General features: G+C 72.0%; 57 protein-coding genes and 1 riboswitch (1 of these 58 cut by a window edge). Of the genes, 29 read left to right on the forward strand and 28 right to left on the reverse strand.

The window, feature by feature from the left end:
- Window positions 1–161: 161 nt before the first annotated feature.
- Entirely contained in the window at window positions 162–2207 is a 2046-nt protein-coding gene (locus ABT127_RS26490; protein ID WP_502971785.1) for a HelD family protein, read from the reverse strand.
- Between the two features lie 282 nt (window positions 2208–2489).
- Here ABT127_RS26490 and ABT127_RS26495 point away from each other — a divergent pair, with 282 nt between their 5' ends.
- Both ABT127_RS26495 and ABT127_RS26500 read left to right on the forward strand, forming a co-directional pair.
- Complete coding sequence (locus ABT127_RS26495; RefSeq protein ID WP_351454839.1) at window positions 2490–3125, forward strand: HD domain-containing protein; 636 nt, start codon at window positions 2490–2492, stop codon at window positions 3123–3125.
- Between the two features lie 119 nt (window positions 3126–3244).
- Window positions 3245–4468, forward strand: coding sequence for a Cmx/CmrA family chloramphenicol efflux MFS transporter (locus ABT127_RS26500; RefSeq protein ID WP_351455252.1), 1224 nt, complete (start codon window positions 3245–3247; stop codon window positions 4466–4468).
- On the opposite strand, the gene ABT127_RS26505 is transcribed toward ABT127_RS26500, so the two are convergent.
- Together ABT127_RS26505 and ABT127_RS26510 are read right to left on the reverse strand one after the other, a co-directional pair.
- Window positions 4422–4691, reverse strand: coding sequence for a DUF4031 domain-containing protein (locus ABT127_RS26505; RefSeq protein ID WP_111665378.1), 270 nt, complete (start codon window positions 4689–4691; stop codon window positions 4422–4424). The two genes, ABT127_RS26500 and ABT127_RS26505, sit on opposite strands and share 47 nt — an antisense overlap.
- Window positions 4688–5068, reverse strand: a complete 381-nt coding sequence (locus ABT127_RS26510) for a DUF8819 family protein (protein ID WP_351454843.1) — start codon at window positions 5066–5068, stop codon at window positions 4688–4690. Before ABT127_RS26510 ends, ABT127_RS26505 begins: the two co-directional genes overlap by 4 nt.
- Before the next feature lie 104 nt (window positions 5069–5172).
- Here ABT127_RS26510 and ABT127_RS26515 point away from each other — a divergent pair, with 104 nt between their 5' ends.
- From ABT127_RS26515 to ABT127_RS26530, 4 genes are all read left to right on the forward strand, one after another.
- Window positions 5173–6102: a MurR/RpiR family transcriptional regulator gene (locus ABT127_RS26515; protein WP_351454846.1), complete on the forward strand. Its 930-nt coding sequence runs from the start codon at window positions 5173–5175 to the stop codon at window positions 6100–6102.
- Between the two features lie 144 nt (window positions 6103–6246).
- Complete coding sequence (murQ, locus tag ABT127_RS26520; protein ID WP_351454848.1) at window positions 6247–7194, forward strand: N-acetylmuramic acid 6-phosphate etherase; 948 nt, start codon at window positions 6247–6249, stop codon at window positions 7192–7194.
- A gap of 47 nt (window positions 7195–7241) precedes the next feature.
- Window positions 7242–8756: a PTS transporter subunit EIIC gene (locus ABT127_RS26525; protein ID WP_351454849.1), complete on the forward strand. Its 1515-nt coding sequence runs from the start codon at window positions 7242–7244 to the stop codon at window positions 8754–8756.
- A gap of 127 nt (window positions 8757–8883) precedes the next feature.
- Window positions 8884–9465, forward strand: coding sequence for a CGNR zinc finger domain-containing protein (locus ABT127_RS26530; protein ID WP_351454851.1), 582 nt, complete (start codon window positions 8884–8886; stop codon window positions 9463–9465).
- A 5-nt stretch (window positions 9466–9470) separates the two neighbouring features.
- Here the strand turns inward: ABT127_RS26530 and ABT127_RS26535 are convergent, their stop codons facing one another.
- The 4 genes from ABT127_RS26535 to ABT127_RS26550 form a co-directional block, all read right to left on the reverse strand.
- Entirely contained in the window at window positions 9471–10226 is a 756-nt protein-coding gene (locus tag ABT127_RS26535; protein ID WP_351454854.1) for a GAF domain-containing protein, read from the reverse strand.
- A gap of 1 nt (window position 10227) precedes the next feature.
- Window positions 10228–10965: a GAF and ANTAR domain-containing protein gene (locus ABT127_RS26540; RefSeq protein WP_351454857.1), complete on the reverse strand. Its 738-nt coding sequence runs from the start codon at window positions 10963–10965 to the stop codon at window positions 10228–10230.
- Between the two features lie 323 nt (window positions 10966–11288).
- Window positions 11289–11438, reverse strand: a complete 150-nt coding sequence (locus ABT127_RS26545; RefSeq protein WP_502971793.1) for a cytochrome c-type biogenesis protein — start codon at window positions 11436–11438, stop codon at window positions 11289–11291.
- A 53-nt stretch (window positions 11439–11491) separates the two neighbouring features.
- Entirely contained in the window at window positions 11492–11707 is a 216-nt protein-coding gene (locus ABT127_RS26550) for a hypothetical protein (protein ID WP_351454860.1), read from the reverse strand.
- A 124-nt stretch (window positions 11708–11831) separates the two neighbouring features.
- On the opposite strand from ABT127_RS26550, the gene ABT127_RS26555 reads away from it, so the two are divergent.
- The 3 genes from ABT127_RS26555 (at window position 11832) to ABT127_RS26565 (ending at window position 13996) form a co-directional block, all read left to right on the forward strand.
- Window positions 11832–12653, forward strand: coding sequence for a helix-turn-helix domain-containing protein (locus ABT127_RS26555; RefSeq protein ID WP_351454863.1), 822 nt, complete (start codon window positions 11832–11834; stop codon window positions 12651–12653).
- Window positions 12628–12840: a DUF397 domain-containing protein gene (locus ABT127_RS26560; protein WP_351454865.1), complete on the forward strand. Its 213-nt coding sequence runs from the start codon at window positions 12628–12630 to the stop codon at window positions 12838–12840. The genes ABT127_RS26555 and ABT127_RS26560 overlap by 26 nt, the downstream gene beginning before the upstream one ends.
- A gap of 229 nt (window positions 12841–13069) precedes the next feature.
- Window positions 13070–13996, forward strand: coding sequence for a hypothetical protein (locus ABT127_RS26565; protein WP_351454868.1), 927 nt, complete (start codon window positions 13070–13072; stop codon window positions 13994–13996).
- A gap of 29 nt (window positions 13997–14025) precedes the next feature.
- Here ABT127_RS26565 and ABT127_RS26570 read toward each other — a convergent pair whose 3' ends face one another.
- Both ABT127_RS26570 and ABT127_RS26575 read right to left on the reverse strand, forming a co-directional pair.
- Entirely contained in the window at window positions 14026–15411 is a 1386-nt protein-coding gene (locus ABT127_RS26570) for an MFS transporter (RefSeq protein ID WP_351454871.1), read from the reverse strand.
- Window positions 15408–15821, reverse strand: a complete 414-nt coding sequence (locus tag ABT127_RS26575) for an ankyrin repeat domain-containing protein (RefSeq protein WP_351454874.1) — start codon at window positions 15819–15821, stop codon at window positions 15408–15410. The genes ABT127_RS26570 and ABT127_RS26575 overlap by 4 nt, the downstream gene beginning before the upstream one ends.
- A gap of 160 nt (window positions 15822–15981) precedes the next feature.
- Between ABT127_RS26575 and ABT127_RS26580 the strand changes: the two genes are divergently transcribed.
- Entirely contained in the window at window positions 15982–16407 is a 426-nt protein-coding gene (locus ABT127_RS26580) for an ATP-binding protein (protein WP_351454877.1), read from the forward strand.
- A 146-nt stretch (window positions 16408–16553) separates the two neighbouring features.
- Window positions 16554–18488 (forward strand): GAF domain-containing SpoIIE family protein phosphatase, encoded by a 1935-nt coding sequence (locus ABT127_RS26585; protein ID WP_351454880.1) that lies wholly within the window; start codon window positions 16554–16556, stop codon window positions 18486–18488.
- On the opposite strand, the gene ABT127_RS26590 is transcribed toward ABT127_RS26585, so the two are convergent.
- On the reverse strand, window positions 18451–19098 hold the full coding sequence (locus ABT127_RS26590; RefSeq protein WP_351455255.1) for a TetR/AcrR family transcriptional regulator: 648 nt from the start codon (window positions 19096–19098) through the stop codon (window positions 18451–18453). The genes ABT127_RS26585 and ABT127_RS26590 overlap by 38 nt on opposite strands.
- Window positions 19099–19287: 189 nt before the next feature.
- On the opposite strand from ABT127_RS26590, the gene ABT127_RS26595 reads away from it, so the two are divergent.
- Window positions 19288–20736, forward strand: a complete 1449-nt coding sequence (locus tag ABT127_RS26595) for an MFS transporter (protein WP_351454883.1) — start codon at window positions 19288–19290, stop codon at window positions 20734–20736.
- A 71-nt stretch (window positions 20737–20807) separates the two neighbouring features.
- Window positions 20808–21095: a hypothetical protein gene (locus ABT127_RS26600; protein ID WP_351454886.1), complete on the forward strand. Its 288-nt coding sequence runs from the start codon at window positions 20808–20810 to the stop codon at window positions 21093–21095.
- Here the strand turns inward: ABT127_RS26600 and ABT127_RS26605 are convergent.
- From ABT127_RS26605 to thrC, 5 genes are all read right to left on the reverse strand, one after another.
- Window positions 21074–21787: a DUF6215 domain-containing protein gene (locus ABT127_RS26605; RefSeq protein WP_351454889.1), complete on the reverse strand. Its 714-nt coding sequence runs from the start codon at window positions 21785–21787 to the stop codon at window positions 21074–21076. The two genes, ABT127_RS26600 and ABT127_RS26605, sit on opposite strands and share 22 nt — an antisense overlap.
- 150 nt (window positions 21788–21937) lie before the next feature.
- Window positions 21938–23563, reverse strand: a complete 1626-nt coding sequence (gene groL / locus ABT127_RS26610; protein ID WP_351454892.1) for a chaperonin GroEL — start codon at window positions 23561–23563, stop codon at window positions 21938–21940.
- 316 nt (window positions 23564–23879) lie between these two features.
- Window positions 23880–24086 (reverse strand): cold-shock protein, encoded by a 207-nt coding sequence (locus tag ABT127_RS26615; RefSeq protein ID WP_005486335.1) that lies wholly within the window; start codon window positions 24084–24086, stop codon window positions 23880–23882.
- A 422-nt stretch (window positions 24087–24508) separates the two neighbouring features.
- Window positions 24509–24784 carry a MoaD/ThiS family protein gene (locus ABT127_RS26620; RefSeq protein ID WP_351454895.1) on the reverse strand — a complete coding sequence of 92 codons (276 nt, stop codon included), beginning with the start codon at window positions 24782–24784 and terminating at the stop codon, window positions 24509–24511.
- A gap of 85 nt (window positions 24785–24869) precedes the next feature.
- Window positions 24870–26177, reverse strand: a complete 1308-nt coding sequence (gene thrC / locus ABT127_RS26625; protein WP_351454897.1) for a threonine synthase — start codon at window positions 26175–26177, stop codon at window positions 24870–24872.
- 18 nt (window positions 26178–26195) lie between these two features.
- Window positions 26196–26325: riboswitch (SAM riboswitch) on the reverse strand.
- A 149-nt stretch (window positions 26326–26474) separates the two neighbouring features.
- Between thrC and ABT127_RS26630 the strand changes: the two genes are divergently transcribed.
- The 3 genes from ABT127_RS26630 to ABT127_RS26640 all read left to right on the forward strand — a co-directional run bounded on the left by ABT127_RS26630 (window position 26475) and on the right by ABT127_RS26640 (window position 30914).
- Complete coding sequence (locus ABT127_RS26630; protein ID WP_351454900.1) at window positions 26475–27422, forward strand: glucosyl-3-phosphoglycerate synthase; 948 nt, start codon at window positions 26475–26477, stop codon at window positions 27420–27422.
- Window positions 27423–27460: 38 nt separating this feature from the next.
- Window positions 27461–29446 carry a DUF7927 domain-containing protein gene (locus tag ABT127_RS26635; protein ID WP_351454903.1) on the forward strand — a complete coding sequence of 662 codons (1986 nt, stop codon included), beginning with the start codon at window positions 27461–27463 and terminating at the stop codon, window positions 29444–29446.
- Between the two features lie 88 nt (window positions 29447–29534).
- Window positions 29535–30914, forward strand: a complete 1380-nt coding sequence (locus ABT127_RS26640; protein WP_351454906.1) for an alpha,alpha-trehalose-phosphate synthase (UDP-forming) — start codon at window positions 29535–29537, stop codon at window positions 30912–30914.
- A gap of 7 nt (window positions 30915–30921) precedes the next feature.
- Here ABT127_RS26640 and otsB read toward each other — a convergent pair whose 3' ends face one another.
- From otsB to ABT127_RS26655, 3 genes are read right to left on the reverse strand one after another with little or no spacing between them, the layout of a single operon-like run.
- Complete coding sequence (otsB, locus tag ABT127_RS26645) at window positions 30922–31749, reverse strand: trehalose-phosphatase (protein ID WP_351454909.1); 828 nt, start codon at window positions 31747–31749, stop codon at window positions 30922–30924.
- Between the two features lie 18 nt (window positions 31750–31767).
- Window positions 31768–32004: a DUF3263 domain-containing protein gene (locus ABT127_RS26650; protein WP_351454912.1), complete on the reverse strand. Its 237-nt coding sequence runs from the start codon at window positions 32002–32004 to the stop codon at window positions 31768–31770.
- A gap of 10 nt (window positions 32005–32014) precedes the next feature.
- On the reverse strand, window positions 32015–33277 hold the full coding sequence (locus tag ABT127_RS26655) for an ABC transporter substrate-binding protein (RefSeq protein ID WP_502971786.1): 1263 nt from the start codon (window positions 33275–33277) through the stop codon (window positions 32015–32017).
- A gap of 170 nt (window positions 33278–33447) precedes the next feature.
- On the opposite strand from ABT127_RS26655, the gene ABT127_RS26660 reads away from it, so the two are divergent.
- The 4 genes from ABT127_RS26660 to ABT127_RS26675 all read left to right on the forward strand — a co-directional run bounded on the left by ABT127_RS26660 (window position 33448) and on the right by ABT127_RS26675 (window position 37082).
- Complete coding sequence (locus ABT127_RS26660; RefSeq protein WP_351454915.1) at window positions 33448–34401, forward strand: ROK family protein; 954 nt, start codon at window positions 33448–33450, stop codon at window positions 34399–34401.
- Window positions 34401–35537, forward strand: a complete 1137-nt coding sequence (gene nagA / locus ABT127_RS26665; protein ID WP_351454918.1) for an N-acetylglucosamine-6-phosphate deacetylase — start codon at window positions 34401–34403, stop codon at window positions 35535–35537. The genes ABT127_RS26660 and nagA overlap by 1 nt, the downstream gene beginning before the upstream one ends.
- 115 nt (window positions 35538–35652) lie before the next feature.
- Window positions 35653–36606: a 1-phosphofructokinase family hexose kinase gene (locus ABT127_RS26670; RefSeq protein WP_351454921.1), complete on the forward strand. Its 954-nt coding sequence runs from the start codon at window positions 35653–35655 to the stop codon at window positions 36604–36606.
- Between the two features lie 38 nt (window positions 36607–36644).
- The gene (locus ABT127_RS26675) at window positions 36645–37082 is read left to right on the forward strand and encodes a hypothetical protein (protein ID WP_351454924.1); all 438 of its coding nucleotides are present in this window, start codon (window positions 36645–36647) and stop codon (window positions 37080–37082) included.
- 41 nt (window positions 37083–37123) lie between these two features.
- Here the strand turns inward: ABT127_RS26675 and ABT127_RS26680 are convergent, their stop codons facing one another.
- Entirely contained in the window at window positions 37124–38065 is a 942-nt protein-coding gene (locus ABT127_RS26680) for a carbohydrate-binding protein (protein WP_351454927.1), read from the reverse strand.
- A 112-nt stretch (window positions 38066–38177) separates the two neighbouring features.
- Complete coding sequence (cdgB, locus tag ABT127_RS26685) at window positions 38178–39848, reverse strand: diguanylate cyclase CdgB (RefSeq protein WP_351454930.1); 1671 nt, start codon at window positions 39846–39848, stop codon at window positions 38178–38180.
- 363 nt (window positions 39849–40211) lie between these two features.
- Here cdgB and ABT127_RS26690 point away from each other — a divergent pair, with 363 nt between their 5' ends.
- Complete coding sequence (locus ABT127_RS26690; RefSeq protein ID WP_502971787.1) at window positions 40212–40796, forward strand: flavin reductase family protein; 585 nt, start codon at window positions 40212–40214, stop codon at window positions 40794–40796.
- Window positions 40797–40825: 29 nt separating this feature from the next.
- Here the strand turns inward: ABT127_RS26690 and arfB are convergent, their stop codons facing one another.
- Entirely contained in the window at window positions 40826–41251 is a 426-nt protein-coding gene (gene arfB, locus ABT127_RS26695; RefSeq protein WP_351454933.1) for an alternative ribosome rescue aminoacyl-tRNA hydrolase ArfB, read from the reverse strand.
- Between the two features lie 190 nt (window positions 41252–41441).
- Here arfB and ABT127_RS26700 point away from each other — a divergent pair, with 190 nt between their 5' ends.
- Complete coding sequence (locus ABT127_RS26700) at window positions 41442–42017, forward strand: TerD family protein (protein ID WP_111665406.1); 576 nt, start codon at window positions 41442–41444, stop codon at window positions 42015–42017.
- 86 nt (window positions 42018–42103) lie between these two features.
- Window positions 42104–42682, forward strand: coding sequence for a GNAT family N-acetyltransferase (locus ABT127_RS26705; RefSeq protein ID WP_351454936.1), 579 nt, complete (start codon window positions 42104–42106; stop codon window positions 42680–42682).
- Here ABT127_RS26705 and ABT127_RS26710 read toward each other — a convergent pair.
- From ABT127_RS26710 to ABT127_RS26725, 4 genes are all read right to left on the reverse strand, one after another.
- On the reverse strand, window positions 42616–44052 hold the full coding sequence (locus ABT127_RS26710) for a M1 family metallopeptidase (protein ID WP_351454939.1): 1437 nt from the start codon (window positions 44050–44052) through the stop codon (window positions 42616–42618). The genes ABT127_RS26705 and ABT127_RS26710 overlap by 67 nt on opposite strands.
- Before the next feature lie 59 nt (window positions 44053–44111).
- Window positions 44112–45227 (reverse strand): YncE family protein, encoded by a 1116-nt coding sequence (locus ABT127_RS26715; RefSeq protein ID WP_351454942.1) that lies wholly within the window; start codon window positions 45225–45227, stop codon window positions 44112–44114.
- Entirely contained in the window at window positions 45224–45820 is a 597-nt protein-coding gene (locus tag ABT127_RS26720; RefSeq protein ID WP_351454945.1) for an ankyrin repeat domain-containing protein, read from the reverse strand. The genes ABT127_RS26715 and ABT127_RS26720 overlap by 4 nt, the downstream gene beginning before the upstream one ends.
- A gap of 134 nt (window positions 45821–45954) precedes the next feature.
- Complete coding sequence (locus tag ABT127_RS26725; RefSeq protein ID WP_351454948.1) at window positions 45955–46506, reverse strand: GlcG/HbpS family heme-binding protein; 552 nt, start codon at window positions 46504–46506, stop codon at window positions 45955–45957.
- 205 nt (window positions 46507–46711) lie between these two features.
- Here ABT127_RS26725 and ABT127_RS26730 point away from each other — a divergent pair, with 205 nt between their 5' ends.
- The 3 genes from ABT127_RS26730 (at window position 46712) to ABT127_RS26740 (ending at window position 49243) form a co-directional block, all read left to right on the forward strand.
- On the forward strand, window positions 46712–47920 hold the full coding sequence (locus ABT127_RS26730; protein WP_351454951.1) for a sensor histidine kinase: 1209 nt from the start codon (window positions 46712–46714) through the stop codon (window positions 47918–47920).
- 166 nt (window positions 47921–48086) lie between these two features.
- Entirely contained in the window at window positions 48087–48719 is a 633-nt protein-coding gene (locus ABT127_RS26735) for a response regulator (RefSeq protein WP_351454954.1), read from the forward strand.
- Between the two features lie 23 nt (window positions 48720–48742).
- Window positions 48743–49243 (forward strand): hypothetical protein, encoded by a 501-nt coding sequence (locus tag ABT127_RS26740; RefSeq protein ID WP_351455263.1) that lies wholly within the window; start codon window positions 48743–48745, stop codon window positions 49241–49243.
- Between the two features lie 5 nt (window positions 49244–49248).
- Here the strand turns inward: ABT127_RS26740 and ABT127_RS26745 are convergent, their stop codons facing one another.
- On the reverse strand, window positions 49249–49926 hold the full coding sequence (locus ABT127_RS26745; RefSeq protein WP_351454957.1) for a pentapeptide repeat-containing protein: 678 nt from the start codon (window positions 49924–49926) through the stop codon (window positions 49249–49251).
- Window positions 49927–50046: 120 nt separating this feature from the next.
- On the opposite strand from ABT127_RS26745, the gene ABT127_RS26750 reads away from it, so the two are divergent.
- The gene (locus tag ABT127_RS26750) at window positions 50047–51054 is read left to right on the forward strand and encodes a zinc-binding dehydrogenase (RefSeq protein WP_351454960.1); all 1008 of its coding nucleotides are present in this window, start codon (window positions 50047–50049) and stop codon (window positions 51052–51054) included.
- A gap of 3 nt (window positions 51055–51057) precedes the next feature.
- Here ABT127_RS26750 and ABT127_RS26755 read toward each other — a convergent pair whose 3' ends face one another.
- Complete coding sequence (locus tag ABT127_RS26755; RefSeq protein WP_351454963.1) at window positions 51058–51528, reverse strand: GNAT family N-acetyltransferase; 471 nt, start codon at window positions 51526–51528, stop codon at window positions 51058–51060.
- A 150-nt stretch (window positions 51529–51678) separates the two neighbouring features.
- The gene (locus tag ABT127_RS26760) at window positions 51679–52611 is read right to left on the reverse strand and encodes an aminoglycoside phosphotransferase family protein (RefSeq protein WP_502971788.1); all 933 of its coding nucleotides are present in this window, start codon (window positions 52609–52611) and stop codon (window positions 51679–51681) included.
- Here ABT127_RS26760 and ABT127_RS26765 point away from each other — a divergent pair.
- Complete coding sequence (locus ABT127_RS26765; RefSeq protein ID WP_351455266.1) at window positions 52606–53286, forward strand: rhomboid-like protein; 681 nt, start codon at window positions 52606–52608, stop codon at window positions 53284–53286. The genes ABT127_RS26760 and ABT127_RS26765 overlap by 6 nt on opposite strands.
- 47 nt (window positions 53287–53333) lie before the next feature.
- Window positions 53334–54244: the 5' portion of an NAD(P)/FAD-dependent oxidoreductase gene (locus tag ABT127_RS26770; RefSeq protein ID WP_351454969.1), read on the forward strand. The gene runs 508 nt beyond the window's last position; 911 of the gene's 1419 nt are visible here — the first part of the coding sequence; its start codon is at window positions 53334–53336; the stop codon falls past the right edge of the window.

The raw sequence follows: 54244 nt of genomic DNA on the forward strand, positions 1-54244 counted from the left end.
CGCTGCCGCGCCGGGTGGCCGCCTACCGCGGCCCCCGCGCCCCTGAGGCATGCGCTGCGCGCAGCCTCCCCTGAAGGCCGCAGGCCTGTCAGGGGCGCGGGGAACTGCGCGAGAAGCGGCCACCGGGGCGCGCCCGACGAACAACCCAACAGCAGGGAGCCTCAGCTCAGGGACAGTTCGCCCGGCAGGGGCCCGGTGTGGACGACGACCAGGCCCGAGACGGCCCGGGTCAGAGCGACGTACAGGCGGCGCAGCCCGGTGCGCTCATCGGGCTCACCGCTCACCACGGCAGCCGGCTCGTCAAGGACCACGTAGTCGTACTCGAGCCCCTTGGCCAACGACGCCGGCACCAACGTCAACCGCGCCTCGGCCGTGGTCTCCTCACCCGGCGCGAGAAACACCACCCCCGCCTCGGTCAGCAACTCCCCCAGCACCGCACACCGCGCATCGGCGGCGATCAGCCCGACCGACCCCTCGTACTCCAGCGCCTCCCGGCAGGCGGCGACCACCTCGGCGTCCCCCGAGATCCCCCGCACCTCGAACACCCCGGGATTCTCACGCACCGACGCCACCGGAGCGAGCCCGGGCGCGATGTGCGGAAGGAGCCGGGAGGCGTACGTGATGACGTCGGTCGGCACACGGAAACCGGCCGTCAGCTCCTCCACCACGGCATCCGGCTTGCCCAGGTGCCCCAGCGCCTCGCCCCAGCTCTGCGTGGCCCACGGAGTGGTCCCCTGCGCGAGGTCGCCGAGCACGGTCACGGACCCGGTCGAGGCGCGCCGCCCGACGGCCCGGTACTGCATCGGGGAGAGGTCCTGAGCCTCGTCGAGCACGACGTGCCCGAGCGAGTGCGTCCGCTCGACGAGATCGGTGGCCTCGTCGATCAGCACGGCGTCGGCGCCGGACCACTTGACGGTCTTGACGCTGCGCGCCGGCTTGGCCCAGAGCACGGTCTTCTGCTCGTGGTCGTCGAGCAGCCCGTCGGCGTGCTCGGCGAGGAAGTCGGCGTCGGACAGCAGCCGCAGCACCAGCTTGGCGGGGTCGACGGGCGGCCAGATCTCCTTGACGGCGGCCTTGACGGCGGTGTTGCGCGCGACGGCGTTCTGCACCCGGTCGTCCGGGGCCTCCCCCGCCCGCTCCATCTGGACGAGCACGGCGTGCGCGATCCGCTGGGGCAGCGCTTCGCGCGCGGCCCCGTACCGCATGTCGCGGCCCATCAGCTCCCGGACGATCTCCTCGATCTCGTACGAGGGAACCCGCCACCGCCGGGACCCGCGCACCACCACGATGCCCTCGCTCGGCAGCGTGATGTGCGAGCGCAGCGCCCGCCGCAGCACCTCCGCCATGCGGGCGTCGCCCTTGATCAGCGCGGCGGGTGCCTCGTCGGCGCCGCGCACCTCCACGGGCCCGGCGACGAGGTCGTCGACGGTCGCCTGCTTGACCTCCAACTCGCCCAGCGCGGGCAGCACTTGCTCGATGTAGTGGAGGAAGGACCGGTTCGGCCCGATGACGAGGGTGCCGGTGCGGGCGAGCCGCTCGCGGTGCGCGTAGAGGAGGTACGCGACGCGGTGCAGGCCGACGGCGGTCTTTCCGGTGCCGGGCCCGCCCTGCACGCACACCGAACCCGCGAGCCCGCTCCTGACGATCTCGTCCTGCTCGGGCTGAATGGTGGCCACGATGTCGCGCATCGGGCCGACGCGCGGGCGCTCGATCTCCTGCTGGAGCAGCTTGCTGGTCTGCTCGGCCTCGGCAGGGTCGGTCAGGTTCTCGTCCTCGTAGGCGGTCAGCTCCCCGCCCGTGTAACCGAACCTGCGGCGCAGCGCGACGTCCATCGGGTCCTTCTTCGAGGCCCGGTAGAACGGCTGCGAGACCGGCGCGCGCCAGTCGATGACCATCGGGTCGCCCTCGGCGTCGTGCACGTGGCGCCGCCCGATGTAGAACTGCTCCCCCTCCGCGCCCTCGGCCTGCTCGGCACCGGGGGCGTGCAGGTAGTCGAGGCGGCCGAAGAAGAGCGGGGTGTGGCTCAGGTCGGCGAGTGCCTTGATCCGCTCCTCGATCTGGCGCTGGAGCACCTCGGCGTTCACCCAGTTCGCGGTGACGTCGCGGATGTCGAGGGCCTCGGCGTCCTCGCGCATGGCGCGCAGGGCCGCGCGGGACGAGGAGAGGTGCGCACGCTCACGGTCGAGCGGCGACGCTGACTGACTCACGGGTACTGCCTCCGGCTCACGGTACGACGACGAAACGGGCCGCCGGTTTCCGACCGGACGGTGGCGCGCTCCGGTGAGGGGAGGCGGGCAGGACGGGCGAGTGTACGTGACCGCTCCGCTCCGGTGCCAACACATTTCTGGCCCGCGCTTCTCTGTCGGGCTGGTCCTTCGTCCGCGGCCCGGTGGCCGCTTCTCGCGCAGTTCCCCGCGCCCCTGAAGCGAGCTCCGCTCGCCCAGGGGCGCGACGGTGGCGCGCCCGGCCACCGGAGCTAAGGTCACCCCATGACCGAGTTGCGTGAGCGATTTGTGCGGGTGTTGCTGGCGGCGACGGAGAACCCCGGGACGGACCCGTACCCGTACGCCGACAACCTGCTCACCCGCTGGGCGGAACCCCACCGGCGCTACCACACCCGGACCCACCTCACCGCCGTCCTCGACCACATCGACGTCCTGGAGCGGCACGCGGCGAACCCCGACACGGTGCGTCTGGCGGCCTGGTTCCACGACGCGGTCTACCGCCCGGACCGCTCCGAGAACGAGGAACGGTCGGCGGCCCTCGCGGAGCGGGCCCTCACCGAAGCCGGACTGCCCCGCTCCCAGGTCACCGACGTGGCCCGCCTCGTGCGCCTCACGGTCACCCACGACCCGGCCGACGGCGACCCCGACGGCGAGACCCTGTGCGACGCCGACCTGGCGATCCTGGCGGCGGACCCGGCGGCCTACGCGGCGTACACGCGAGCGGTCCGCGAGGAGTACGCGTTCGTCCCCGACGAGGCGTTCAGGGAGGGCCGGGCGGCGATCCTGCGCCAGCTCCTCGACCTGCCCGCCCTGTTCAGAACCCCGTACGGAAAAAGGCACTGGGAATCCCCGGCCCGGGACAACCTGACGACGGAACTGCGCCTGCTGGCGCCCCGATAGGAGTGCGGGCAGCGGCCCGCGGCGGGGAGCGGCGGTCGATCAGAACCGGGCAACCGGGAATGCCGTCCCCTCCGCCCCCGGTTGCCCCTGACATGCCGCCGAATACGACCCGCACCACCATGCCCCTGGCCGTCTACATACTCGGCCTGAGCGTCTTCGCCCTGGGCACGAGCGAGTTCATGCTCTCCGGGCTGCTGCCCGCCGTCGCCGACGACATGGACGTCACGATCCCGCAGGCGGGCCTGCTGATCTCGGCGTTCGCGATCGGCATGGTGGTGGGCGCCCCGCTGCTGGCGGTGGCGACCCTGCGCCTGCCCCGCCGCACCACCCTCATCGCCCTGATCACGACCTTCGGCCTGGGCCAGGTCGCGGGCGCCCTCGCCCCCTCGTACGGGATCCTCTTCGCCTCCCGCGTGGTCTCCGCGCTGGCCTGCGCCGGATTCTGGGCGGTCGGCGCGGCCGTCGCCATCGCGATGGTGCCGGTGAACCAGCGGGCCCGCGCGATGGCGGTGATGATCGGCGGCCTGTCGATCGCGAACGTGCTGGGCGTCCCGGCCGGTGCCTTCCTGGGGGACGGGCTCGGCTGGCGCTCCGCGTTCTGGGCGGTCGGCGCGGCCTCGGCGATCGCGCTGGTCGGCATCGTCACGCTCGTCCCGCACATCCCGCGCCCGGCCGAACGCCCCCGCCTGAAGCGCGAGTTGTCGATCTACGCGGACCGGCAGGTGTGGCTGTCGATCGCGGTGACGGCGCTGGCGGCGGGCGGTGTCTTCTGCGCGTTCAGCTATCTGTCCCCGTTCCTGACGGACGTCGCGGGCCTGGACGAGAGCTGGGTCCCGGCGGTGCTCGCGCTGTTCGGCGTCGGCGCGCTGGTCGGCACGACGGTCGGCGGCCGGGTCGCGGACGCGCACCTCTTCGGGGTGCTGCTGACCGGCACCGCGCTGTCCACCGTCTTCCTGGCCGCGCTGGCCCTGCTCGGGCACCTGGAGGTCGCGGCGGTGGCCCTGGCGTTCCTGCTCGGCCTGTCCGCGTTCTACACGGCTCCGGCGCTCAACGCCCGGATGTTCAACGTGGCGGGAGCGGCCCCCACCCTGGCGGGCGCCACCACGACGGCGGCCTTCAACCTCGGCAACACGGGCGGCCCCTGGCTCGGCGGTACGGTCATCGACGCCGGTCTCGGCTATCCGGCGGTCGCCTGGGCGGGCGGCGCGATGACGGTGCTCGCCCTGGGCCTGACGGCGGTGTCGCTGCGGCTGCACCGGCGCACCGCGCCGTCCCGGGTCGTCACCGGCAGCGCGGCTACGCCGCAGGCCGTCCCTTCGGACGCCGCAGCCCGGCGTCCGTGAGCCTGCGCACCAGTTCCTTCGAGCCGATCGTCACGGCCCCGGCCCGCACCGCGTCCTCGTAGCGGTGCGCCGGGATGTCGTAGTGGTCGCGCTCGAAGGCCCGCTCCGGCACCCCCAACCGCCCGGCGAACACGTGCAGTTCGTCGAAGGACACGTCGCTCACGAGGTGGGACCAGAGGCGGCCGTGGCCGGGCCAGGTCGGCGGGTCGATGTAGACGGTCACCCGGCCACGGCTCCCAGGGAGCCGACCGGCGCCACGACCACCCCGGCCTCCGAGCACACCCAGTGCGGGTCGGCGCCCAGCTCCGGCTCGACGTCGAGCGCGTGCGGGCCGTCCGTGCCCGAGCCGGGTCCGCACACCGGGCACACCGGCCAGCGCCCGTGCCGCTCCAGGATGCCGTCCTGCACGTCCTGCGCCACGAGACCGGTGACGAACTCGACGCCCTCCGGCCACTGCTCCACCCACCAGCGGCGCTGCGTGATCGACTCCTCGACGAGCGAGACCACGTCCGCGTCGGCGACGTCGACGGCCTTCAGGTCCGCGAGGATCAGTGCGCGGGCCGCGTGCAGTGCCTGTTCCAGGGGGCTGATGGTGTTCATCCCCCCATTGTCCCGCGAGCCGTGTTCCGCGCGGCGCGGATGTGACGCAGGTCCCGGTCGTTCGACTCTTGACCCCTACCCGTCGCGAAAATATCTTTCATGATGTGAGCAATGACGTGAAGGAAAGTTTCGCGAACGACGCGCCGCCCGCCCCGGCCGCCCTCGCGGCGAAGGTGCGGACGCTGGCTCCGTCGATGACGCGGTCCATGCAGCGGGTCGCGGAGGCGGTCGCCGGTGACCCCGCCGGCTGCGCCGCCCTGACCGTCACCGGCCTCGCCGAGCTCACCGGCACGAGCGAGGCGACGGTGGTCCGCACCGCCCGCCTCCTCGGCTACCCCGGCTACCGCGACCTGCGCCTGGCCCTCGCCGGGCTCGCCGCCCAGCAGCAGTCGGGCCGGGCGCCCGCCGTCACCGCCGACATCGCGGTCGACGACCCGATCGCCGACGTGGTCGCCAAGCTGGCCTACGACGAGCAGCAGACCCTCGCCGACACCGCCGCCGGGCTCGACACCGTGCAGCTGGGCGCCGCCGTGGGCGCGCTCGCGGCGGCGCCGCGCGTCGAGATCTACGGCATGGCCGCGTCCGGGCTCGTCGCCCAGGACCTGGCGCAGAAGCTGCTCCGCATCGGTCACGTCGCGTACGCGCACTCGGACCCGCACCTGGCGGTGACCAACGCCGTCAGCCTGCGCTCCGGGGACGTCGCCGTCGCCATCACGCACTCCGGCGCCACCAGCGACGTCATCGAGCCGCTGCGCGTGGCCTTCGAGCACGGAGCCACGACGATCGCCATCACGGGCCGTCCGGACGCGCCGGTCTCCCAGTACGCGGACCACATCCTCACCACGTCGATCGCCCGCGAGAGCGAGCTGCGTCCCGCGGCCATGTCGTCCCGGACCAGCCAGCTCCTGGTGGTCGACTGCCTCTTCGTGGGGGTCGCCCAGCGCAACTACGAGACCGCCGCCCCGGCCCTCTCCGCCTCCTACGAGGCCCTGGCCCACCGCCATCGCGCCACTCCGCGGGGAACCCGGTCATGAGGCGCGGCCCAGGGGAGGCTGCGCGCAGCGCATGCCTCAGGGGCGCGGGGAACTGCGCGAGAAGCCCCACCGGCCGGCAGCCGACGACGTAACCAGCACCAGGCAGACGCCACCCCACCCGCACAGAAAGCCCCCGAGACGACGATGTCCACCGACGCCACGTACACCGAACTCCGCGCCCAGCTGGCCACCCTCACCACAGAGGCCTTCCGCCCGGAACTCGCCGAGATCGACCAGCTCCCCACCCACGAGATCGCCATGATCATGAACGGCGAGGACGCCACGGTCCCCGGCGCCGTGGCGGCCCAGCTCCCCCGGATCGCGGCGGCGATCGACGGCACCGCCGCCCGCATGGCCCGCGGCGGCCGCCTGATCTACGCGGGCGCGGGCACGGCCGGCCGCCTCGGTGTGCTGGACGCCTCCGAGTGCCCGCCCACCTTCAACACCGACCCCTCCGAGGTGATCGGCCTGATCGCGGGCGGCCCCTCCGCGATGGTCACCGCGGTCGAGGGCGCCGAGGACTCCAAGGACCTGGCCGCCGAGGACCTGGCCGCGCTGAACCTGACGGAGAACGACGTCGTGGTCGGCATCTCGGCCTCGGGCCGCACCCCGTACGCGATCGGCGCCGTCGAGCACGCGAGGAAGACGTACGGCGCGCTGACCATCGGCCTGTCCTGCAACGCGGACAGCGCCCTGGCGGCGGCCGCGGACCACGGCATCGAGGTCGTCGTCGGCCCCGAGCTGCTCACCGGCTCGACCCGGCTGAAGGCGGGCACGGCGCAGAAGCTCGTCCTGAACATGCTGTCGACGATCACCATGATCCGGCTCGGCAAGACGTACGGAAACCTCATGGTCGACGTCCGCGCGTCGAACGAGAAGCTGCGGGCCCGCTCCCGCCGCATCGTCTCCCTCGCCACCGGCGCCGAGGACTCCGTCATCGAGGCCGCGCTCGCCGCGACCGACGGCGAGGTGAAGAACGCGATCCTCGTCGTCCTCGGCGAGGTCGACGGCCCCACGGCCGCCCGCCTGCTGGCCGACTCGGACGGCCACCTGCGCGCCGCACTCGCCGCGGCCCCGACCGCCACCCCCTGACCCCCGTACACCCCCAGCACCACCCGCACAGCAAGGCAGCACGCACCATGGCTGAGAACAAGAACCGCGACGTGGCGGCCTCGATCCTCCCGCTCGTCGGCGGGCCGGAGAACGTCACCTCGGTAGTCCACTGCATGACCCGGCTCCGGCTGGGGCTGGCCGACCGTTCGCTGGTCCAGGACGAGGCGCTGAAGGCGCTGCCCGACGTCATGGGCGTGGTCGAGGACGAGACGTACCAGATCGTCCTCGGCCCGGGGAAGGTCGCCCGGGTGACGCCCGAGTTCGAGGCGCTCGTCGAGGAGGGCCGTGCGGCCGCTCCGGCGAAGGCGGCGGCTCCGCACCCGGCGACCGCCGAGGAACTGGCGGCGCAGGGAGCGGAGTTGAGGGCGGCGCGGAAGGAGAAGAACGCCACCCCGTTCAAGCTCTTCCTCCGCAGGATCGCCAACATCTTCGTGCCGCTGATCCCGGCCCTGATCGGCTGCGGCATCGTCGCGGGCATCAACGGCCTGCTGATCAACCTGGAGTGGCTGCCCTCCGTCACCCCCGCCCTCGCGGCCATCGCCTCCGGCTTCATGTCGCTGATCGCGGTGTTCGTCGGCTACAACACGGCGAAGGAGTTCGGCGGCACCCCGATCCTGGGCGGCGCGGTCGCGGCGATCATCGTGTACGCGGGCGTCGCCAACATCGAGGCGTTCGGCCAGAAGCTCTCCCCCGGCCAGGGCGGTGTGCTCGGCGCGCTCGGCGCGGCGGTCCTCGCGGTGTACGTGGAGAAGTGGTGCCGCAAGTGGGTCCCGGAGGCGGTGGACGTCCTCGTCACGCCGACCGTCACGGTCCTGGTCTCCGGCCTGGTCACCATCTTCGGCCTGATGTACGTGGCCGGTGAGATCTCCACCGGTATCGGTACGGCGGCGAACTGGCTGCTGGACAACACCGGCGCCTTCGCGGGCCTCGTCCTCGGCGGACTGTTCCTCCCGCTGGTCATGCTCGGCCTGCACCAGGCCCTCATCCCGATCCACACCACCCTCATCGAGCAGCAGGGCTACACGGTCCTGCTCCCCATCCTGGCGATGGCGGGCGCGGGCCAGGTCGGCTGTGCGATCGCGGTGTTCAAGCGGCTCAAGCACAACAGGTCGATCCGCAACACGATCAAGTCGGCGCTCCCCGCGGGCTTCCTGGGCGTGGGCGAACCGCTCATCTACGGTGTCTCGCTGCCGCTGGGCCGTCCGTTCATCACGGCGTGCGTCGGCGGTGCGGCGGGCGGCGCGTTCGTCGGCCTGTTCTCGATGCTGGGCGACAAGGTCGGCTCGACGGCGATCGGCCCGTCCGGCTGGGCGCTGTTCCCGCTGCTCGACGGCAACCACGGCTGGGGCACCACGGCGCTGGTGTACGGCGGCGGCCTGCTGATCGGCTACGTCGTCGGCTTCGTCGCCACGTACTTCTTCGGCTTCAGCAAGCAGATGCTCCTGGACCTGAACGCCGACGTCGACGCGGGCGAGTCCCCTGTGACCCCGGCGGTGCCGGACACCCCGGAGTCCCTGACGGCAGCCGCACACCGGAGCTGAGCCCCTCCGCGCCCCTGGGCGAGCGCAACTCGCCTCAGGGGCGCGGGGAACTGCGCGGGAAGCGGCCACCGGCCCGCACCCGGCGAACGACCCAGGGCCGCGGGCGAAGACTGCTAGCGTGCCGGGCATGGTGGACACGCGCACCGACCCCCACGCCTTCCGCTGGTACGGCGGTCGGATCTCGGTCGACTTCACGGCCACCCTCACCGGCCACGTCCCGGACACCGTGGAACAACTGCGCACCCCCGCCGATCTCTCCCGCTGGTCCCGCGCCGCACGCCTGTCGGACGCCCCGCTCCCCGACGCGACCCCCCGGGCGCTCGCCCAGGCCCACCAGTTGCGCGAGGCCCTGCACCGGACGTTCCTGCACGCGGCGAAGCCCGCCCAGGACGATCTCGACACCATCAGCACCTGGTCGGCACGGTCCCTGCCGGGCCCCCGCCTCACCACGACGGCGGACGACGCCCCGGCTCTGCTGCGCCCTCAACTCCACCTCACCGGCGATCTCCTGACCCTGATCGCCCGCGACGGCGTCGACCTGCTCACGGGCCGCCACAGTCATCGCATCCGCGAGTGCGCCGCCCCGGACTGCACCCTGCTCTTCGTCGACATCAGCCGGCCGGGCCGCCGCCGCTGGTGCTCGATGGACGTGTGCGGGGCACGCTCCAAGATGGCCGGGTACCGGGCGCGCAGGACACCGGACGTGTAGGCGGTTCACCGCTGGAGGGTGTCGGGCGACAGCCGGTGGGTGAGGAAGGCGCGGGCGAGCTCGGTGATCGGTCCGTCACCGGCGGCGTGCGCGCGCAGCCGCAGCAGGGCCTGGCTCAGCGGGATGTCGAGTGCGCTCGCGAGGTAGCCGGTGGCCTGGTGGACCTCGGCATGGTGCACGCGCAGGCCGCCCTCCGCCGTGGTGCCGTCGGCCGGGACGGCGAGCTGGGTGACCAGTGCGAGCAGCAGGATCCGCGCCAGATGGTGCAGGGACGCGAGCCGGTCGGGGGTGAGCGGGCCGGGGGTGACGCGGTAGCCGGTGAGGACTCCGATGGTGGCGCTCCCGATGTTCAGGGGGAGGGCCACGACCGCGCGGGCCCGGGCCCGCGCGTCGACGACGACGGGCAGGAACAGCGGCCAGCGGGCCGTGTCGACGGTGTCCAGGTCCGCCTCGTTCACGGTCCGGCCCTCGTGGGCGGCCTGCCAGACGGGGCCGTCGCCGATGGCGTACTGCAACGCGTCGAGCTCGACGCCCAGACCACGCGGCGGGTCCGCCCAGAGCAGTTCGGGCCGGCCGTCCCGGGTGAGGGCGCTCAGCGTGAGTGCGTCGAGCCCGAACAGGCCGACGGTGTCGGGGGGCAGGGCGCGGGCCGGTCCGTCCCCGGCGCGGACCGCTCGGTGCGCGCGGGCCAGCAGACCGGCCAGCACGTCGTCGGGAGGAGGGACACCGCGGGCGCCGGTGTCTCCTGTGTCACCGAACATCTCAGGGCGTCCTGTCGGCGTCGGCGGGGATGCTCCCCTGCGTGATCTGGCGGGCCAGGTCGATGAGTTTCTGCTGCCGGGAGCGGGCGAGCGCGCGCATTCTCCTGAAGGCGTCGTCGACGTCGATGCCGAGCCGCGCGGCCATCATGCCTTTCGCCTGCTCGATCACGATGCGCGACTCCAGGGCGCTGGTCAGCTGGGTGATGACCTCGTCCCTGTCCAGCAGGGTCTGCTGGTGGTTCAGCCGGGAACCGGCGGCGTCGGCCAGCAACTGGGCGCTGTGCAGGTCCACGGAGGAGATGGTGCGGGCGCCCGTCTGCAACAGGTTCAGGGAGCCCAGGCTGTCCTCCCGGATCCGCAGCGGCACGGCGGCGACGCTGCTGTACCCCGCGGCCAGCGCCCACGGGGTGAACCGTGGCCAGCGCTCGAAGGCGGCGTCGGCCGGGTGCAGCAGGACGGGCCGGAGGACACTGCCGGTGCGCGCGCTGTCCACGCAGGGGCCTTCGTCCAGGTCGAGTTGCGCCTCTTCCAGGCGGGCGCACACCGTGTCGGACGCGGTCAGGTAGTCGACGTGGCCGGTCTCGTCGAGGACGGTGACACCGGCCGACTGCACCCGGGCGAGGCGTACGGCGTAGTCGGTCAGGTCGTGCAGCAGTTCCAGCGGGTCGAGCCCGTCGGGGCGGGAGGCCAGGTCGAGCACGGCTCGGGCAAGAAGAAGATCACGTGGTGCGGCAGACATCGCAGAGGTCCGTTCCGTCGCCTCCCCCACTCGCACGAAGAGGCCACCGTTCAAAGGGGCTCGGCTGAAAGCAGCCGCGTCGTGCCCGCTGACGGAACGCTCCGGCAATCGCCTCGAATCCTGATCAACCATCCGAGCCGCCCCTGCAACCGGATCCACCCGGCCAGGCAACTCACGGTACGCAACCCAGCGTAGTCCCGATCCACCACCCCGGAGCCCTTGTCCAGCCACCGATTCGGCCGAATCCCGCAGGAGTTGCGGGACAGCAGCCCGAGCCGCCCCGCACCCCGCACCCGCCCCAAAGGGCGGCGTCCCGGAGCGGCCTAGGGCAGCCGCCCCTCCCGGTTGACCTCCCGCACCCGTGCCCGCAGCTCCTCCGACACCGGCGCGGGCGCCACGGACTCCGGCGGGCAGTCCCACTCGACTCCCCCGCCCGGCGGCCTCAGCTGCACGCATCCGCCTTCGGTCGCCATCACCTGGCCGACCCGCCCGTCCCGCACGTCGACCACGTACTCCCCGATCACGCTCACCGACGCACCTCGTGCAGTACGGCCGTCAGCCGCATCGCCGTGTCCAGGTTCACGCACCCCAGATCCACCAGCGGATACGGCGACTCCCCCGCCGCCGACACCGGATCCACCCGCAGCGACGGCAGCAGCACCCCCAACGCCAGGAGTTCCGCCCTGAGTTGCGCGATGGCCTCCTCGACCGCCCTCAACCGCTCCGCGTCCCGCACGACCATGCCGACCAGCACCCTTCTCGCACCGAGTGTTCCGGATTCCTCACCCAGCGTGACCGCATCGGCTCTACGCTTTCCAGAGCGACGGCCCAACAAAGGGCATTGCTGCCAGCGGGAGTTGATGCGCATGTCCGGACCGAAGGACCTCGTCGGCGAAGAACTCCGGCACGCCCGGGAGCGGGCCGACCTGACCCAGCAGGCCCTCGGCGAGCTGCTGTTCGTGAGCGGTTCGTACGTGGGGCAGATGGAGGCGGGGACGCGGCGGATCCTGCCGGACATGGCGCAGCGGTTGGACGACGCCCTGAGTACTGGGGGGTTCTTCGTGCGGCACTGCACGAAGGCGAACGAGTCCAAGCATCCGGCCCACTTCGCGGAAGCGGCCGAGGCGGAAACACTCGCGATGGAGATCCGGCAGTACGAGCCGTTGCTGATCCCCGGGCTTCTCCAGACACCGGCTTACGCACGTGCGGTCTTTCTGGCGTACCAGCCCACAGCCCCGGAGGAGGTCATCGACAAGCTGGTGGCCGCCCGAATGGAGCGCATGCGCCTCCTCGACGATCCAACAACGCCCTTGTTGTGGGAGGTTCTGGACGAGGCAGCACTGCGCCGCCCGGTCGGAGGCCGGACGGTCATGGCCGAGGCACTGCGGTACGTGGCCACCATGGCAAGAAGGCGGCGAGTGATCGTCCAGGTGGTGCCGTTCTCCGCAGGGGCACACGCCTGCCTCGACGGGCCGCTCAAGCTCATGTACTTCAAGGACGCGCCCCCGCTGTCCTTCGTAGACGCGTCCGGAACCGGGCAGTTGATGGACGATCCCGGCACAGTCTCCCGCCATCAGCTGTCCTACGATCTGCTCAGGGCCGACGCACTCACCCCCAAGCAATCCCTGGCCCTGATCTCATCAGTGGCGGAGGATTACGCGCATGAAGATCACGCTTCCGGAGCCTGACCTGACCTCGGCCGCTTGGCACAAGTCCAGCTACAGCGGCGGTAGCGGCGGCGAATGTCTCGAAGTCAGCCACGACCACCCCGGGCTGGTCCCGGTCCGCGACTCGAAGAACCCCGACGGCCCGAAGCTCGTGCTCCGGGCGGCAGCCTGGTCGGCGTTCGTCGACGACCTGCGCCGCACCGTCTGACCACCCGCCCGAAGCTCAAGCCCCGAGCACCGAGCCGTGCTTCTACGGATCGGGGGGTGGGTCTCAACCCACCCTCCCACCCGGCGAGTTGGCAGCTCGGCGACTTTCCGGGGCCGACTTGCCACGCAGGGTGACGGCCGTCTAACGTCCCCGAATAACGAACGGCCCCCGCCGGTGCGCCAACACCGAACGAGGGCCTATCCATCGAGATCGAATCAGAGGTCGATCCATGGCTGACGCCTACTCTAGTGCTGCACGCATTCCGGCGCATCCCGCCGCCAGCCCCGGCTACGGCAAACGCTCCGCGCCGGACCAAGCCCCGCGCACGAACGCCGACTTCACCCACCTCCCGCCCCGCGAAGCGCACATCGCCGCCTTCATCGACCGGCTGCACGACGGCGCCGACATCTCGGTGAAGCTGCTCGCGTCCTGTCTCCCGTACGGCCAGCAGGCCATGCGCACAGCCCTGAACAACCTCCAGGCGGCGGGCCACCTGCGGCGCGGCAGGGAGCACGTGGTGGGCTCGGGGAGCGCGCGCTGGGTGACGCGGACGTGGTTCTCGCGGACGGCGCGGGACGACGGATGGTGGACGAAGTTCCTGCGCGGCGACGTGCCGGACGACGAACCCCCGCGGGCACAGGGCCCCACCCGCAGCAGGGCGTTCATCCTGCTGGCGGCGCTGGGCCGGACGGCGCCGACGCTGGCGCTGTCGGCGAGGGAGTGCACGGAGCTGAGCCCGCTGACGGAAGCCTGGTTCGCGAGGGGCGCCGACGAATCGGCGATCGTCCACGCCCTGACGACGGGCCTGCCGACTCCCGTCCACAGCCCGGCGGCACTGGTGCGCAGCCGCCTGACCGGCAAACTCCCGCCGGAACCGGCACCACGCCCGCCGCTGCGCGTGGTGGAGTGCGCGACGTGCGGCGACCCGGGCCGCCCGGAGGGCATCAGGGCGGGCCGCTGCGGGATGTGCCGGGGCACGACCCGCCCGCCGGCGAACCCCGCGCTCCCGCCCACCCTCACGGCCGACGCGGTGCACACCCGGGCGGCACAGATCCGCACGGCGATGCGCGCGGAGACCCCGACCGTCCCGCCCCGCAGCCGGGCCCCGTACGACCCGCGCGGAACACACAGGAAACCCTGGCCCGTGGGACAGTGACGCCACCGGCACATCGCTGTGGATCGCCGTCACCCCGGATCAGAGAACGGAACTCCTGGCCCGGCTGGGCGAGCCGGAGGCGAACTCCTTCGTCCAGAAGCTGCGGCCTGCGACGGGGTCGCGGGCGCGGGCACGAGCCGGTCGACGGTGAGGATCGGCAGCACCGTGGCCACGCTGCCGACCACCCCGATCCACAGCGTCGGCACCACGCCCAGAGCCGAACCGAGCCAGCCCGCGAGGAGCGAGGCCGGCGGCATGCTGCCCCAGACCACGAAGCGAATGGAGGCGTTCATCCGCCCGAGGAGATGCTTGGGACACAGGCTCTGCCGCAGACTCACCTGGGTCACGTTGAAGAGCAGCGCTCCGACGGTGAGGCCGAACTCGCCGACCAGCAGGACCGCTCCCGCGAGGAAGCGGCTGTGCGGGGCCACCCACGCCGCCAGCGGACTGGACACGGTGAAGAAGGCGGCCGTCAGCAGACCGCAGGACATCACCGCCCCGACACTGAACCGCCGCCGGGCCCGCGGGGCGAGCAGCGCTCCGAGCACACCGCCGACGGCACCGCAGGTCATGACGAGGCCGAGCATGAACGAGTCGAATCCGAGGGTGCGCATGACGAGGATCGGCACCAGCGTCGCCACCATGGTGGCGAAGAAGTTGGAGACGCCCATGGCGAGGGCGAGCCGGCGGATCACCGGCTGGTCCCGTACGAAGCGCAGCCCCTCGGCGATGTCCGCGGCGAGCCGGCCCCTGGTCCGCGGCACCGGAGCGGTCCGCTGCTCGCCGTCCCTGGTCGCCGCGAGGCACAGGAAGCTGACGAGGTAGGCGAGAGCGTCGACCAGCAGCACCACGGGAGCGCTGATGATCCGCATCAGGAGGCCCGCCAGGGCCGGACCGCCGAGCGTGGACACCTGGGCACTGGCTTCCAGGCGGGCGTTGGCGGTGGGGACGTCGTCGTCGGGCACCAGGACCGGCACGTACGACTGGTAGGCGACGTCGAAGAACACGGACACCACGCCGACGACGAGCGCGACGGCGTACAGCACCTCGATCCGCAGCCCGCCGACGAGCCACAGGACGGGGACGGCGAGGACCGTCAGGGAGCGTACGAGGGCCGCGACCATCATGGTCCGGCGCTTGAGCATCCGGTCCACCCAGGCGCCCGCGGGCAGACCGATCAGCAGATAGCAGACCGTCGAGGCGGCGGCGAGGATGCCGACCTGTCCGCTGTCCGCGTGGAGCAGCTCCACCGCGGTCACGGACAGGCCGAGCGTGCCGATGCGGGTGCCGAACTGGGAGAGGGTCTGGCCGAACCAGAAGCGCCGGAAGTTGGCGGAGCCCACCGCGTGCACGGTCACGACGCCCGCTCCGCACCGGCACCGGCCGCCGGCGCAGCGGGCGCACTCCTCGGTCATGCCCCCGCTTCCCGCAGCACTTCGGCCGTCTCGGCATGGGGACCGGCCGCCGCCCATTCCAGTGGCGTCCTGCCCGTGCCCCGGTCCTCGCGGAGTCCGGGATCGGCGCCGTGGGCGAGGAGCCGGCGGACCGTCTCCGTGTGGCCCCAGCACGCCGCCGCGCAGAGCGGCGTGCCCTCCGAGCCGGGCCCCGCGCTCTCCGTGTCGGGCGCCGCCCCGGCCTCCAGGAGCACCCCGGCCACCTCCGCCTCGCCCTGTACGGCGGCGAGGTACAGCGGCGTCGCGCCGTCGTCGAACCGCCACCGCGGACCCACCCCGCGGCGCACCACGGCCCGCGCCCGGACGGCGTCGCCCGACAGGATCGCGCCGAAGAGATCGCGGGAGAGCTTCTTCCGTCTGCGCTGCTTCATGGCCGCTGAATCTAGGGCATCGCCGAATGGCGCGGGCCGGGCCCTGCCTCCGCGGCGGACGAACCGAGCCGCGTGCGCGTGGTGCGGGTAGCGTCTACGGGGTACCCGGTACGCACCACCGCCCCCGCCAGCCACCCGCCACCGTTCCGAGGGGCCACGCATGCCACCAGCCCGGCCCGGTCCCGCCCCGCACGTGATCGCCCTCGACGGCGACAGCGGCTGCATATCCGAGGCGCGCGCCGCGGCCCGCCGGTTCCTGGTCGAGGCCCGCGACGAGTACCACCTGGCCGTGCCCGAGGCGATGGTGGAGAACGCTCAGCTGGTGGTCAGCGAGCTCGTCACCAACGTCGTCAAGTACGCCCCCGGCGCCGGTCTGCTGGAACTGCGCATCGACGGCACCGGCCTGCGGATCCAGGTGGGGGACAGCGGCCCGGCACAGCCCCTGGTGCACGCGGCGGACCCGCACCGGATCGGGCAGCACGGCCTGGAGATCGTCGCCCTCCTCGCCGACACCCTCACCGTCCGCTCCACGGGTCCCGGCAAACAGGTGATCGCCACGCTCGCCCTGCCCGCACACACGTCCTGAGCCGCCGGAGAAGGTTTCGCACAGATCGCCCCGTACGGGTGTCAGCGGCGGGACACCGGCCGGACCACGCCACATCCGAAGGCACTATTGTTGCCGCGCGTCAACTCTTCTGGCGCCCTGCGAGCGCGACGTATTCGGGAGAGGCTGTGAGTGGTTCGGGCGCGGCGGAGTCGCACGCACCGGGTGCGGAGCCGGCGGAGGACCGCCGTGCGGAGCGGGTCGCCGCGGTGCACGAGACCGGCCTCTCGGCGACGGCGGACGCGGGCATGGACCGCTTCGCCCGGCTGGTCGCCGAGCTGCTGAACGTCCCCGTGGCCCTGGTGTCGATGGTGACCGACGAGGGGCAGTTCTTCCCCGGCATGATCGGCCTGGCCGAACCGTGGGCGACGGCCCGGCGCACCCCGCTGTCGCACTCGCTGTGCCGCCACGTGGTGGCCGACGCGGCACCGTTCGTCGTCGACGACACCCGCGCCGATCCCCGTACCCAGGACAGCCCGGCCATCGAGGACCTGGGCGTCGACGGGTACGCGGGCATGCCGCTGACCACGGCCGACGGACAGGTGCTGGGCGCGCTGTGCGCGATCGACAACCGCCCCCGCCGGTGGACGGAGCGCGAGCTGCGCGCCCTGGAGGACCTGGCGGCGGCCTGCTCGGCGGAGCTGCGCCTGCGCGTGGCCTCACGCCAGCGCGAGGCCGCCCGCACCGAGGCGGGCGAACTGGCGGGCAGGCTGCGCATCGCCCTGGAACGCTCGCAGCTGCTGCTGCGGGCCGCCGACGCGCTCGCCGACACCACCGGCCTGGCCGAGGTGCGCCAGCAGATCCGCGACCTGGTCACCAGCGACCTGAAGCCGGTGTACGTGGGGCTGGTCCTGGTGGACGGCGACGACCGGCTGCGCCGCCTGGTCGACGCCACGGGCAGTGCGCCGATGGAGGAGCGGTTCGAGAACTACCGGCTCGGCGACGCCTGGCCGACGGCCCGTGCCGCACGCGAGAACCGCACGATCACCATCCACGACATCGACCAGCTGGCGCGCGACTACGGTGCCGACGCCGTGGCGGCGTTCACGAGCCTGGGCCTGAGCAGCGCGGTGTGCGTCCCCCTGCCGGGCACCGTCATCCCGCTGGGCACCCTCACGCTCGGCTGGGACCAGGCGCACGAGATCGACATCGTGGAACAGGCCCTGCTCGCCTCCCTGGCCGGGTACACCGCCCGTGCCGTCGAGCGCGCCCTGTTCGTCGACAGCCGCATCGAGGCGGCACGGCAGATGCAGGAAGCCCTGCTCACCGACCTGCCCGCCGTCCCCGGACTGGAGCTGGCCGCCCTCTACCGCCCCGCGTCCGACGGCGAGCTGGTGGGCGGCGACTGGTACGACGCCTACCGCCTGCCCGCGGCCGCCGGGGACGCGGACCCCGCCGAGGGCGCCACCCTGGCCGTCTCGGTCGGTGACATCACCGGCCACAACCTGGGCGCCGCCACCCTCATGGGGCAGGCCCGCAGCATGCTCCGCCAGGCCGACCTGGACCATGCCGACCAGGGCCCGGCCCGCTCGGTGACCGCCTTCGAGCACGCCAACCAGCACCTCGGTCTCGACGTCAGCGGCACCCTGGTCCACGCCCACCTGCGCCCCTGCCCCGACACCGGCACCGGCACCGGCACCGGCACCGGCACCTGGGAACTCACGTACACCAACGCCGGGCACCCCGCCCCGCTCGTCGTCGGCCCCGACGGCACCGTGCGCCGCCTGGACCACCACGGGCCCCTCGTCTTCCCCGGGCTGCCCGCCAGGGCCGTCCGCGCCGACCACACCCTGCGCCTGGCACCGGGCAGCCTCCTGCTGCTCTACACCGACGGGCTCGTCGAGGAGCGGCGCGGCGACATCGACACCGCCGCGGACCAGGCCGGCCGCTTCCTCGCCGACCACCGCCACGACCCGCTCCCCGGCCTCCTCGACCGGCTCGCCGACCACGTCGCGGGACCCGACGCCCACGACGACATCGCCCTGCTCGCCCTGCGCGTCACCGGCGCCGGGCCCGCGGTCCCGCTCAGCCCCCGGCCTGGAGGCGCAGCCCCGCCAGCGTGAGGTCGAGCGCGGAGCGGAACTGGTCGACGTCGTCGTGGCCGTCGAACTCGTCGGCGATCTCGTGCACGAACGGGAACTCGTCGGCGGGCAGCTCCCGCCAGGTGGCCACGAACCGGCCGAGGAAGTCGTCCCGGCTCACGGCGCCGCCGAGGACCTCCGCCGGCGGCTCCTGGCCCAGGTCGACGGCCGAACCGACGACGACACCGACGACCGCCGACACGGCGTGGAAGCGCTGGCGGGCGGTGAGGTCCAGGCGCAGGGACTGCTGGCCCAGCTTCTCCCACAGCCGCAGGGAGTTGTTCTGGATGTCGGTGTTGCGCATGAAGTACGAGCCCAGCCAGGGGCGCTCCACGATCGCGTCGAACAGCGTCAGGGCCATCGCGCGCAGCGCGTCGATCGGGTCGTCCTGCTCCGGCAGCGCCTCGATGTCGGCGAGGATCGCGCCCATCACGTGGTCCGTGGCGCGGTCGAGCAGTTCGTCCTTGCTCGCCACGTACCAGTAGATGCTGGCGACACCGCCGCCGAGCCGCTGTGCGAGCGCCCGGAACGTCAGCGCCGACGGCCCCGCCTCGTCGAGCAGCGCCACCGTCTCGGCGAGCACCGACTCCATCGAGTGCGAAGCCCGCCGGCGTCCCCCGGCTGAGCGGTTCTGCGTGCGCGGCATGGTGTCGGCTCCTCACTTCTACCTTCGGTTTTGCATTCTATCGAACGCTGTTCTATCGTAGCTTATCGAACGCGGTTCGATGACCGATCGGCGTTCGATACCTCCTTCGGAAACGGGACAGAAAGGACCGCTGCCATGACTACTCGCACTTATCCGTCGCTGCGCGCGGCGTGGATCCCCCTGGCAGCGCTCTGCCTGGCCTTCTTCGTCGAGATGGTCGACAACACGCTGCTGTCGATCGCGCTGCCCACCATCGGCCGGGACCTCGGCAGCGGGACCACCGCGCTGCAGTGGGTCACCGGCGCCTACTCCCTGACCTTCGGCGGCCTGCTGCTCACCGCGGGCTCCATGGCCGACCGGCTCGGCCGCCGCAGAGTGCTGCTGATCGGCCTCGCCGTGTTCGGCGCGCTCAGCCTGTGCGTCGTCTGGGTCACCACCGCCGGCCAGCTGATCGCCCTGCGCGCCGCGCTCGGCATCGCCGCCGCGGCCATGGCCCCGATCACGAACTCCCTGGTCTTCCGGCTCTTCGACGACAAGGCGCTGCGCATGCGCGCCATGACCGTGATGATCGTCGTCGGCATGTCCGGCTTCGTCCTCGGCCCGCTGCTCGGCGGCACCGCCCTGGCCCACGTGCGCTGGGAGTGGCTGCTCGTCGTCAACGCCCCGATCGCCCTGATCGCCTGCATCGGCGTCCGGCTCGGCGTCCCCGCCGACCGCCCCGAGGACCTGACCAAGGACCGCCTCGACGTGCCGGGCGCCGTCCTGAGCGTCGCCACCATCGGCCTCGCCTGCTACTCGCTGACCAGCGGCGTCGAGCACGGCTGGCTCTCCGCGGCCACCCTCGCCTCGATCGCCGGAGCCGTCGTCGCCGCCGTCGCCTTCGTCGTCCGCGAGCGCCGCACCAGCGCCCCGATGCTCGACCTGAACGTGTTCCGCAGCGGCACCGTGCGCGGCGCCGCCCTCGCCCAGATCGGCACCTCGATCGCGATGGCCAGCGTGATGTTCGGGCTGATCCTGCACTTCCAGTACGCCTACGGCTGGAGCCCGGTGCGGGCCGGTCTCGCCAACCTGCCGATCATCGTCACCATGCTCGTCGCGACCCCGCTGTCCGAATGGCTCGGCCGCCGCTTCGGCCACCGGATCGCGTGCCTGGTGGGCGCGGCCTGCCTGGCCGGTTCCCTGGCGGGCCTGTCCTGGGGCGTCGAGCACGGCTACGCGGTCATCGCCGCCTGCATGGTCCTGATGACCGTGGGACTGCGGACCGTCATGACGATCTGCGCCGTCGCGCTCGTCGACGCCATGCCCGCCAACCGCACCTCCATCGCCGCCGCGCTCAACGACACCGCGCAGGAGGTCGGCACCAGCGTCGGCACCGCCATGGTCGGCACGCTGATCGCCGCCCTGGTCACCACCACCCTGCCCAGCGGCGTCTGGAGCAGCGACCTCGTCGCCTCCTTCTTCCACGGCGAGCGGATCACCTACGCCGTGCTCGCCGTCGTGGTCGGTGTGATCGCGGCCGTCGGCGCCGCGAGCCTCACCGACTCCCACAGCGTCGAGGAGGCCCCGGCCGAAGAGCTGGTCTGACGAGGCAGGACGGTGCAGCGCGCGGAGCCGCTCGACATGCGGCCCCGCGCGCTTCGCCGCATCCTGGCCCCATGGCTGACAGCACCTTTTCCAAGATCTCCTGGACCGAGTTCCGTCCCGACCAGCGGCGGCTCACCGTCGGCGCGGGCCTGACCGGCGCCGGCATGCTCGTCGCCGCCGCGGGCGTCGGCGTCCTGGTCTACGAGCTGGCCCGCGCGGGCCGCTCCTGGACCGGCAGCTGGGAGGTGCCGCCCGCCGAACTGGCCCAGCGCGCCCTCCGCCACGCCCAGACGGCGGCGACGAGCGCGGGCCGGGCCGGCCGGGACGCCTGGGACAGCTACGAAGAGGGCGCGTCCTGAGGCAGCGTCGACCCTGAGTCGAAGCCCGGGACCACCGGGAGCACGTGCGTGGCGATGTCCAGGAGCACCGTCCGGTCGGGGTACCCGCCGTGGTTGCGCCAGACCGCCAGTTCGTAGGAGCCGCCGCGGTCCTTCGGGTCGAGCGCCACGACCACGGCCTCCGCGGGCACGCCCTGCGTGCTCTTGGCGTCCTTGCCGTCCAGGCGGAAGCTGATGCCCATGGTCTGCGTGGAGTAGAACACCGCGGGGCGCCGCAGCACCTTCTGCGGGTGCGCGTCGGACCCCAGGTAGCTCTCGGACCCGGCCACCGGCATCTTGTCGTAGGACGCCGCGATCGTCACCGTGTACGTGTCGAACTCGATCCGCGCCGACCGGTACGGGGTCTTCACCAGGCCCGAGCCGAGCGACCCGTCGCCGCTGCCGCTCGCGCTCTTGGGCAGTTCACCGGGTGTGCCGAGCCACGTCGCCAGCTCGGGCTGGTTCAGCGCCTTGCACAACTGGGCCCCGTACACCCGCCCGGCCGCCCGGTCCCCCTTCTCGGCGGCCCCGCCGGAACACACGGCGGCTTTCTCGGCAGGACTCGTCCCACCGTCCGCCTGCTCGTTCTGCACCCAGAACCCGAGGCCGAGCGCCCCCACGACCGCGAAGGCCGCTATCGCCTGCCCCCACGCATTGACCGGCTTCTCTTCCATGTCCCCCACCCCGTCATTGATCAAATCGCAGACGGACATTAGCGCCCCGTAAGGGGCGCGACCAGCCCCGACAGCGGGAAAGCAAAAAAACGAGGGCGGCACCCCCGAAGGGATACCGCCCTCGCCGAAGGACAGGCTGAACCGTCAGGCTCAGAAGTCCATGTCACCGCCCGGCATGCCACCACCAGCGGGAGCGGCACCCGCCTTCTCCGGCTTGTCGGCGATGACGGCCTCGGTGGTGAGGAACAGCGCGGCGATCGACGCGGCGTTCTGCAGCGCGGAGCGCGTCACCTTGGCCGGGTCGAGGATGCCCTCGGCGATCATGTCGACGTACTCGCCCGTGGCGGCGTTCAGACCGTGGCCGACGGCCAGGTTCCGAACCTTCTCCACGACGACGCCACCCTCAAGGCCGCCGTTGACGGCGATCTGCTTGAGCGGGGCCTCCAGGGCGAGCTTCACGGCGTTGGCGCCGGTCGCCTCGTCACCCTGCAGCTCCAGCTTCTCGAAGACCGCGGAGGCCTGGAGGAGGGCCACGCCACCACCGGCGACGATGCCCTCTTCGACGGCCGCCTTCGCGTTGCGAACGGCGTCCTCGATGCGGTGCTTGCGCTCCTTGAGCTCGACCTCGGTCGCGGCACCGGCCTTGATGACCGCAACACCGCCGGCGAGCTTCGCCAGGCGCTCCTGCAGCTTCTCGCGGTCGTAGTCGCTGTCCGAGTTCTCGATCTCGGCACGGATCTGGTTGACGCGGCCCTGGACCTGGTCGCTGTCACCGGAGCCGTCGACGATCGTCGTCTCGTCCTTGGTGATGACGACCTTGCGGGCGCGGCCGAGCAGGTCGAGACCGGCGTTCTCCAGCTTGAGGCCGACCTCCTCGGAGATGACGGTGCCACCGGTGAGGATGGCGATGTCGCCGAGCATGGCCTTGCGGCGGTCACCGAAGCCCGGGGCCTTGACGGCGACGGACTTGAAGGTGCCACGGATCTTGTTGACGACCAGGGTCGACAGGGCCTCGCCCTCGACGTCCTCGGCGATGATCAGCAGGGGCTTGCCCGACTGCATGACCTTCTCGAGCAGCGGAAGGAGGTCCTTCACGTTGCCGATCTTCGAGTTGACGATCAGGATGTACGGGTCCTCCAGCGAGGCCTCCATACGCTCCATGTCGGTGGCGAAGTACGCCGAGATGTAGCCCTTGTCGAAGCGCATGCCCTCGGTGAGCTCAAGCTCGAGACCGAAGGTCTGCGACTCCTCGACGGTGATGACGCCTTCCTTGCCGACCTTGTCCATCGCCTCGGCGATGAGCTCGCCGATCTGGGTGTCGGCGGCGGAGATGGAGGCCGTCGAAGCGATCTGCTCCTTGGTCTCGACCTCCTTGGCCTGCTCGAGCAGCGCACCGGAGACGGCCTCGACGGCCTTCTCGATGCCGCGCTTGAGGGCCATCGGGTTGGCACCGGCGGCCACGTTGCGCAGACCCTCGCGCACCAGGGCCTGGGCCAGGACGGTCGCGGTCGTCGTGCCGTCACCGGCGACGTCGTCCGTCTTCTTCGCGACCTCCTTGACCAGCTCGGCGCCGATCTTCTCGTACGGGTCCTCGAGCTCGATCTCCTTGGCGATGGACACACCATCGTTGGTGATCGTGGGGGCGCCCCACTTCTTCTCGAGGACGACGTTGCGACCCTTGGGGCCCAGGGTCACCTTGACGGCGTCGGCGAGCTGGTTCATGCCGCGCTCGAGGCCGCGCCGTGCCTCCTCGTCGAACGCGATGATCTTGGCCATGTGAAGTGGTCCTCCCGGACGGGGTGGAAACGCAAACGGACCGTGCTGGTGCCCGCGACGGACGGCCCTTGAGCCTTGTGGTTCCTTGCCCCACCCGGCTCCCGGACCTCACCGACCCGATCCAAGTTCTGTCACTCTCACTCGGAGAGTGCTAAGCCCAATGATTAGCACTCGGCCCATGCGAGTGCAAGCGGCTATCACAGATCGGGCGGTGGTGCGCGCCCGCGCACGGCAGCACGAAGGGCCCGCCCCGGCGAACCGGGAGCGGGCCCTTCATGGACCGTACGAAGCTTGTGTGCTGCAGTCGGTCGATCGCTCAGCCGGCGGCCAGGCGGACCATGTCGGCCTGCGGCCCCTTCTGGCCCTGCGAGATCTCGAATTCAACTCGCTGACCCTCTTCGAGGGTGCGGTAGCCGTCCATCTGAATCGCGCTGTAGTGGACGAAAACATCCGCACCACCGTCGACCGCGATGAAGCCGTACCCCTTCTCCGCGTTGAACCACTTGACGGTGCCCTGAGCCATGCCTAACTCCCCTATTACTGGCCCTTGCGCGAGTCCGCACTTCGCGGACCCGGGTCAGACCTCACGCCCCAAAGGGTTTGGGGGTGTGCGCCGGAACGCGTCGACCGCGGCTGAATGTATCTGCCCAACTGCCGTCTGCAACAGGTCAGTCGGACGAGAATTCTGGGCACGCATGATCGCGGAAACCGGGCCAACTGCATGGATCCCAGGGCAAGTCGGGCCGCACAAATGCCATAAAAGGCCTGAATGGGCGGGACACATTGGCTGCTTCTTGTCGCGCTTCGGGCGGGAACTCATATGCGCCCGTCATGGCATCACGTTCGGAATCGAACCAGCTTCCCCAACTGTACCGCGCTCAACCATGCAGAATTGCCCCCTCCGCTTTCCTCGCGGAGGGGGCAATTCGGATGACTCTGTGTGTGTCAGCCGCCGGCGACGGCGGGAATGATCGAAACTCCGGCGCCGTCGGGCGTGGCGGTGTCGAGGCCCTGCTCGAAGCGGACGTCGTCGTCGTTCACGTACACGTTGACGAACCGGCGCAGCTTGCCCTGGTCGTCGAGGACGCGGGCGGCGATCCCGGTGTGGTTCTTCTCCAGGTCGGCGATGACGTCGGCGAGCGTGGCGCCCTCGGCGCTGACCTCGGCCTGACCGCCGGTGTAGGTGCGGAGGATGGTGGGGATCCGGACGGAAACGCTCATGGGTTCACCTCGGTCTTTTCAGCCCCTCCGGCGTTTGAGGAGCGGGGTCCGGGGGCGGAGCCCCCGGCTACGGGAAGGGGCGGATCTACTCGGCGGCGAGCCCGGCGGCGCGGAACGCCTCCAGAGACGGCCGGATGGTCGCGGTGGCCTGCGACGACTCGGCGACGGCGTCCAGGGTCTTGAGCCCGTCACCGGTGTTCAGCACGACGGTGGTGAGCGACGGGTCGATCAGCCCGGCCTCGATGAGCTTCTTGGTGACGCCGACGGTCACGCCGCCCGCGGTCTCCGCGAAGATGCCCTCGGTCTGCGCGAGCAGCTTGATCGCTTCGACGACCTGCTCGTCGTCGACGTCCTCCACGGCGCCACCGGTGCGGCGCGCGATGTCGAGGACGTACGGCCCGTCGGCCGGGTTGCCGATCGCGAGCGACTTGGCGATCGTGTTCGGCTTCTGCGGCCGCACCACGTCGTGGCCGCCCTTGTACGCGACCGAGACCGGGGAGCAGCCCTCGGCCTGGGCGCCGAAGAGCTTGTACGGCTTGTCCTCGACGAGGCCGAGCGCGATCAGCTCCTTCAGACCCTTGTCGATCTTCGTGAACTGCGAGCCGGACGCGATCGGGATGACCAGCTGGTCCGGGAGCCGCCAGCCCAGCTGCTCGCAGATCTCGTAGGCGAGCGTCTTGGAGCCCTCGCCGTAGTACGGGCGCAGGTTGACGTTGACGAAGCCCCAGCCCTCGCCCAGCGGGTCGCCGATGAGCTCGGAGCAGAAGCGGTTCACGTCGTCGTAGTTGCCCTCGATGGCGACGAGGTCACCGCCGTAGACACCGGCCATGACGACCTTGCCCTGCTCCAGGTCGTGCGGGATGAAGACGCAGGAGCGGAAGCCGGCGCGGGCGGCGGCGGCGCCGACGGCACCCGCCAGGTTGCCGGTGGAGGAGCAGGACAGGGTGGTGAAGCCGAAGGCGCGCGCGGCCTCGATGGCCTGCGCGACGACCCGGTCCTTGAAGGAGTGCGTCGGGTTGCCGGAGTCGTCCTTGACGAACAGCTTGCCCTGCTCGACGCCGAGTTCGCGGGCGAGGTTGTCGGCCTTGACCAGCTTGGTCCAGCCGGGGTTCAGGTTCGGCTTCTCGGCGACGTCGGCCGGGACGGGCAGGAGGGGGGCGTAGCGCCAGATGTTGGCGGGGCCGGCCTCGATCTGCTTGCGGAGCGCCTCGGGATCGCCGGCCGGCAGGTCGTAGGCGACTTCCAGAGGCCCGAAACACTCGACGCAGGCGAAGACCGGACCGAGCGGGACGGTGGCGCCGCACTCGCGGCAGGAGAGGCCCGAAGCGGGTCCGAGGTCGACGGCGGCGTTCGTCGAAGCGGTGGTTCCGGTCGCGACAGTCTGTACAGCCATGAGAGGCGAGGCCCTTTCTCCTCATCTTCCTCGCGACGCATCTCGCCGCGAGACGGAATTGGCACCGTCCCCACCGTGACCTCGTCGGTCGGCGGGAGGGTTGCCGGGGCTTCAACGGGCCGTATCCCTCTGCCCCTCTGGATGAGCGGTATTCGATTGTGTGGATGGAGTTGTACGGGCTCGTCGACCCCGACATGCGATGGTCACGGACCCTGTTCAAGACTGTAACTGAAGGGGTGGACCCTTGAGATAGTCGTCCGAACCGCGAGATGGATCACAAACGGGAGGGCCTTGGCCGTGCTGGAAGAAGTCGAGGGCTGGCTCAAGCGGCGCTCCTGGTCCGTGGCCGACCGCCCCATGGCCCGGCTGATCGCCGCGAAGCGGGCGTCGGGCCGGACGGTGAGCGTCGTCCTGCCCGCGCTGAACGAGGAGGAGACGGTCGGGGAGATCGTCTCGGTGATCCGGCGCGAGCTGATGACGGAGGCGGTGCCGCTGGTCGACGAGATCGTGGTCGTCGACTCCGGCTCCACGGACCGCACCTCCGAGGTCGCGGCGGCGGCCGGGGCGCGCGTCGAGCACCGGGACACGATCCTGCCGCGGATCCCGGCCCGCCCCGGGAAGGGCGAGGTGCTGTGGCGCTCGCTGCTCGTCACGTCCGGTGACATCGTGTGCTTCGTCGACGCCGATCTGAAGGAGTTCTCGGCGGACTTCGTCTCCGGCATCGTCGGCCCGCTCCTCACCGACCCGGACGTGGACTTCGTGAAGGCCATGTACGACCGCCCGCTGGGCGAGGCGGCCGGACAGGGCGGCCGGGTCACCGAGCTGATGGCCCGGCCGGTGCTCAATCTGCACTGGCCCCAGCTGGCCGGATTCGTCCAGCCGCTGGGCGGCGAGTACGCGGCCCGCCGGAGCCTGCTGGAGCGGCTGCCGTTCCCGGTCGGCTACGGGGTGGAGCTGGGGCTGCTGGTCGACGCGCTGCACACCGTGGGCCTGGACGCGCTCGCCCAGGTCGACGTCGGTGTCAGGAAGCACCGGCACCAGGACGGGCAGGCGCTCGGCCGGATGGCGGCGGCGATCTACCGCACGGCCCAGCTGCGGCTCGCGCGCGGGCACCTGGTGCGGCCGGTGCTGACCCAGTTCGAGCGGGGCGCGGACGGCTTCGAGCCGCGGGTGCACTCCGTGGACACCGAGGAGCGGCCGCCGATGACCGAAATCAGTGAGTATGCGGAGCGTCGCGTCGCTTAATCACGGGATAATACGGTCTTTTCCCTACATTGCTCCGTATGTGGCTGAGACAGGTACAGAGCACCTTGGCGGCGCTTGCCGCCACAGCAGCGGCCGCCGCGACCCTCGTCGCCGCGGCCGCTCCCGCGTCCGCGGTCGTGGTCGAGCCGTTCGCCCAGCGCTACGACGAGGCCGTCTACGGCGACTTCATCACGCTGGGCAACACGGTGATGCAGTGTCCGTCCACGCCCGCCGACGACGCGACGCGCTGCCGGGCGGCGCAGGCCGGGACGACCTCGGAGAACAACAACCAGTTCGACATGCAGTACACGGACACCGCCGGGTTCGGCACCTCCGTGACCAACTCCTCGACCGGGCAGGTCACCGTCCCGCCCGGCGCCACCGTCGCCTACGCCCGCCTGTTCTGGGGCGGCAACGACGGCACGTACAAGCTGGGGAACAACCAGATCACGCGCTGCGACACCGCGGGCCTCGCCACCTCGCCCGCCGGTGACCCGCTCACGCAGCAGCCGCTGGTCAGGGTCGGCGGCGGCACCGCGACCCGGGCCACCGTGCAGAACGCGGTGCGCACCCCGGCCGCGGTCGGCGGCCCGCACTACTACACCGCGGAGTCCGACGTCACCGCGCTGTTCGCGGGCGTCACCACCGGCACCCCGGTGCCGGTCGCGGTCGGCGACATCTGGGCGCCGACCGGCAAGGGCTGCGTCGGCGGCTGGTCGCTGACCGTCGTCTACAAGTACGACGGGCCCAACGAGCAGTACGCGCCCTCCCGCCGCAACGTCTACATCTACGGCGGCCACGTGGTGCAGCAGTCCAAGGACCCGGACACCACGATCGGCATCGACGGCTTCTACCGCGCGGGCAACAAGGACGTGCGGGCGAGCGTGACCGCCTACGAGGGCGACGCGAACGTGGCCGGTGACGCGTTCCTGGTCAACGGCACACAGATCGCCGACCCGGACAGCGGCGGCGCCGCCACCAACTTCTTCAACAGCCGCGCCGAGGGCTGCCTCGACCCGTGCGAGGGCAACAACTTCAGCATCGACGCGAAGACCGCGACGATCCCCTCCAGCGTCATCCCGGAGGGCTCGACCTCCGCGAACCTGACCTTCCGCACGCGGGGCGACACCTACGTGCCGTCGGCGCTGGCGTTCTCGGTGCCGGTGCCCGACCTGGAGGTCAGGAAGACCGCGTCGCCGAAGAAGGTCAGGCCCGGCGGCAAGGTGACGTACACGGTCACCGCCAAGAACATCGGCGGCGTCGACTACCCCGGCGCCAAGTTCGCCGACGACCTGTCCGACCTGCTCGACGACGCGACGTACAACAACGACGCGAAGGCGAGCACCGGCACCGTCACCTACGACCGGCCCCGGCTGAACTGGACCGGCACCGTGCCAGAGGGGAAGACGGCGACGATCACCTACAGCGTTACCGTCGACGACCCGGTCGGCGGTGACGGCAAGCTCACCAACAACGTCACCGCCGACACCCCGCGCACCAACTGCGACGACACCTCGACCGACCCGAACTGCGGCGCCGCCCCCACCATCGAGGAGCCGCCGCCGGCGCCGCCGCAGCTGGTCGTCACCCTCCCCGACCTGCCGGACAGCCCGCCGCCGGGCGACACCGTCGTCCCCGTCGTCATCCGCAACCCGGCCTCCGTCCCGCAGAAGACGGAGATCACGGACGAGGACGGCACCGTCCACGGCATCACGGTCCCGGCGCACGGCCAGGTGAAGGTCCCGCTGCGGGTGAAGGTCCCGAACACCCCGGGCGCGAAGGTCGTACGCCATCTGACGGTCCCGAACAGCAACTGCGCGGCGGGCACCGGCCCGCGGTGCACGATCACCTTCACCGTGGGCCGCGTCCAGGCCAGGCCCACGCCGCCGCGACCCAGGCCGCAGGAACCCGAGCTGGCGGCGACCGGCGCGGACGTCCCCGTCCTGCTCTACGGCGGGCTGGCCCTGTCGCTGTGCGGGCTCGGCGCGCTGGTCCTCTCGGCGGTCCGCCGCCGCAAGGACTGACCTGCGCCGGAGGAGTTGTATACGGCCGGGTCCCCGTCGGGACCCGGCCGTACGTTTGAGGGTCCGGGGGGCGGGCTAGTTTCGCCTTATGGCTTCCACGCATGGTGCTGCTGAGGTTCTCGTCGCGTCCAACCGCGGCCCGGTCTCGTACGTCGTCGGGGACGACGGCTCGGTCGAGACGAAGCGCGGGGGTGGCGGACTGGTCTCCGCGCTCAGCGTCGTCGAGGACAAACTCTGGGTCTGCGCGGCGCTCGACGACGGCGACCGGGCGGCGGTGCGCCGGGGCGTCACCGAGCCGGGCGTGCGGATGCTCGACATCGACGCCGACGTGCACGCCGACGCGTACAACGGGATCGCGAACTCGGTGCTGTGGTTCGTGCACCACATGCTCTACCAGACGCCTCTGGAGCCGTCGTTCGGCCCGGAGTTCCGCCGCCGGTGGGCCTCCTACGAGGAGTACAACCGGGCCTTCGCCGAGGCGCTGGCCGAGGAGGCCGCGCCGGGCGCCACCGTCGTCGTCCAGGACTACCACCTGGCCCTGGTCCCCGGGATGCTCCGCGAACTCCGTGACGACCTGCGCATCGGGCACTTCTCGCACACGCCGTGGGCGCCCGTGGACTACTTCCGGATGCTGCCCGACGACATCGCCGAGCAGTTGCTGCGCGGGATGCTCGGCGCGGACCGGCTGGCCTTCCTGACCCGCCGCTGGGCGGACGCGTTCACCGAGTGCTGTACGCGGATCATCGGGGGCACGTCGGGCACCCGGGTCGGGGTGCACGGGCTCGGCGCCGACGCCGACTTCCTGCGCGAACGCTCGCACCGGCCCGACGTCGAGGAGCGGCTCGCCGCCCTGCGCGAGCAGATCGGGCCCGGCCGCAAGACCGTGGTCCGGGTGGACCGCACCGAGCTGTCCAAGAACATCGTGCGCGGCCTGCACGCGTACGAGCTGTTCCTGGAGACGCATCCCGAGTGGCGGGAGAAGGTCGTCCACGTCGCGTTCGCCTATCCCTCGCGTCAGGACCTGGCCGTGTACCGCGACTACACCGCGGAGGTCTCGCGGGTCGCCGACGCCGTCAACGCGCGCTTCGGCACCGAGGGGTGGACCCCGGTCGTCCTGCACGTGAAGGACGACTTCGCGCGCTCGCTGGCCGCGTACCGGCTCGCCGACGTGGCCCTGGTCAACCCGATCCGTGACGGCATGAACCTCGTCGCGAAGGAGGTGCCGGTGGTCTCCGACGACGGGTGTGCGCTGGTGCTGTCGCGGGAGGCCGGGGCGTTCGAGGAGCTGGGCGAGGACGCGCTGGTGGTGAACCCGTACGACGTCTCGGCCACGGCTTCGGCGCTGGCCGACGCGTTGGCCATGCCGGCCGACGAGCGCGCCGAACGCACCAAGCGCCTGTCGGCAGCGGCCACCGCATTGCCGCCCGGCACCTGGTTCCTGGACCAGCTGCACGCCCTCCGCGACTGAGTTTCCGTCAGGTGGTGGGCAAGGTGCGGGACAGGTCGGTCAGGAAGGTGACCAGTTCGGCCGGGCCGGGGACCGTCAGGTCGGCGCGGGTGGCGAGGTCCGGGACCTCGGTGCCGCTGCACACCAGGAGACCCGGCATCCCGTCCGAGCGGAGCTTCTCGACGGCGGCGAACGCCGGGAGATCCCCGAGATCGTCCCCGGCGTAGAGGACGGACTCGGCCCCCACCTCACGGACGTACTCGGTGAGCGCCACCCCCTTGTCGACCCCGGGCGGCCGCAGCTCCAGAACCATCCGCCCGGGCTCGACCACCAGCCCGTGCCGGGCGGCGAGATCGGACAGCGGCCCCTTCAGCGCCTCGAAGGCGCCCTGGGGGTCGGAGGCACGCCGGGTGTGCACGGCGACGGCACGCCCCTTCTCCTCGACGTACGTGTCGTGCCACAGCCCCGCCTCGGCGAGCACCCCGGGCACCGCGGAGCGCACGGCGGCGACCCCGGGATGCGGCGCGGGCGCGTGCACGGTGCCGGTGACGGCGTCCCAGCGCTCGGCGCCGTAGTGCCCGAGAACGACGAGGTGTTCGAGCCCGGGCACCCCGGCGAAGTCCCCGAGCCGGACGGCCACCCCGGCGGGCCGCCCGGTGACGACGGCGACCGAGGCGACGCGCGGCGCGAGCGCGGCGAGCGCCGGTACGGCACCGGGCTGGGCCCGGGCCTGTTCGGGGTCGGGCACGATCGGGGCGAGCGTCCCGTCGAAGTCGAGGGCGATCACGGCCCGGGAGGGCCGGGCGACTATCGCGGCGATTCCGTCACGGCCGGCGGCGGTCCTGATGGCGTCCATGAACCGACCTTAGCCATCTCAGCGCTCCCGGCGCTTGGCCTCCCGCACGCGGCGCAGGCGGTTCACGGTGACCGGCGCGGCCGCCAGCGCCCGGGGATCGTCGATCAGGGCGTTCAGGAGCTGGAAGTAGCGCACGGGCGCCATGTCCAGCTCCTCGCGGACGGCCCGCTCCTTGGCGCCCGGTGAGGCGAAGGAGCGCCCCTCGAAGGCGAGCACGGCACGTTCACGGTCACCGAGGGCGGGCTGCTCGTCCATGCCCGCCACGCTACTCGGCGGACTCGGCGGCCGCCGCCTCGCTCTGGAGCCGGCCGAGCACGGCGGCCGGGCTGCCGTGCGGGGAGACGGCGGAGCCGATCTGCTGCTTGATGCCCTCGCTGACGCTCGCCCAGGACGTGTTGCCGACGGGATACAACTCGGAGTCGCCGAGGCTCTTGAGGAACGGCCAGAGCTTCTTGTCCTCGCCCGCCGACGCCATGGTGCCCGAAGCGCTGCTGGTGACCGGCAGCAGGTCGTACTCGCGGGAGAAGTCGAGGACGTTCTGCTCGCTGTAGACGTAGTTGAGGAAGTCGCCGGTCTCCTTGGCGTGGCCGTTCTGCTTGAACGCCATCATCCAGTCGGCGACGCCCATCGTGGACTTGGCGGGTCCATTGGGTCCCGGCAGCGGCACGGTGCCGTAGTCGACGCCCTTGGCGGCGGCCATCTGCATCAGCGTCGGGTGGCCGTTGAGCATGCCGACCTCGCCCTTGGCGAAGGCGGCGAACGCGTCGGCGCGGTTGAGCCCGGCGGGCGCGGTGGAGCCGGTCAGGCCCTTGCCGACGAGGTCGTCGCGGAGCCAGTCGAACGTCGCGATGTTCTGCTTGGAGTCGAGGGTGTAGGAGCCGACGTCGTCGGTGTAGCCGTCGCCGCCGCTCAGCATCCAGATCATGGTCTCGGCCTGCGCCTCTTCACGGCCGAGCGGCAGCGCGTAGGGGATCTTCACGCCCTTGGCCTTGAGCGCGCTCGCGTCGGCGGCCAGCTCGCTCCAGGTGGCGGGCGGGGTGAGACCGGCGTCCTTGAAGAGCTTCTTGTTGTAGAAGAGCAGGCGCGTGGATGCGGCGAACGGCATGCCGTACTGCACGTTGTTGACCTGCCCGGCGTCGGACAGCTGCGGCAGGAAGTCGGCCTGGGTGGGCACGTTGAGCAGCTTGCCGACCGGGTAGAGCTTCCCGGCCGCCGCGTAGTCGGAGTAGGCGCCTATCTGGGCCATGTCGGGGGCGTGTCCGGAGTCGACCAGCTTCTTGACCTTGGCGTCGACGACCTTCCAGTTGTAGACGTCGACGTCCACCGTGACACCCGGGTGGTCCTTCTCGTACGCGCCGGCCAGCTCGTCCCAGTACTTCTGCGAGCTGTTGGCCGCGGAGTCGCCGTAGTCGGCCGCGACCAGCTTGAGGGTGACGTCGTCCGAACCTGTGCCCCCGCAGGCGGTGAGCGTGCCCGCCATGCCCAGTGCGGCCGCAGCCGCGATCAGACCGGTGATGTGCCGCTGCACCGTGTGTCCCACCCTCGCACTCGGGAATCCGCTAGTCGGACACAAGGTCTACACCACCTAGATCTCGTATCGGCAACGAGGCCGGTCAGGGGGGCCAGAAGGGTTCAGGGTCACAAGATCCCTGCAAGTGGACTAGACCTGTTGCGGGTCGACGCGCGACACTGTGCTCCGTGAGACATGTCATCGCCCTGGACGTGGGCGGCACCGGAATGAAGGCCGCCCTGGTCGGGGCGGACGGCACCCTGCTGCATCAGGCGCGCCGGGCGACGGAGCGCGAGCGGGGTGCCGACGCGGTCGTCGCATCGATCCTCGACTTCGCCGCCGAGCTGCGGGCCTGGGGCGAGGAGCACCTCGGGGAGCCCGCCGTGGCCGCCGGGGTCGCCGTCCCGGGCGTCGTCGACGAGGCGGCCGGCATCGCGCTGTTCGCCGCCAACCTGGGCTGGCGCGACGTGCCGATGCGGGCGCTGCTCAGCGAGCGGCTCGGCACGGTCCCCGTCGCCCTCGGCCACGACGTGCGCACCGGCGGGCTCGGCGAGGGCCGGCTCGGCGCGGGCAAGGACGCCGACCGCTTCCTGTTCCTGCCGCTGGGCACCGGGATCGCCGGCGCCATCGGCATCGACGGGCGCATCGAGCCCGGCGCGCACGGCTCGGCGGGCGAGATCGGCCATGTGGTCGTGCGGCCCGGCGGCATCGACTGCGGCTGCGGCCAGCGCGGCTGCCTGGAGCGGTACGCGTCCGCGAGCGCCGTCACCCTCGCCTGGCAGGACGCCTGCGGCGACACCACGGCGACCGCCGCGGACTGCGCCAAGGCCGTCGACGCCGGGGACCCCCGGGCCGTGCGGGTCTGGCAGGACGCGGTGGACGCGCTCGCCGACGGCCTGGTCATGGCGCTCACTCTGCTGGACCCGCGCACCCTGATCATCGGTGGCGGTCTGGCCGAGGCCGGGGAAACCTTGTTCACACCCCTGCGGGCGGCCGTCGCCGAGCGCGTGACGTTCCAGTCGCTGCCCCGAATCGTCCCGGCCGTCCTCGGGGACAGCGCCGGGTGCCTGGGCGCGGGACTGCTCGCCTGGGACCTGCTCGACCACACCGCAGCCACTGGATCCTCGGAGGTAACCGCCTGATGGCCACAGCAAAGGTGCTCGCCGGTGCCCGGGTGGTACTGCCCACCGGGACCGTCACCGACGGCCGCGTCATCGTCGACGGCACGCAGATCGCCGGGAGCGCTCCCGCGAACGCCGAGACCGTCGACCTCGCCGGCCACTGGGTGGTGCCCGGCTTCGTCGACATGCACAACCACGGCGGCGGCGGCGCGTCCTTCACGTCCGGCACCGTCGACGAGATCCTCAAGGGCATCCACACCCACCGGCAGCACGGCACCACGACCGTCGTGCCGTCGTTCGTCACCGGCGACATGGACTTCCTCGTCCAGCGCGCGGGCCTGCTCTCCGAGCTCGCCGAGCAGGGCGAGATCGCGGGCATCCACTTCGAGGGCCCGTTCATCTCGCCGTGCCGCAAGGGCGCCCACGACGAGACGCTGCTGCGCGACCCCGACCCGGCAGACGTGCGCAAGCTGATCGACGCCGCGCGCGGCCGGGCCAAGATGGTCACGCTCGCCACCGAACTGCCCGGCGGCATCGACTCCGTACGGCTGCTCGCCGAGCACGGGGTGATCGCCGCGATCGGCCACACCGACGCCACGTACGAGCAGACCGTCGAGGCGATCGACGCGGGCGCCACGGTCGCCACCCACCTGTTCAACGCGATGCCGACGCTCGGCCACCGCGCCCCCGGCCCGATCGCCGCCCTCCTGGAGGACGAGCGCATCACGGTCGAGCTGATCAACGACGGCACGCACCTGCACCCGGCCGCCCTCGAACTCGCCTTCCACCACAAGGGCGCCGGGAAGGTCGCGTTCATCACCGACGCGATGGACGCCGCCGGGTTCGGCGACGGCCGCTACATGCTCGGCCCGATGGAGGTCGAGGTGAAGGACTCCGTGGCGCGTCTGGTGGAGGGCGGCTCCATCGCGGGCTCGACGCTCACCCTGGACCGCGCGTTCAAGCGGGCCGTCACCGTCGACGGGCTGCCGGTCGAGGACGTCGTACGGGCCATCTCCGCCAACCCGGCGCGGCTGCTCGGCGTGTTCGACACCGTCGGCTCGCTGGAGCCCGGCAAGGACGCCGACCTCGTGGTCCTGGACGAGGAGTTCGAGGTCAAGGGCGTGATGCGCAAGGGCGAGTGGCTGGTCGCCCCGTAACTCATCGTGCGAGCACGGCGGTTGGCTTGAGGTCTGGGCCAACCGCCTTGACTTTGGCATGATCGACCCCCGTTACTGAAAGTACGTACGCGCTCGCATCGGGGGGTGAGGTCCTGTGATCCTCACGGTCACACTGAACACCGCACTCGACATCACCTACCGGGTGCCGTCCCTGCGCCCGCACGCCTCGCACCGCATCACCGAGGTCACCGAACGCCCCGGCGGCAAGGGGCTGAACGTGGCGCGGGTGCTGGCCGCCCTCGGCCACGAGGTGACCGTCACGGGCTTCGTGGGCGGCGCGACGGGGGCGGCCCTCCAGGACCAACTCCGGTGCTCGGACGGGATTTCCGACGCCCTGGTGCCCGTCCACGGTTCGACCCGTCGCACGGTCGCCGTGGTGGACGCGGCGACGGGCGACACGACGCAGCTGAACGAACCGGGCCCGCTGATCGCCTCCGCCGAGTGGGCGGCCTTCCAGGAGGCGTACGGGGATCTGCTCGGCTCCGCCTCGGCGGTGGCCCTGTGCGGCAGCCTGCCGCCGGGCGTCCCGGTGGGTGCCTACGCGACGCTGATCCGGGCCGCGCGGTCCGCCTCCGTCCCGGTCCTGCTGGACACCAGCGGTGAACCGCTGCGCCGGGGCATCGCGGCCCGCCCCGACGTCGTCAAGCCGAACGCGGACGAGCTGGCCGAACTCACCGGCTCCCACGAGCCGTTGCAGGCGATGAAGGACACCCGCAGACGCGGTGCCCACGCCGTGGTCGCCTCCCTGGGCGCCGAGGGCCTGTGCGCCCTCACCCCGGACGGCTCCTGGCGCGCCCCGGCCCCCGACCGCCTCTCCGGCAACCCCACGGGCGCGGGCGACTCGGCGGTGGCGGGCCTGCTCTCGGCCCAGGTCGAACAACTGCCGTGGCCGCAGCGCCTGGCCCGCGCGGTGGCGCTGTCGGCGGCGACGGTGGTGTCCCCGGTGGCCGGCGAGTTCGACCGGAAGACGTACGAGGACCTGTTCCAGCAGGTGGTGGTCACCGAGCAGGAGCAATCGCTGCGGTCGTCAGGCACAACTTCCTTATAGGAATGCGCCATTGATCACTACTCGTTAACATCGTGACCATGTCAAAGACGAAGAACATTCTGAAAAAGCGATCCGTCCAGCTCGCGGGCGGCACCGTCGGTGCTCTGGCCCTGACGCTGACTCTCGCCTCCCCATCCTCGGCCGCCGCGTCCGGCTACTACTCCGCCGAGTGTTCCACCACGGGGGCCTGGGGACGGATCATCGCCGAGTACTACGGAGCCAGCAGCCGGCTCGACTTCGACATGACCATCGGGGACACACTGGGCGACGGCCACCACGCCCGCGCCCGCCTGATCACCAAGAACGCCAACGGCACGCGCAAGAACTGGGCGTGGCACTCGGCCGTCGGCAACAACGAGACCGTCAGCCTGAGCACATACGCCATCGACAGCTCCGGCATCCACGACTGGGGCGTCCAGGTGGCGCGCTTCGAGGGCGACAGCCTGATGAACTCCTGCACCAACTGGATGTCCTGACCGGCACCGGCTCACGGGGCGGGGCGTGAGCCCCCCCCGGATCAGCCCTTGGTGCCCTCGACCAGCCACATCTGGTCGACGAGCGCGTTGCACTGGTTGCCCTGCTCGCAGGAGATCGTGATCGCGTTCGTCCCCTTGGTGAGCTGGACGACGCCCCAGGTGTCCGTCCAGCCCTTCTCCCAGTCGCCCTTGTCGGCGTGCGCGTAGTTCTTCATGCTCAGAAGGCGCGACTGCTCGGTGCCGTTCACCGTCATTGTGGCGTTGTCGTCCTCGCCGGGCACGCTGTACGTCACGTGCAGGCTGTACGCGGCATCCTTCGGGATGTTGTTGACGGTCCAGGTCAGGCTCGCGCCAGCCTTGTTGAACGTCACGTATGTGCCCGCCTTCGCGCCCTTCACGTCGGCAGCGGTGGCCGCGGGGCCGCCCAGCGTCAGCGACTTTGCGTCGGTCTTCGGCAGGTCCGCCGGCTCGGCGGAGGCATCCGCCGACTGCGACGCCGTCTCGCTCGGGCGCACCGACTGCGAGTCGCCGGAGGGCTTGGCGCCCGCGTCGGCGTTCTTGTCGTCGTCCGAGCCGTTGCTGAGCATGGCGACGGAGATGCCGATCACCACGGCTGCGACGACGGCGACCGCGCCGATCAGCAGCGCCTTGGTGTTGGGACCGCGGCCGCCACCGCCGCCGCGCGAGGAGCGCGACGACACCGGCTGCGTGGGAGGACCGCCACCGGGCACCGTCTCCGGTGCCTGGTAGTGGGCGTTCGGCTGGTGGTACGCCTGGGTCTGCTGCGGCGGCACCTGCTGCTGCCCGTACTGACGCTCACCGACCGTGCGGACCTGGTTGAAGGAGCGGGAGTTCGGGTAGCCGTAGCCGCCGCCCCCGCCGTTCGGCGGGGTCGCCCCGGCCGCCTGCCCGTCGGCGTACAGATAGCCGAACGGATCGTCGTCCTCGGGCGTGGTGCTCGCGCCATTGTTGCCGGGCGCCATCCCTGATCACTCCCCTACACGTTTGCTTACCCGGGCGAGCGTACCCGCTGCGAGTGACCCCAAGGAGTGGCCTTGACCTCACAGCCGCAGGAGAATCCGGGCGTCCTGCGGCTCAGCCCGCTCGCCGGTGCTGCTTGGCACGTGATCTTTTCTCCACGTACATCCGCTGGTCAGCGGATTGCAGCACTTCCTCTGCCGTCATCCCGCAGTGCGCCCAGCCGATGCCGAAACTGGCCCCCACCCGGACCGCGCGGCCGTCCACCCGAATCGGCGGAATGATGGCATTGCGCAGCCTGACGGCGAGGTCCTGTGCATCGGCGCGGCCGAGCCCGTCGGCGAGCACCACGAACTCGTCACCGCCGAGCCGGGCCACCGTGTCCCCGTCCCGCACCCCGCTGGTCAGCCGGCGGGCCACCTCGATGAGGACGGCGTCGCCCGCGTTGTGCCCGAACCGGTCGTTGATCGACTTGAAGCCGTCGAGGTCGCAGAAGAGCACGGCGAGGCCCTTGGTGCCGTCGTCGGTCGTCTCGTCGCCGCCCGGCGCCGAGACGTGCACATGGTGGTCGAAGCCCTCGTAGAGGCCGCCCGCGGCGTGCCCGGTGCGGTGCAGGGCGGCCGGGCCGTAGTCGAAGTCGTGCCCGATGGGGTCGCCGTAGGCCGCGTCGAGGGAGTCGACGGCGCTGGGCAGCTGCTCCTGGGGGCGGCGGCAGAGCCGGGCCCCGAGCCGGGAGCGCAGCTCCGCCGAGTTCGGCAGGCCGGTCAGGGAGTCGTGCGAGGCGCGGTGGGCGAGGTGCAGCTCGCGGCGCTTGCGCTCCTCGATGTCCTCGACGTGGGTGAGCAGGAAGCGCGGCCCGTCGGCGGCGTCGGCCACCACCGAGTTGCGCAGCGAGACCCAGACGTAGGTGCCGTCGCGCCGCCCGAGCCGCAGCTCGGCCCGGCCGCCCTCGGCGGAGGTGCGCAGCAGGGTGCCGATGTCCTCGGGGTGCACGAGGTCGGAGAAGGAGTAGCGGCGCATCGCGGAGGCGGGGCGGCCCAGGAGGCGGCACAGCGCGTCGTTGGTCCGCAGGATCCGGCCGCGGTCGTCGCCGCCCAGCTCGGCGATGGCCATGCCGGAGGGCGCGTACTCGAAGGCCTGCCGGAAGCTCTCCTCGCTGGCGCGCAGGGCCTGCTGCTCACGCTCCAGGCGGACCAGGGCGCGCTGCATGTTGGCCCGCAGCCGGGCGTTGCTGATGGCGATGGCGGCCTGGAAGGCGTACATCTGCAGGGCCTCGCGGCCCCAGGCGCCGGGTATCCGGCCGTTGCGCGGGCGGTCCACCGATATGACGCCGATCAGCTCGCCGCCGGCCGCGCCGGTCGCGTACATCGGGGCGAAGAGGCGGTCGGAGGGGTGCCACTCGTCCTCGAAGCGGGGCGGCGGCCCGTCGGTGAACCACTGCGGCACGTCGTCCTCGTCCAGGACCCAGCCCTCGGTGTGCGGTATGAAGCACAGCTCGCCCCAGCGCTCGCCCATGGTGAGCCGGCGGTCCCAGGCGGCGCGGGAGCCGACCCGGCCGGTGATGAGGGCCTCGGCGGCGGAGTTCCCGGAGAAGGCGGCGACCACGAGATCGCCGTCGGGGCGTACGAGGTTGACGCACGCCAGCTCGTAACCCAGCCCGTTGACGACTCCGTCGGCGACGGTCTGGAGGGTGTCGGCCAGACTGCGGGCCGCGTTCATGTCCGCCATCACGTGGTGCAGCTGCCGCAGAGTCGCAAGACGGACGTAGGGCTCCGACTCGGTCTCCATGCTCAGCTCTCCCCGAGACCTCGACAGCACTCCAGTACTCTGATCGGCTCTTTCCCCGCGCACGTGCAGCAGCACGTTCATCTCGCAGTGTCGACCGCCACTGAATCACAGCGCGCTGCTCACTCGGTACACAGGGTCAACAAAAAAGGGCTCCTGTGACTCAAGTCACAGCAATACATGAAGGATTGAGGGGCATGTCCAGATGCATTCTGTGCGTTTCCCGAACACGGTAACCAGGCCAGAACAGGTCATTTCCTCCCAGAGCCGGAGCTTTTTCTCTTGAAGGTACGCCGAGGGACCTAGGTCCCTCCTCGGCCCTCGGCCCGATGTGGGGCACCGTACCGCCCGGTTAGCGTCGAGGGCGTGCTGAAGACTTCCCCTGCTGCTCCCGTCACCCCTGCCCCACGTTCCCCCGGGCATGCTGAGGGGGTGAGCAACGACCAGTTCCGCGCCGCACTGTCCCGCCTCGCCGCGGGAGTCGTGCTGCTGACCGCCCGCGAGCCCTCGCTCGACCCCGACGACGCCGGGGCGCCCCCTGGCGAGGACGCGGGCATGACGGCCACGGCGTTCATGTCGGTGTCCCTGGATCCGCCGCTGGTGATGGTCTCCCTGCGCAACGGCTCGCGCATGGACGACCTGCTGGAGGAGCAGCCCCTGTGGGCGGTGTCCCTGCTCTCGGAGTCGCAGAGCCGGATCGCCGGGCTCTTCGCGATGAAGGGCCGCATCAGCGACCGGCTGCTCTTCGAGGACGTCCCGTACGTACGCGGTGAGCACACGGACGCCCCGCTGGTGGGCGGGGCGCTGGCGACGCTGGAGTGCCGGACGGAGCAGGTGGTGCCCGCCGGTGACCACACCCTGTACATCGGCCGCGTCCTGGGCGCCGCCCTGCCCGGCGCCGACGGCGGGCCCCTGATGTATTTCCGGGGGCGGTACCGGGGGCTGGGGTGACCTCGCGGTTCGGCTGACGGCCGGTGGGGCTACCAGTCGCGGCCGGTGCGGCCGCGCTTGGTTTCGGAGCGGGCCTTCTTCTCGCGGAGGCGGCGCTCATTTATGCCCCGCGGAATCTTGGTGGCCCGGCGAGGCTTCGGCGGCGGGGCGGACGCCTCGGCGAGCAGCGCGGCGAGCCGCACGGCAGCCGTCTCCCGATTGCGCCACTGCGAACGGTGCTCGGACGCCCGTACGGTCACCACCCCGCCCACCAGACGCGACCCGAGCCGCTCCAGCGCCCGCGCCTTCCACACCTCGGGCAGCGCCCGGGTGTTCGCCAGGTCGAAGGACAGCTCCACCTTCGAGTCGGAAGTGTTGACGTGCTGCCCGCCCGGCCCGGACGACCGCGAGAAACGCCAGACCAGCTCGGCCTCCGGAAGGACGACCGAACCGCGGATGGGATAAGGACCGGACATGGGTCCATGGTCGCGCGTCAGGACGCGCCCCGTCACCCGGATTTCCCCCTGACGGGAACACGGGTAAAGAAAGTAAAGAGACCTGGAACCTTCTCCACCCCGCATCGCGTTCATACGGGTACGAGTAGCTTCGGCTACGCACGTACACCCGTACGCGCACGCACTTAACGAGGGAAGGGACTCCCGAACCATGGCTGTAAGCCTGTCCAAGGGTGGCAACGTCTCGCTCACCAAGGAGGCTCCGGGCCTGACCGCCGTCACCGTGGGCCTCGGCTGGGACGTCCGCACCACCACCGGTACCGACTTCGACCTGGACGCCTCCGCGATCGCGGTGAACACGCAGGGCAAGGTCTACTCGGACGGCCACTTCGTCTTCTTCAACAACAAGCAGACGCCGGACCAGACGATCGTGCACACCGGTGACAACCGCACCGGCGAGGGCGACGGCGACGACGAGGCGATCAACGTCAACCTGGCGGGCCTGCCCGCCGACGTCGACAAGATCGTCTTCCCGGTCTCGATCTACGACGCGGAGAACCGCTCGCAGAACTTCGGCCAGGTGCGCAACGCGTACATCCGCATCCTCAACCAGGCCGGCGGCGCCGAGATCGCCCGCTACGACCTCTCCGAGGACGCGGCGACGGAGACGGCGATGGTCTTCGGCGAGCTCTACCGCAACGGCGCCGAGTGGAAGTTCCGCGCGGTCGGCCAGGGCTACGCCTCGGGCCTGGTCGGCATCGCCCAGGACTTCGGTGTGAACGTCTGACGCAGCCGCGTTCCAGAGTTCCTGAGGTGCACGGGCCCCGGATCCTTCCGGGGCCCGTTCCCGTGCGCCGCCCTACGCTCTCCCCCGTGGACATCAGCCGACTCACCCAGCCGCCCGACCGCGCCCTGCTCGCCGAGCTGACCGCCCTGTACGCCTCCAACCGGGACTTCTTCGCGCTCAGCGGCGACTTCCCCGACCCCGACGCGATCACCGCGGAGCAGGTCGCCGCCACCCTCGCCGAGGAACGTGCCGCGCCCGGCGCCGAGACGCTGCTCGCCCGGGACACCGAGGGGCGGCTCGTCGGGATCGCGCTGACCCTCGCCCGCCATCCCGACCCGGCCGACCCGGACCCGTGGATCGGCCTGCTGCTCGTCGACGCCCGGCACCGGCGCACCGGCCACGGACGGCGGCTGGCGGACGCCGTCGAGGAGCGCTTCCGGCGGGCGGGCCGCACCGCCGTCCGGCTCGCCGTGCTCGACAACAACCCCGACGGCCTCGCCTTCTGGACCGCCCTCGGCTACCGGGAGATCGACCGCCGCCGGGACCGTCAGCTCGGCCGCCCCTGCCGGGTACTGCGCAAGCCGCTGGCCCCCGCCCCTCAGGACTCGTCCGGGTCGTCTCGGTCGTCCGGGTCGTCCGGGGCGTCCGGCTTGCCCTTGCCGTAGAGCCAGTCCTTCCAGACCTTGGCGAGCGCGTCCTTCTCGGTGGGGTTCGCGCGCTCCACGTAGGCCGTGAAGTCGTGGGTGTCGGCGTTGCCGTACTTGTGGTCGGCCGGCCAGCTCTTGAGCAGGGCGAAGAACTTGGCGTCGCCGATGGTCTTCCGGATGCGGTGGAGGACCATCGCGCCGCGCTGGTAGACGGGCGAGTCGGAGATGTGCGCGGCGCTCGGCGGGTCGGCGGGCGGGAAGGCCCAGACGGCGGAGTCCGGCGCGTGGTCGTACGCCGCGTCGAAGGACTCCTGGGCGCTGACGGGATCGTCGGCGCGCTGCTCCTCCCACAGCCACTCGGCGTAGGTGGCGAAGCCCTCGTTGAGCCACATGTCGCGCCAGGTCTTCGGGGTGACCGAGTCGCCGTACCACTGGTGGGCCATCTCGTGGACGAGCAGGCCCACGTCGGGGGCGCCGGGGAAGACGGGCCGGTTCTGCGTCTCCAGCGCGTACCCGGCGTCGCCCTCGCGCTCGACGATCGCGCCGGTGGAGGAGAACGGGTACGCGCCGAACGTCCGCGTCTCCCAGTCGACGACCTCGGGGAGCCGGGCGAGGACCTTCGCGCTCGCCGCCGCCTGCTCGGGGTCGACCGCGGTGTACACGGGGATGCCGGCCGGCGTCCGGGACGTGTGCGTCTCGAACTTCCCGATGGCGACCGTGGCCACGTAGCTCGCCATGGGCTGGGTGACGCGCCAGGTGTAGGTGACGGTCTTGCCGTACGCGGACCGCTTGGTGCCCGTCAACTCGCCGTTGGAGACGGCCTGTACGCCCGTGGGGACGCTGACCGCGATGGTGTACGTCGCCTTGTCGGAGGGGTGGTGGTTGCCGGGGAACCAGGCCATCGAGCCGGTCGGTTCGCCGAGGCCGAGCGCCCCGTCGTCGGTGCGCAGCCAGCCCTCCTCGGAGCCGTCGGGGTCGGTGATGGTGGCGGGCTCGCCGGAGTAGCGCACGACCGTACGGAAGGTGTGGCCCTCGGGCAGTTCGTCGAACGGGCGGATCGTCAGCTCGTTCCCGGCGCGCTGGCTCCTCGCCCGCTTCTTGTCGACGGTGACACCGGCGACCGCGAGCCCGTGCAGGTCGAGGTTGAAGGCGCTGAGGTCCTGGAGGGCCGTCGCGGTGAGGGTGGCGGTGCCGGTGAGGCGGTGGCCGTCCGGGTCGTAGGCGAGGTTCAGGGAGTAGTGGGTGACGTCGTAGCCGCCGTTGCCCAGCTTCGGGAAGTACGGGTCGCGCAGGCCCGAGGCGCCGGGCGACCCGTCGACCCCGCCGCCGCAGGCCGCGACGGAGAGCAGGGCGGCGACGAGGGCGAGGGAGCGGGGGCGTCTGCGCACCCCCACACCCTATTGCCCTTTATGTCCGCACGGCTGCCGGTGCGGCTCGGGTACGGCCGTCAGAGGACGGCGATGCCCAACGGCCGCTCCCCGGCCGCCAGTCGGTGCGTGTCGCCGCTGTCGACGTCGACAGCGGTGATCCCGTTCCAGTAGCCGTCGCGGGTGAAGCCGCCGGTGACGTACGCCGTGCGGCCGTCGGCGGAGACGGCGACGTCCTCGTGCGGGCCGTCGAGGGGGATCACCTTCTCCCGGCCGTCCTTCGTGCGGACGGTCAGGGAAGGGCCCGCGTCCTCGGCCGGGTCGATGGGGCCCGTGCCGACGACGAACAGGGTGCCGTCGGGGGTGACGGTGACACCGTGCTGGTGCGTGTTCGCCGTCATCCGCTCGATGCGGGACCGGCCCGTCTCCGGGTCGACGACGACCAGCTTCTCGCCCTCGAAGGGCAGCAGCAGCTTCCCGTCCGAGGGGCGTACGGCGGTGTAGTGCGGCTTCAGCCAGGAGCCGAGGCCGCCTTCGGTGCCGTAGGGCGCGACCTCGATGCGGCGGGTGGCGCCGCTGCCGGTGTCGAGGACGGTGACGTCGAAGGAGTCGTGGTCCGTCGCGTACACCTCGCGGCCGTCGCGCGAGACGTCCACGTCGAAGGGGCGCCGGCCGACATCGGCGGTGCCGGTGACGCGGAGCGTGCGGGTGTCGACGGTCTCCAACGTGCCGTTGCCGTCGGGGACGTTGACCCCGACGTACACGTGCCGGCCGTCGGGGGCCAGCGCGATGCCCATGCCGCCGCCGCGGTACTCGCCGCCGGTGACCGGGCCGAGGTGCTCCGTCTCGTACGGGATCAGCGCAACGCGCTCGCGCGCCGCGGTGTCGACGACGGCGACGCCCTCGGCGGTGGCCACCCAGGCCCGGCCGTCGTCGCCGACGACGAGGCCGTAGGGCGCGCGGCCCACGGTCACCGTGTCGGTGACCCCTTCGCGGGGGTCGACGAAGCTGACGGTGTCGGCGCCGAAGTCGGCGACGAGGAGGGTGCCGGCCGGGGTACCGCGCGGCGCGCGGTCCGGCTGGGCGCTCGCGCTCCTACTCGTACTGGCGCTGGTGCTCGGGGTGTCGGGGGTCTGGGTCGCGCAGCCCGTCACCAGCACGGCGACGGCCGCCGCGGCGAGCGCGAGGCGTTTCACCGTACGGCCCTCAGCAGACCGGCGATCCGGGTGAACCCGCGCCGCTCGGCGTGCTCCAGGGGCGTCACGCCGTCGCCGTCGGGGAGGTCGGGGGTGGCGCCCGCCGTGATCAGCAGCTCCACGATCTCCTGGTGGGCACGGCCGCCGTCACCGAGGATCACCGCCTCCAGCAGGGCCGTCCAGCCGAGCCGGTTGACGTGGTCGACGTCGATGTCGGTCTCGCGGAGCAGGGCCCGTACGTAGTCGACGTGACCGCGTTCGGAGGCCGGGATGAGGGAGATGCCGCCGAAGCGGTTGGTGACCTTCAGGTCGGGGCCCGCGGGCAGCAGCGCGCGCATCATGGCGACCGAGCCGGTGACGCCGGTGACCAGCCACGGGCTGTCGGACCGGTCGTCCTGCGCGTTCGGGTCGGCGCCCGCCGCGACGAGTGCCTCCGCCGTGGGCACGTGGTCGTGCAGCGCGGCGAGGAGGAGGGGGGTGCGGCGGTGGGCGTCGCGGACGTCGGGGCCGGCGCCGGCCGCCAGCGCGGTGCGGACGGTGTCGGTGTCGCCCTGGGCCGCGGCGGTCAGCAGGGTGGCGTCGTCGTTCTTCATGGGGCGGGTCCTCATCTGCCTGGCTTCTCTTCCGTGCCGGGGTGCGCGGCTCGTCGTGGCCGGTCGCGCAGTTCCCCGCGCCCCTGGCGGGGCGCACCTTCCTCGTGATCTTGAAGGTGCGCCCCCTTCCGGGTCTAGCGGAGCGCGGCGACGCCGGCCTGGGCGAACTTCTCGTCCTGGTCGCCCGAGGGGGCACCGGCCACGCCGATGCCGGCGATCGGGGCGTTCTTGGCGGTGACGGGGGCGCCGCCCGCGAGGAACAGGGTGCCGGGGATGTCCTTCAGGTTCGGCGTGCTCTCCAGGCGCTTGGCCAGCTCGGAGGTGGGCGCGTTCCAGGAGACGGCGGTGTACGCCTTCTTCTCGGCGGACTCGTAGGACTGCGGGCCGGCGCCGTCGCCGCGCAGGGTCAGGATCGTGTTGCCGTTGCGGTCGACGACGGCGACGGAGACCTTCTGGTTCTCCTTCTCGGCGGCGTGCAGCGCGGCCAGCGCGGCCTTGTTCGCGGCCTCGGCCGTGAGGTGCGTGGAGGTGGTGGTGGTCGCGCTCTTCACGTTGGCGGCGGGCGCGGCGGCCGGGGCCGAGGCGTTCGCGGAGACCGTGCCGAGGGTGCCGGCGGCGACGGCGGCGAGGACGGCACCGCCGGTGGCGATGCGGGCGCGGCGGGACATGTTCTTCAGGGAGGCCATGCGATTCAACTCCTGGAGGGCGGGGCGTGCGTTCCTTCTGCACTCCATGCTGGGTCCGGAACCGGCCCGCTCCCGTCGGCGTTCCGGCTGCTCGGCGGCTGCCGGGCGGCTGACCCCGGGGTCATCCGATCGGTTGACCCCGGGGGCGGGACCGCACCCGACAATGGGAGTGTTTGCCCAGTTCGGAGCGGCGCGGGAGGCGGCCATGAGGGAGTCCGACGACGATGCCGGGGCGGAGGCCGGGGCAGCGGACAGCCGGTGGCTGGCCGTCGTCGTGCACGCCGCGTTCTTCCTGCTGCTCGCGGTCGCCCTCGCCCGGTTCCTGCTGCGGCACCCCGGCGGCGCCCGGGTCCCCTGGATCATCGCCCTCAGCGTCGTCCTCACCGTGCTCTACGTGGTCGGACCCGCCCGGGAGGACCCGCGCCGCTCCCCCGCCCGGCAGCGGCTGTGGCTGTCCCTCGTGGTCGCCGTGGTCGTGGTGCTCGTCGTCCTCGCCCCGAGCTTCGCCTGGGTCGGGATCCCGCTCTTCTACACCGGCCTGCGCACCCTGCCGACCCGCGCGGCGCTCATCCTCGTGACGCTGGTGACCGGTCTCGTCATCGCCTCCCAGGTGCGGCTCGCCGGGCGCTGGGACCCGGACCTGGTGCTCGGCCCGCCGGTCGTGGCCGTGCTCGCCGCCGGGGTCTTCCTCCAGATGCAGTGGCAGACGGCCCGGCAGCGCGCCCTCATCGACGACCTGATCCGCACCCGCCGCGAGCTGGCCGCCGCCGAACGCCGGGCGGGCACGCTCGCCGAGCGGGAGCGGCTGTCCATGGAGATCCACGACACCCTCGCGCAGGGCCTGTCCAGCCAGCAGATGCTGCTCCAGGCCGCCGAACGGGTCTGGGCCTCCGACCCCGGCAAGGCCCGCACCCATGTGCACACCGCCGCGTCCATCGCCGACCACAACCTCACCGAGGCCCGTCGCTTCGTGCACGATCTGGCCCCCGGCGACCTGGCCCACGGCCTGGAGCAGGGGCTGCGCGCGGTGGCCGCCCGGGAGTCCGGGGAGCGGCTGGCGGTCCGGGTCCACATCGACGCCGGCGAGCGCGCCGGGCTCGGGCGGCTTCCCGACCGGGTCGAGGCGGCGCTGCTGCGTATCGCGCAGGGCGCGCTGGCCAACGTACGGGAGCATGCCGGGGCCTCCGGCGCGGCCGTCACGCTCACGCTGCTGGACGATCAGGTGGTGCTGGATGTCGCCGACGACGGGTGCGGGTTCGATGCCGGGGCGGATGTGGTGCCCGGGGTGCGGGGGCACGGTCTGGCGGCCATGCGGGCCCGGGTGACCCAGCTGGGCGGCACCCTGACCATCGAATCCACCCCCACCGAGGGCACCGTCCTCTCCGCCTCGATCCCGCTGTCGAGCGCACCTTGAGTGCGGCCGGTCGCCCCTGGATGCCGAAGGCACCCCAGGGGCGCGGGGAACTGCGCGAGAAGCGGCCACCGGCCCGCACCCGAAGAACAACCCCACAGGGGCGCGGGGAACTGCGCGACCAGCCCCCACGCACCCGCACCCGACCACCACCCCCAGGAGCCCCCATATGACACCCCCGGTCCGACTCCTGCTCTGCGACGACCACGTGGTCGTCAGAGCGGGCCTCCTCGCCCTCCTCGACAGCGCCGAGAACATCGAGGTGATCGGCGAGGCGGGCACCGGTGAGGAAGCCATCGCGCTGACGGCGAAACTCCACCCCGACGTCGTCCTGATGGACCTCCAGCTGGGCCCGGGCATCGACGGAGTGGAAACCACCCGCCGCCTCACCACGGCCCCGGCCCCCACCCCCCACGTCCTGGTCCTGACCACCTACGACACCGACGCCGACATCACCCGCGCCATCGAGGCCGGCGCGACGGGCTACCTCCTCAAGGCCGAGCGCCCGGAGGAACTCTTCGCGGCGATCCAGGCGGCGGCACAAGGCCGCACGGCCCTCTCGGCACCGGTGGCGTCCCGCGTGATGGCGAACATGCGCAAGCCGCGCCCCACCCTCACCGACCGCGAACGCGACATCCTCGCCCAGCTCGCCCACGGCCTGGGCAACCGCGAGATCGCCAAGGCCCTGTTCATCAGCGAGGCCACGGTCAAGACCCACCTGGGCCGGATCTACGACAAACTCGGCGTCGATACCCGGGCCGGCGCCGTGGCGGTCGCGAAGGAGCAGCGTCTGCTGCCGTGAGCGGGCATGACACCATCGACCCCGTGCTCGACATCGGCTACGCCCTCTCCCGCCGCTTCCCGGACCCCCCGCAGACGGACTACCGCCGCGCGGACGTCCACGCGCTGCGCCACGACCTGTTCTGCGGCGACGTGTACCTGGCCGACACCAAGGCCGACCGGGAACTGTCCACAGCCTGGGGATGGGTGCCGGTCCTGGACTTCGCCTGGGCGCTCTGCGACATCGTGGAGCAGCTCGACAAGGACCCGCGCGGCAGCCGCTCGGCGACCCCCCAGTACGCGGACCTGGACTTCACCGAGTCCACCGACCGGATGCTCTTCGAGCGCCGCTTCGGCTGGGTCGACATCGAGGCCGACTGGGTGGAGGGCCACGAGCCCCCGCTGACCTTCTCCCACTCCGCGCTGCGCCGCGAGGCCCGGGACTTCCTGCACGACCTGATCGCCGACCTCACCGACATGCACGAGGACCTGGCGGACAACCCGGCGATCTGGGACCTCCAGGGCCGCTTCCCCCGGCTGCCGTAGCGACCTCAGACCACGCGCACCCCCAGCTGCGCCGCGAACGCCCCCGCCAGGTCGAACAGCTGCCCGTGCGAGATCACGGCCCCGCCCAGCCGGTCGACCCCGCGCGCGATGCCCAGCTCGGCGGCCTCCCGCAGGTCGACGTCGACCAGCGTCACGCCCGTCAGGTCCGCCTCCTTCAGCACGCACCCGGTGAACTCCACCCGCTCGAGCCGCGCTCCCCCGAAGTCCGGCTCCACCAGCACGCATCCGTCGAAGACGACGTCCTTCAGGCGGGCCTTGCGCAGGTTCAGGTAGTCGATCTTGCCGCCGCGGATCACCACCCGCTCCAGCACGGACCCGTGCAGCTGCACCCCGCCGAGCCGCGCGTCCACCACCTCGACGTCCCGCAGCGTCGCCTCCGCCAGATCGGTGCCGACGCCTCTGATCCCGGTCAGCGTCGAGTCGATGATCCGGGCCCGCGCGAGCCCGGCCTCGTCGAAGGCGCACCCCTCCACCGCGCAGTCCATGAACCGCGCCCCGATCCCCTCCTGCCCGGCGAAGTCCACGCCCCGGAACTCCACGCCGTCGTAGTCCCCGTCCGGCTCCAGGCCCGCGCCCTCCCACGGCACGAGCGGAGGCAGCCGCACCTCCGGCCGTCGCGCCCTCTTCACCTTCGCCGCCGCACCACGCCGTTCCGTCGCCATGCCCCCATGCTGCACTCCCCCACTGACAACGGGACGGCAGCCTTGACCTCAACAGAACTTGAGGTCGAAGACTGGCCGTCCGGCGCCGCAGACCGCGGCCGCCCACCCACGGGAGCGCCCATGCACGCCATCCGCCTGCACGCCTTCGGCCCGGCCGAGCACCTCACGTACGAGAAGACCGACGACCCGGAGCCGGGCCCCGGCCAGGTCCGCATCGCGGTCGAGGCCGCCGGGGTGCACCTGCTCGACACCGCCCTCCGGCAGGGCTTCCGGGGCCCGGCCCCCGAGCTTCCCGCGCTGCCCACGATCCCGGGCCGCGAGGTCGCCGGGACGGTCGAGTCGCTCGGCGCGGACACCGACCCCGGCTGGCTCGGCAAGCGGGTCGTCGCCCATCTGGGCATGGTCCCCGGCGGCTACGCCGAACTCGCCGTCACCGACGCGGCCCGCCTGCACGAGATCCCCGCCGGGCTCGACGCGGCGCGGGCGGTGGCCCTGATCGGCACCGGCCGCACCGCCCTGGGCATCCTCGGCTTCACCACCGTCACCCCGGACACCGTCGCCCTGGTCCCCGCGGCGGCGGGCGGCATCGGCACGCTCCTCGTGCAGTACGTGAAGCACGCGGGCGGCACCGTCGTGGGGCTGGCCGGCGGTCCCGCCAAGACCCGCCGCGTCGAGGCGAACGGCGCGGACCTCGCCGTGGACTACACCGACGCCGACTGGCCCGCCCGCGTACGGGAGTTCCTGGGCGAGCGGCGCGTCACGGTCCTCTTCGACGGGGTGGGCGGCGCCACCACGGCCGCCGCGCTCGACCTGCTCGGCCCCGGCGGGCAGCATCTGGTCTTCGGCTGGTCCGCCCAGGGCCTGGACGACACCGCGGGACCGGTCCTCCTCGACGAGGCGGAGCGGGCCCGGCGCGGCATCACGCAGGTGCGGACCCTCGGCCCCGAGATGCTGCGGCGGGCGGGCGGCGCGAACCCGATGCGCACCCTGGAAAGCGCCGCCCTCGACCTGGGGGCCCGCGCCGTCCTGACCCCGGCCGTCAGCCGCTTCCCGCTGGCCGGGGCCGCCGCCGCCCACCGCGCCCTCGAATCCCGGGGCACGACGGGCAAGGTGGTCCTGGAACCGTGACCGTCAGCCGCCGAGGGTGGCCAGCGCCTCGTCGGTCAGCCGGTACACCGTCCACTCGTCCTGCGGCCGCGCGCCGAGGGAGCGGTAGAAGTCGATCGAGGGCTGGTTCCAGTTCAGCACCGACCACTCCAGACGCTCGTAGCCGCGCTGGACGCAGATCCGCGCGAGTTCGGTGAGCAGCGCCTTGCCGTGGCCGCCGCCGCGCGCCTCCGGCCGGACGTACAGGTCCTCCAGGTAGATGCCGTGGACTCCCCGCCAGGTGGAGAAGTTCAGGAACCACAACGCGAACCCGACCACCTCGCCGTCGGCGTCCTCGGCCATGTGCGCGAAGGCCGCCGGCCGCTCCCCGAACAGTGCCTCCCGCAACTGCTCCTCACTGGCCCGCGCTTCGTCGGGCACCTTCTCGTACGCGGCGAGTTCGCGGACCATCGCGTGGATGACGGGGATGTCGTGGGGCGTGGCTGTACGGATCATCCGCGCAGATTACGCCGTTCGTCCGCGGCTCCGGCGGGGGCCGGTCGCGCGGGGAAGGCTGTGCGCAGCGCATGCCTTCAGGGGCGCGGGGAACTGCGCGAGAAGCGGCCACCGGCCCACACCCGGCAACGAACCCCCGGGAGCCCCGCCTCACCTCCCCAACAACCTCCGCGCGATCTCCAGGTCATCGGCCCCGAGCGCCCGCCCGTCCGCGACATCCCACAACGCGTTCTGCACCACCCGCCCCAGCGTCCACCCCCGAGCCCGCTCCCGATCGAGCCCCAGGGCACCCGTCATCGCCTCGAACCGCCAGACGACCTCATCGCTCTCGAACCGGTTGTCGAGCGCGGGCCACAGATCGAACCCGGGGTCACCGGCGAGCGGCTTCGGGTCGATGGCGACCCAGGGTTCACGCCCGTCGACCGTCGCGAGCACGTTCTCGAAGTGCAGGTCCCAGTGGAGCAGGCGGTCCCCGGACCCGTCGGCCACGACCTCCCGCAGCGCCGCGGCGCAATCCGCCACGACCCCCCGCTGCACGGGATCGGCGATCCGCCCGAGCGCCCCGGGCACCTCGGCGAGCATCCGCGCCGCGATGTCCGCGAGCCGCCGCATCCCGTCCGGCGCGGGCCCGGCCGTGAGCCGTGCCAGCAGCCCGGCGATGACGGTCACCGCCTCCCGGGAGTCCTCGACGACGCTCAACATCCGCCCGGCGTCGAGCCGTTCGAGCAGCATCGTGCCCGTGCCGGGATCGTGGTCGAGCAGCCGGACGGCCCCGTCCCCGCCCCACACGCGCAGCGCGACCGGCTCACCCTCCGTCTCCTCGTCGAGGACCTGGAACTTCACCACGGCCGGCAGCCCGTCGGCCCGCCGCACCACCGGCAGCACAAGGGCCGCCATCCCGTGCATCGCGGGCCCGTCCACCCGCAGCCCCCACCGCTCGGCGAACTCCTCCACCCGCCCGGGCAGGGCCGCGATGAAGGCCCGCCCGGCCTCCCCCGCGTAGGTGAACTGCGACTGCACCAATCCGTCCGGAATGTCGATCACCCGCCCGACCTTACCGACGTGCCTGAATCGACCATGCACCGTTTTCTCGGCACCGCCCGGACCGCCGTGGGGAGTTGGCTCCGCAGCGCCCCCGGCACCTACGTCTGGCTGACGATTCTGCTGGTCACCACGATCGTCATGCGCCAGATGGCGCCGGACACCCTCGACGCGTTCCTCGGCGCCCGCTCCACCAACATCCACGCCCTGTCGACCCACCCCTTCCGCGTCCTCGTCCAGAGCGCGCTGTGGATCGACGGCAGCAGCTGGCTCCCGTACGCGGTCCTCTACACGCTCTTCCACGCGCCCGCCGAACGCTGGCTGGGCACCGCCCGCTGGCTGCTCGTGCTCGGCACCGCGCACGTCGGCGCCACCTACATCAGCGAGGGCGCCCTGCTGTGGGCGATCCGGCACGGCCACGCCCCCGTATCGATGGTCAACACCCTGGACGTGGGCGTGAGTTACGCACTCGCGGGCGTCGTCGCCGTCCTCACGTACCGCTTCGCGCGGCCCTGGCGGTACGGGTACGCGGCCGGGGTCCTCGTCGTCTACGGCGCCCCGCTGATCACCGGCCGCAGCTTCACCGACCTGGGCCACTTCGCCTCGGTCCTGATCGGCCTGGCCTGCTTCCCGCTGACCCGCAACCGGCCCGGCACCGGCTGGAGCCCGTCGGCGGCCCTGCGCCGGATCCGCGCCGGATCCGGCGCCAGGACCTGAGACAGAGCCTGGGCAGCCGTCACCCGCGTGCGATAGCGTCCCGCCGCATGAGCAGCGTGAACAGCGGGAACGGCGGGCATACAGCCAACGGCGGCATATCGTTCTGGTACGCGGACGACGGCATTCCCGACGGCCGCGAGCCCCTGTCCGGCGACGCGAGCGCCGATGTCGTGATCGTCGGCGGCGGCTACACGGGCCTGTGGACGGCGTACTACCTGAAGAAGGCCGCGCCCTTCCTGCGCATCACGGTCCTGGAGCAGAAGTTCTGCGGTTACGGCGCCTCGGGCCGCAACGGCGGCTGGCTCTACAACGGGATCGCGGGCCGCGACCGCTACGCCAGGCTGCACGGCCACGAGGCGGCCGTCCGCCTCCAGCAGGCGATGAACGAGACGGTCACCGAGGTCGTCGACATCGCCCGTGCCGAGTCCATCGACGCGGACATCCACCACGGCGGTGTCCTCGAAGTCGCCTACACCCCGGCTCAGCTGGCCCGCCTGAAGGCGTTCCACGAGGCCGAGCTGACGTACGGCGAGAAGGACCGCACCCTGCACGGCGCCCGGGAGACGGCGGAGCGGATCCGGGTCGCGGGCGCGGTCGGCTCCACCTGGACCCCGCACGGCGCGCGGCTGCACCCGGTGAAGCTGGTCAAGGGCCTCGCGCGGGCCGTGGAGGCGCTCGGCGTCACCATCCACGAGTCGACGCCGGTCACCGAGATCAAGCCGAAGCACGCCATCACGCCCTACGGCACCGTCCGCGCCCCGTACGTCCTGCGCTGCACGGAGGGCTTCACGGCCTCGCTCAAGGGCCAGCGCCGCACCTGGCTGCCCATGAACTCCTCGATGATCGCCACGGAGCCGCTCTCCGCGGACCAGTGGGCGTCGATCGGCTGGGCGGGCCGCGAGACGCTCGGCGACATGGCGCACGCGTACATGTACGCGCAGCGCACCGCCGACGACCG

This window comes from Streptomyces sp. NPDC001904, from assembly GCF_040297005.1.
Classification (GTDB): Bacteria; Actinomycetota; Actinomycetes; order Streptomycetales; family Streptomycetaceae; genus Streptomyces.

Excerpts from the sequence above, each read along its gene's own strand:
- ABT127_RS26530 (WP_351454851.1), top strand. The coding sequence starts at position 8,884 with ATGGTGGACACGCGCACCGACCCCCACGCCTTCCGCTGGTACGGCGGT.
- ABT127_RS26535 (WP_351454854.1), bottom strand. The coding sequence starts at position 10,226 with ATGTTCGGTGACACAGGAGACACCGGCGCCCGCGGTGTCCCTCCTCCC.
- ABT127_RS26745 (WP_351454957.1), bottom strand. The coding sequence starts at position 49,926 with ATGGCGACGGAACGGCGTGGTGCGGCGGCGAAGGTGAAGAGGGCGCGA.
- ABT127_RS26570 (WP_351454871.1), bottom strand. The coding sequence starts at position 15,411 with ATGACCGAGGAGTGCGCCCGCTGCGCCGGCGGCCGGTGCCGGTGCGGA.
- ABT127_RS26600 (WP_351454886.1), top strand. The coding sequence starts at position 20,808 with ATGGCTGACAGCACCTTTTCCAAGATCTCCTGGACCGAGTTCCGTCCC.
- ABT127_RS26620 (WP_351454895.1), bottom strand. The coding sequence starts at position 24,784 with ATGAGCGTTTCCGTCCGGATCCCCACCATCCTCCGCACCTACACCGGC.
- ABT127_RS26675 (WP_351454924.1), top strand. The coding sequence starts at position 36,645 with ATGTCAAAGACGAAGAACATTCTGAAAAAGCGATCCGTCCAGCTCGCG.
- ABT127_RS26635 (WP_351454903.1), top strand. The coding sequence starts at position 27,461 with ATGTGGCTGAGACAGGTACAGAGCACCTTGGCGGCGCTTGCCGCCACA.
- ABT127_RS26540 (WP_351454857.1), bottom strand. The coding sequence starts at position 10,965 with ATGTCTGCCGCACCACGTGATCTTCTTCTTGCCCGAGCCGTGCTCGAC.
- ABT127_RS26510 (WP_351454843.1), bottom strand. The coding sequence starts at position 5,068 with ATGAACACCATCAGCCCCCTGGAACAGGCACTGCACGCGGCCCGCGCA.
- ABT127_RS26640 (WP_351454906.1), top strand. The coding sequence starts at position 29,535 with ATGGCTTCCACGCATGGTGCTGCTGAGGTTCTCGTCGCGTCCAACCGC.
- ABT127_RS26575 (WP_351454874.1), bottom strand. The coding sequence starts at position 15,821 with ATGAAGCAGCGCAGACGGAAGAAGCTCTCCCGCGATCTCTTCGGCGCG.
- ABT127_RS26555 (WP_351454863.1), top strand. The coding sequence starts at position 11,832 with ATGTCCGGACCGAAGGACCTCGTCGGCGAAGAACTCCGGCACGCCCGG.
- ABT127_RS26545 (WP_502971793.1), bottom strand. The coding sequence starts at position 11,438 with ATGGCGACCGAAGGCGGATGCGTGCAGCTGAGGCCGCCGGGCGGGGGA.
- ABT127_RS26735 (WP_351454954.1), top strand. The coding sequence starts at position 48,087 with ATGACACCCCCGGTCCGACTCCTGCTCTGCGACGACCACGTGGTCGTC.
- thrC (WP_351454897.1), bottom strand. The coding sequence starts at position 26,177 with ATGGCTGTACAGACTGTCGCGACCGGAACCACCGCTTCGACGAACGCC.
- ABT127_RS26750 (WP_351454960.1), top strand. The coding sequence starts at position 50,047 with ATGCACGCCATCCGCCTGCACGCCTTCGGCCCGGCCGAGCACCTCACG.
- ABT127_RS26755 (WP_351454963.1), bottom strand. The coding sequence starts at position 51,528 with ATGATCCGTACAGCCACGCCCCACGACATCCCCGTCATCCACGCGATG.
- groL (WP_351454892.1), bottom strand. The coding sequence starts at position 23,563 with ATGGCCAAGATCATCGCGTTCGACGAGGAGGCACGGCGCGGCCTCGAG.
- ABT127_RS26495 (WP_351454839.1), top strand. The coding sequence starts at position 2,490 with ATGACCGAGTTGCGTGAGCGATTTGTGCGGGTGTTGCTGGCGGCGACG.
- ABT127_RS26650 (WP_351454912.1), bottom strand. The coding sequence starts at position 32,004 with ATGGACGAGCAGCCCGCCCTCGGTGACCGTGAACGTGCCGTGCTCGCC.
- ABT127_RS26700 (WP_111665406.1), top strand. The coding sequence starts at position 41,442 with ATGGCTGTAAGCCTGTCCAAGGGTGGCAACGTCTCGCTCACCAAGGAG.
- ABT127_RS26720 (WP_351454945.1), bottom strand. The coding sequence starts at position 45,820 with ATGAAGAACGACGACGCCACCCTGCTGACCGCCGCGGCCCAGGGCGAC.
- ABT127_RS26680 (WP_351454927.1), bottom strand. The coding sequence starts at position 38,065 with ATGGCGCCCGGCAACAATGGCGCGAGCACCACGCCCGAGGACGACGAT.
- cdgB (WP_351454930.1), bottom strand. The coding sequence starts at position 39,848 with ATGGAGACCGAGTCGGAGCCCTACGTCCGTCTTGCGACTCTGCGGCAG.
- ABT127_RS26590 (WP_351455255.1), bottom strand. The coding sequence starts at position 19,098 with ATGGAGTCGGTGCTCGCCGAGACGGTGGCGCTGCTCGACGAGGCGGGG.
- nagA (WP_351454918.1), top strand. The coding sequence starts at position 34,401 with ATGGCCACAGCAAAGGTGCTCGCCGGTGCCCGGGTGGTACTGCCCACC.
- ABT127_RS26580 (WP_351454877.1), top strand. The coding sequence starts at position 15,982 with ATGCCACCAGCCCGGCCCGGTCCCGCCCCGCACGTGATCGCCCTCGAC.
- ABT127_RS26595 (WP_351454883.1), top strand. The coding sequence starts at position 19,288 with ATGACTACTCGCACTTATCCGTCGCTGCGCGCGGCGTGGATCCCCCTG.
- arfB (WP_351454933.1), bottom strand. The coding sequence starts at position 41,251 with ATGTCCGGTCCTTATCCCATCCGCGGTTCGGTCGTCCTTCCGGAGGCC.
- ABT127_RS26730 (WP_351454951.1), top strand. The coding sequence starts at position 46,712 with ATGAGGGAGTCCGACGACGATGCCGGGGCGGAGGCCGGGGCAGCGGAC.
- ABT127_RS26560 (WP_351454865.1), top strand. The coding sequence starts at position 12,628 with ATGAAGATCACGCTTCCGGAGCCTGACCTGACCTCGGCCGCTTGGCAC.
- ABT127_RS26565 (WP_351454868.1), top strand. The coding sequence starts at position 13,070 with ATGGCTGACGCCTACTCTAGTGCTGCACGCATTCCGGCGCATCCCGCC.
- ABT127_RS26500 (WP_351455252.1), top strand. The coding sequence starts at position 3,245 with ATGCCCCTGGCCGTCTACATACTCGGCCTGAGCGTCTTCGCCCTGGGC.
- ABT127_RS26525 (WP_351454849.1), top strand. The coding sequence starts at position 7,242 with ATGGCTGAGAACAAGAACCGCGACGTGGCGGCCTCGATCCTCCCGCTC.
- ABT127_RS26550 (WP_351454860.1), bottom strand. The coding sequence starts at position 11,707 with ATGGTCGTGCGGGACGCGGAGCGGTTGAGGGCGGTCGAGGAGGCCATC.
- ABT127_RS26615 (WP_005486335.1), bottom strand. The coding sequence starts at position 24,086 with ATGGCTCAGGGCACCGTCAAGTGGTTCAACGCGGAGAAGGGGTACGGC.
- murQ (WP_351454848.1), top strand. The coding sequence starts at position 6,247 with ATGTCCACCGACGCCACGTACACCGAACTCCGCGCCCAGCTGGCCACC.
- ABT127_RS26725 (WP_351454948.1), bottom strand. The coding sequence starts at position 46,506 with ATGGCCTCCCTGAAGAACATGTCCCGCCGCGCCCGCATCGCCACCGGC.
- ABT127_RS26605 (WP_351454889.1), bottom strand. The coding sequence starts at position 21,787 with ATGGAAGAGAAGCCGGTCAATGCGTGGGGGCAGGCGATAGCGGCCTTC.
- otsB (WP_351454909.1), bottom strand. The coding sequence starts at position 31,749 with ATGGACGCCATCAGGACCGCCGCCGGCCGTGACGGAATCGCCGCGATA.
- ABT127_RS26765 (WP_351455266.1), top strand. The coding sequence starts at position 52,606 with ATGCACCGTTTTCTCGGCACCGCCCGGACCGCCGTGGGGAGTTGGCTC.